We start from the raw sequence: 42,813 nt of genomic DNA, 5'->3' as shown, positions 1-42,813 counted from the left end.
CGGCTCCGAGAGGAGCCGGGCATTTTTATCAGAAAGGTTCACGCCGCTGCGATAGCGACGAGCCCCCGCGCTTTCAGAGCAGGAACCAGGCCATCAGCACCAGAATGAGAATGATGACGCCGAGGCCCCACTTCGACCCCCTGAGGAAGCCCGCGTAGGTATTCTCATGCGCCGGATAGTCCATGTCCGGATGTCCGCCCGTCGTGACGGCGTTCGAATGGTTCGCCATGTTCCTGGTTTTCCCCGATTGAGAGCGTTTCGTTGTCGTGCGGCCGTCCGCGCGGCGGCGGACGAAAAAACCCAACGTTGATCTAGCCGAAGCGCAGGCTGCTTGCAAATGCCCGCCGCCGCCGGGGATGCGATCAGACGAGTCCCGCCTGCGCCAACGCGGCTCCCTGCCGTTCAGCCAGCCCCCCGGCGGTGAAGCCGGCGATGGTCTCCGCGAACATCTGGTGGAAATTCAGCCGGGCGTCGAGATGCAGAAACACCGCGCCGAGCCCGACCGCCGCCCGGTCCATGAAGACGAATTCGCGTGGAATCCTGAGCGGCCCGAGTCGCCGCAACGCCTGGTGCACCTGAAACGCCTCGCGTCGCCCATAGGCGCCGGGCGCGACGCCATCGGCGATGGTGCGCTCCCGGTCGTCGAGCAGCGGACCATAGATGAACCGCGCCCAGACATTGAGCACCGCGATCACCTCAGCGTTGAGATTGGCGAAGCCCCACGTCTCATAGGCATGGGCGACCTGATCCGGCCGGTCATGCAGCAGGCCTTCGTACAGGGCGACGACGCCGCTGACGAAACGCGGCGAAAACACCCGGACGCAGCCATAATCGAGCAGATTGACGCCCTCCGGCTCGCCGGACGCGCCGGTGAACACGGTGTAATTGCCCGGATGCGGGTCGCCATGGATGACGCCGAACCGGCCGAAGGGCCGCCACCAGGCGGCGAACATGGCCTCGGCCAGCCTGTTGCGAATCGCCTGTGGCTCATCGCGCCGCTCCAGCATCGGCCCACCGTCGAGCCAGGTCAGGGTCAGCAACCGGCCGGTCGACAGCTCCGGCCGGACGCGCGGCGTGCGCACGCCGGCCACGTCAGCGAGCATGTGATTGTAGAGCGCCACATGCTTCGCCTCCCGGAGATAATCCAGCTCTTCCCGCAAACGTTCGGCCAGCTCCACGGCGATGTCGCGGGTGTCGATCGCCGCGCCCATGCGCCGGTGCAGCGCCAGCGCCACGTCGAGCTGCTTCAGATCGGCGGCGACGGCCGATTGCATGTCGGGATATTGCAGTTTGCAAGCCAGAGCCTCGCCGTCGAGGCTGCGGGCCCGGTGCACCTGGCCGAGGGAGGCGGCCGCCGCCGGGCTCAGGTCGAAATCGGCGAAGCGCCCGCGCCAGTCGGCGCCCAGCTCGGCCATCATCCGCCGCCGCACGAAGGCCGGCCCCATGGGCGGGGCCTGCGACTGCAATTTCTGGAACTCCGCCGCATATTCCGGCGGAACCAGATCGGGAATGGCGGCGACCAGTTGCGCCACCTTCATCAGCGGCCCCTTCAGGCCCCCCAGCGCCTCGGCCAGCGCCACGGCCTCAGCGGCCGGATCACCGCCGCGCAGCCGCGCCCCGGCGACGCGCGCCGCCGCGCCGCCAAGCCCGGCGCCCACACGGGCATAGCGCGCCATGCGGGCGCCAAAGCGGTTGCCCTCCCTGTCCTGCTCGCCGCTCACTTTGAACCCTTTCCGCCATCCAGCCTCAGGGCAGCACGGCTTCCGCCTCGATCTCCACGCACGCGGCCGGATCGAGCAGCGCCGTCACCCCGACAATGGTCATGGCCGGGAAATGCCGGCCCAGCGACGCGCCCCATGCCGCGCCAACCGCCGCGCCATGGGCGTTGAAGTCGCCAATCTGCGTCAGATACGCGCGCAGCGAGACGATATGCTCCGCCCTGCCGCCGGCCGCCTCGACCACCGCCACGACATTGGCCAGGGCCTGGGTGAATTGCGCGCCAAAACCGGCGTCCGCCGCGACATGACGCTCGCCTGGCGCCACGCCAGTCTGGCCGGCGACGCGCAGCACGCGTCCACCCGTGGTCACCACGCCCTGGGCGTAACCGCGCGGGCGCGGCCAGCCCTCCGGCAGAATCGCCGTGAATGCGGTATCCGACATGTGTTTCCTCCCATTGTTGCTTTTCTGGCTGACGGCGGCGGGCCTCATTCATGCCCGCGCGGATGCGAACCCATCCGCGCCCCATAGCGACGCCCGACGCGCCCGCCTCGCCCGGTGAGGCGGGGCCATTGGAGCCGGGCGTCAGTCCGGCAGGCTTTCCAGTTCGGCGATGAAGCCCTCGATCATGCCAAGGCCAATCTGCCAGAACGCCGGATCGGCGGCGTTGAGGCCGAAGGGGGCCAGCAGTTCCGAATGGTGCCTGGTGCCGCCGGCCGCCAGCATCTCCAGATAACGTTCGGCGAAGCCTTCGCGGGCGTTCTGGTAGACGCCATAGAGCGAATTCACCAGGCAATCGCCGAACGCATAGGCGTAAACGTAGAACGGCGAATGGATGAAGTGCGGGATGTAGGCCCACCAGACGCCGTAGTCGTCGCCAAGCCGGATCGCCGGGCCGAGGCTCTCCTCTTGCACCTCCAGCCAGAAGGCCGCGAGCTGCTCGCTGGTCAGCTCGCCCTGGCGGCGCGCCTCATGCACCTTGCGCTCGAAGCTGTAGAAGGCGATCTGGCGGACCACCGTATTGATCATGTCCTCGACCTTGGCGGCGAGCATGACCTTGCGCTCCTGCGGCGGCGCGGCGTCGAGCATGCGGCGGAAGGTCAGCATCTCGCCGAACACCGAGGCGGTTTCCGCCAGGGTCAGCGGCGTCGGGGCCATCAGCGCGCCCTGGCGGGCGGCCAGCACCTGGTGCACGCCATGGCCCAGCTCGTGGGCCAGGGTCATCACGTCGCGCGGCTTGCCGAGATAATTCAGCATCACATAGGGATGGGCCGAAGGCACCGTCGGGTGGGCGAAGGCGCCGGGCGCCTTGCCAGGCCGCACCGGCGCGTCAATCCAGTTTTCATCGAAGAAGCGGCGGGCGATGCGCTCCATCTCAGGGGTGAATTCGCCATAGGCCGACAGCACCGTATCGCGCGCCTCATCCCAGCCGATGGTCCGCTGCGCCGCTTTCGGCAGCGGCGCGTTGCGATCCCAATAGTCAAGCTGCTCCTTGCCGAACCAGCGCGCCTTCAGGCGATAATAACGGTGCGACAGGCGCGGATAAGCGTCGCGCACGGCGGCGACCATGGCGTCGACCACCTCACGCTCCACCCGGTTGGCCAGGTGGCGGGCGTCGGCGACGTCGCTGAAGCCGCGCCAGCGGTCAGAGATGTCCTTGTCCTTGGCCAGGGTGTTGGTGATCAGCGTGAAGGTGCGGATATTGTCGGAGAACACCTTGCCCAGCGCCGCTGCGGCGGCCTTGCGCTTTTCAGGGGCGGCGTCCTGAAGCAGGTTCAGGGTCGGCTCGATCGACAGGCTGGCGCCGTCGATCTCGAAGCGCAGCGCCGCGATGGTCTCGTCGAACAGGCGGTTCCAGGCGCTGACGCCAGTCACCGATTTTTCGTGGAACAGCCGCTCGAGGTCGTCGGACAGTTCGTAGGGCTTCTCCTTGCGCATGTCGTCCAGCCACGGGCGCCAGTGCGCCAGTTCCGGGCTGTTGCGCAGACGCCCCCAGGCTGCGTCGTCGAGACGGTTCAGCTCCAGCTGGAAGAACAGCAGATGGGCGCTGGCGGCGGTGGCGCGCTCCTGGGCGTCGCCATAGAACTTGGCGTGGGCCGGCGCGGAGGTGTCGCCGAAATAGATCAGCCCGGCATAGGACATGATGCGGCCAAGCGTTTCGGAAATCGTTTCGAAGGCGCGGATCGCCCTGTCCAGTTCGCCGGGGCCGCTGGCGTCGCCGGCCAGCGTTGCGATGCGCCCGCGCCAGGCGTCGGCGAAGTCGGCGCAACGTCCTTCGATGCTGTCAAAATCGGCCCTGTAAGCGTCCGAATCCATGCCGGGATAGAGCGCCGACAGGTCCCAGCGCGGCAGGTCGCCCAATTCGGACGCCACGCCGGCCCCGGCCTTTTCCGGGCTGCGGGGGGCGGACAACCTGCTCGTCACTGAAACAGCGCGCGACATCAAAACTCTCCAGATCTCTTTGCAAAGCGCGCGGCCAGCGAACCGGCGGCCGCGCCCCTAAAGTGGCGACGCCAACGCCGCGTGGCAATGCGCTGGCGCACGGCGGCGGATCTTTGGCGACCATCTTTGGGGGACATCACCGCTGGAGCGGTCATCTTCGGGCGCCTTCGCGCGCCCGACCCCGGCGCCGGCCAGAGCCATCGAGGCGCCACAGCCGGGCCGGCCATGAATCGCAGCGCGGCATATTCCACCGGCAATCCGGGAAATCTGCCGACAGCGTTAACACGGACTTTACCGTTGTGCGCCAGCATGCCCCGTAACGACACACCTGAGAGCCCGTCGGCAGACCTGCGCCAGCCTTCCCGGCATGGCGAATGACGCGGGCAGAAGGACAGGGCGGATAACCGGCCAGCCTGACCGGAATTTTGCCCGGAGCATGAAAGCGACAGCCGCGAATGGCGATCCCGGTCATGGCGACACAGCCCAGCAACAGCGCGCCTCGCGTCAGCGGCGCACGGTTTTCCGGTGAGTCGGCCAGTCCGGCGCATGACCGGCCTCCGGCGGACGCGCTGACTGACGACGTGGTGCTGGTGGTCTGCGACGGTCAGCCGGACCGGCAGTTGCGCGCCGCGCTCGCCGCATTCGCGGCCCAGGAACGCGTGGTCCTTCGGGTCGCCCCCGGGCTTGCCGCCGTGCAGAACATTCTTGCTGCGCACAATGCTGTCGCCGGACAGACGGACGGCGTCAGGGCGGTGGTCGCCGCCGATGCGGGTGAAGCCGCGTCCGTGCTCGATCTGCTCGAAATCTTGCGGACGCGCGGCGTCAGCGCGCCGCTGTTGGCGCCGCCGCCGCAGGCGCCTCTTGATGCGGCGGTTTTACAGGACGCCGGCGTTGAATTTCTGGCTGGCGTCACGCCCGAGCGGCAGATGCGCAGCCTGCAGGAACGGTTGCAGCACCCCCCTGGCGATGCGCCCGGCGGGCGGCGTGGCGAACGCCGCGCCGAACTGTCGCTGGACGACCTCGCGGCGGCTGGCGAAACCATGGCCCGCGCCGTCGCCCAGGGCCGACGCGCCCTGCGCACCGGCTTGCCGGTGCTGGTGGAAGGCGCGCGGGGCTCCGGAAAGTTCACCCTGATCCGGGCGTTGCACGCCGCCGGCATGCGACGACAGCGCCCGCTGCGCCAGCTCGACGCGCCCATGCTGCGCGCGGGCCTCGACGCCGCGACCATCGCCATGGGCGTCGACGTGGAGCGCGGCCTGATCAACGACGAGGCTGGCGGGTCGCTGTATCTGCGCAACGTCGACCGCTGGCCGACCGCCGCCCAGGCGGAGCTGGCGGAGCTGTTGCGCCGTCGCGGCGCCCGCCACGGCCGCGTCGCCGCCGTGGCGCCGCTGCGCATCTTCGCCGGATCGCGCCAGCCGCTGATCGACCTGGTGCGCGAAGGCCGGTTCCGCGAGGACCTGTATTATCTGCTCTCGGTCGCGCCGCTCACCCTGACGCCGCTGGCCCTGCGGCCGGAGGATATTTCAGCCATGGCCCAAGCCATGTTGGAGCGCCTGCGCGCCGGACGCGCCGCGCCGCTGCAGCGCGAATTGCCGGACGCATTCAGCGACGCCGCGTTGCAGCAACTGCGATCGGAAGACTGGCCAGGCAACGCCAGCCAGTTGCGGGCGCGCGTCCTGCGCGCCGCCCATGCGGCGACTGGCCCAATTATCACTGCGGACCACGTCGCGCCGCTCCGCGCCGCCGGTGAACTGGCCAGCGACGCCGGATTCTGGCTGACGGAAGACATCACGGGCGGCGGCGCTGCCCAGCCGGCGGGCCTGTCCGGCTCTGGCGGCCAGATTCACGACATTCTGGATATTTTTGACGGCCAGGGCGACCTCCGGCCGCTGGCGGAAATCGAGGCCGGCGTCATCCGCTTCGCGGTGCGCCACTATCGCGGCCAGATGTCAGAGGTGTCGCGTCGCCTGGGGATTGGCCGGTCCACGCTCTACCGGAAGCTGAAAGATCTGGACATGATGCCGGAGCGGGACGCGCTGGCGGATTGCGACGCGGCCCGAAGCTGGCCGGAGGGCGCGGCGGCCCAGCGGTCCTGAGCGCATCCGGCAGGGGCGCTGAGGCTCTCTGACGCAATCCTGATTTACTTAATCCCAGGCGAATCAGCGTCAATTCGCCAGACTGAATCAGGTCGCGAGGATGCTGACGCATCCGTGACCTGCCAGGCTCAAGCCAGCGTGACGCATGTCCTGGCAGGACGCGCCTTGCGCCGCTCGGGCTTCATCGAGGCCCGATGAAATCAGACTCATCGGGTTTTGGTGCGAAACATCATCGGGACGGCGCCGGACGTGAGCGGCGCGCAGACACCAAGGTTTGGGGAGCCATGCTGGCATGACGCTGCGTGCTGACAGGTCGATACTGAGCGTTTTTGCCCTCGCCACGGCGCTGGCCGTGAGCGGCGTCGCCGGGGCGCAACCCTATTCCCGCCCCCTGCCCCGGGACGCCGCCCAGGCGTGGTCGCTGGATTCGCAGGATGCGCAGTCCAGCGATGACGATGACGCCAGGGATTGGGGCGGACAGCCCCCCGGGGAACAGGAGCCGCAGGAACAGGAGCCGCAGGAGCAGGAGCCTCAGGAGCAGCCCTCCCAGGAACGGGACCAGGAGCAGGAACAGGAGCCGGCTGAGCAGGAGCCCCGGGGCCAGACGCCGCGGGAGGAACTCCGGCAGGACCACGACGCCCCTGAGGACAGCGCGCCCCGATATGACGGGCGCGGACAGGCTGACCAGCAGTACCGGGCGGCGCCGGAGCATCCCGACGCGCGTCGCGACGATGATGATGGGGACCGGGGGTACGATCAGGAACAGCCCCGCCCGGAGACGCCGGACGGCTCCGACGATGAGGACATGCAGCAAACCCGGCGGACGGACCGGTCGCAGCAGATTATCACGCTTTATCACGAGCCCCTGCCGGCGCCGCCCGCCCCGGCCCAGACACTCCTTGCTCCGCCGCCCTCCACCCTCGCCCCCGCTCCCCACGCGCAGACGCAAGACCAACCCCACGCGGGCGCGCCGCCAGCGGGCGCCAGCGCTGACGTCACGGCTTCGATCAGCCGCGCGCCATCCGCCAGCGCCGCGCACAACGAGGCGGCTTCCACGTCTCCCCTTCCGGGCGAAACGCCCCGCGCCGGAGACGCCATGCGCCCTGCTGTCGCGGCGCCTGCCGGGGGAGCAACTCCCGGCGCGACCGGCGTCAACAGTCCGGCCGCCGACGGGCAAACCGCGTCGCTCCCCAAGGCGTCGCCCTCCAGCGACGGGGCGACGCAAGCCTTCCCCGAGCTGCCGTCGCCGCCCGAAGTCGACGCCAGCGCGATCCAGGCCGATTCCATCCTCCTGCAGGCCCGCGCCCTGCTCGAAACGCCGGCCGCCTTCGCCGGCAGCCGCCTCGACGCCGCCCAACAGGCGGAGCTGCGCAAATTCTATGCGGAGCGCACCGCGCCGCTGTGGATCGAGCACGGCCAGTGGAAGGCCGCCGCCCGCGCCGTGCAGGGCAAGCTGGAGCACGCCTGGGAAGAAGGCATGGAGCCGGCGGACTATCCGGCGGCGGATCTGCCGGCCGTCGCGGCCACGCCGGACGTGCTCGCCGCCGCCGAAATCCGCCAGTCGGTCAATGCGGTGAAATACGCCCGCGACGCCTCGGGCGGCCGCATCGACCTGCCGCGTCTGTCCCGGCTGATCACCCCGAAGCTGGATTTGCCTGGCGCGGCCGCCGTGCTGACCCGTCTGGCAGAGGCTTCGGCCGGGAACGGCGACGTCTCCGCGTTGCTCGGCGACTACAATCCGAAGCATCCCGGCTATCTCGCCCTGCGCGGCAAGCTGATCGAATTGCGCGCGTCCCGTCCGCCGGAGCCGCCCATGGCGCGGGTGCCTGAAGGCCCGGCCCTGCGCATCGGCATGAGCGATCCGCGCGTTTCGCTGGTGCGCAGCCGCCTTGGCCTGACGCCGTCGGAGGACGTGCTCTATGACGGAGCGCTGGCGGCGGCGGTGGCGGAATTCCAGCGCCAGCGCGGCCTGAAGCCCACCGGCGTCCTGACCCGGCAGACCGTGGTGGCCATGGCCGGCGACCGGGTGCCCGCGGCCCAGGACGAGACAGCCCTTGTCGTCAACATGGAGCGCTGGCGCTGGCTGCCGCGGAATCTGGGACCCAGCTACATTTTTGTGAACATTCCGGAGTACCGGATGCGCGTCGTGCGCGACCACCGCCTGTCGCATGAGGCGCGCGTGGTGGTCGGCAAGGCGGAAACGCCGACGCCGGTGTTCTCGGACACGATGCAATACGCCGTGGTCAATCCGTACTGGAACGTTCCGCCCTCGATCCTGAAGAAGGAATTCCTGCCCGGGCTGGCCCGCGACCCGAACTATGCGGCCCGGCGCGGCTATGAGGTGGTGCGCCGGGGCAACAGCATCCACGTGCGCCAGCCACCGGGCGAGCGCAACGCCCTCGGGCACATCAAGTTCATGTTCCCCAACGATCACGCCGTCTATCTGCACGACACGCCGTCACGCGCCCTGTTCGGCCGGGACCGGCGCGCGTTCAGCCATGGTTGCGTGCGGGTCGACGATCCGCTGCGCTTCGCGGAGCTGGTGCTGGGGCCGCAATGGTCGCAGGCGCGAATCAGGAAACTGATCGGTCGCGGCGAGCGAACGGTGCGCCTGCAGGAGCCGCTGCCGATCCATCTCGCCTATTTTACCGCTTCGGTGGATGAGGCCGGCAAGCTGCACGCCCGCGAGGATATTTATGGGCTGGATCGCCGCATGCAGGCGGCCCTCAGCCAGACGCGCCGCTGACCGGATCTGCTGCGCGGCCAGAGCCATGCAGCAGACGGGCGCCAGACGCCCGTTCAGAAATGACACACAGGCGTCACATGGAAAAACGCCGCTCCATCAATTGATTGCCAAAAAATGCATCGCAGGCGCCCAGGTTTATGGCGGGAAACGGCGAAGCAGGCTAACCTCGCATTAAGGCTTCTGGTCGAAAAGTCTGGCGCAGGGATCCGCAATTATGCTGGCGGCTTCCCTGCCCGACGCAAGAACAGCCAGCCGGCCCAGAGGGCTGGTTATATGGGCGGTTATGGCCGGCGCGTGGAGCGCGACGCGCCCACCGGCCATCCATCAGGGGTGAACCAGCTTGTCGTTGCCACGACTCCATTTTCCTTTCCGTCCCGTGGCCCCACGCGCGGCCTGCCTGTCCATCGCTGGCGGCGTCTGGCGACGGATAAGCGGCCTCGTGGACAAGGGCGGGGTCCGGCTGGGTCTCGGCGCCCTCGCACTGGCAGGCGCCACGCTTAGTGGCGCTTCGGAAACGCAGAACGCCATCGCCAACGGCGACACCCGCACGCTCACCCTGTATTACGCCCACACCAAGGAGACGATCTCCGTCACCTTCAAGCGCTTTGGCTCCTATGACCGCGCGGCGCTGAAACAGCTCAACTGGTTCCTGCGCGACTGGCGACGCGAGGAGCCCACCAACATGGACCCGCGCCTGTTCGATCTGGTGTGGGAAGTGCATCGCGAGCTTGGTTCGCGCGAGACGATCCACGTGCTCTCCGCCTATCGCGCGCCCGCCACCAACGCCATGCTGCGGCGGCGCTCCGGCCGGGTCGCCGAGCACAGCCAGCACATGCTCGGCAAGGCGATGGATTTCTACCTTCCTGACGTGCCGGCCGCCCGCATCCGGGCAGCGGCCGTGCGCCTGCAGCGCGGCGGCGTTGGCTACTACCCCTCTTCGTACAACCCGTTCGTTCACCTTGACGTGGGCTCGGTGCGAGCCTGGCCGCGTCTGTCCTACGAGCAACTGGCCAGCATCTTTCCTGACGGCAAGACGGTTCACATTCCGGCGAATGGCCGGCCGATGGCGCGCTATGAGCAGGCGAAGGCCGAGATTCTCGCCCGGGGCGGCTCCGTAGCCGGGGCCACCGCATACGCCGCGCAGGAAAACACATCGAAGAAGGGCTTCTGGGCCAGGCTGTTTGGCGGCGGCTCCGACGAAGGCGAGGACGTCGCCGAGCAGAAGGCGATCGCCGTCGCGCCGCCTTACAAGCCGCGCACCGCGAAGGAAGCCGCCGCCACCGCCCAGCAGGTGGCCTGGGCTGAAGGCAACCAGACAACGGGCGACGCCGGTCTGCTCGGCTTCTTTGGCGGCGGCAAACAGCAGCAGGCCCAGCCGGTCGCCGTGGCGGCCGCGCCGCCGCCGTCCGCCGATCGCCTGCCGCCGCTGGAACCACAGCCGAGCCGCATCGCCGAAATGGCTCCCGTGCCGGCCTCGCGTCCGCAGGACCCCGCCTCGCTGGCCGCCATGCGGCCTGATGACGACGGCCAGCCCGAAGCCAGCCCGCAGATGGGCATCGTGCCGCTGCCGCCGCGTCGTCCGGATGATCCGGAACTCAACATGGCCACCGCGGCGCTCAGCTCCGACGCCGTGGCCGCCAACGCCATCGACGCCGCCATGGCGCCGTTGCCGCCCGTCCGCCCCAGAGGGCTGGGAAGCGCGTCGGCTCCGGGAGCCGGGCCAGGCAACGCGCAGGACGACGCGCCCGAGGCGCCGGCCGTCGCGACGGAGGACGCCGCGCCTGCGGCTGTCGCCTCCGCGCCGCTGCCGCCAGCACGCCCCGCCGACCTTGCCGGCCCCTCGCCTGAAGCGCGCGCCGTGGCCGCCATGACCGCGGGGCGGCGCAAACCGGCCGTGGCTGGCGATGCGCTGGCCTACGCCGCGTCGCCTGAAACGACCTCGGCCCTGTCGCCGTTGCCGCCCCAGCGCCCCATGGAGTTGCGCGGCGCCGCCGTGGCCCCCAAAGCCGAGCGTCCTTCGGGGAAGATCGACAGGAAGCAGCCGGCTGCCCGCAGCGCGCCGGCTGGCGAGAACCGGCGCCCGCCTGAAACGGCCGCCGCCGCTTCCCCGCGCAAACCGGAAAAGGCCGGCGGCAACCTGCCGGATCGCATCGCCAACGCCTACTCTGACGCCACATTCTCCAGCGAGGACAAGGATGACACCGGCGCCGCGTTCGCCCGGGCCTTGCTGGCGCGGCGGAAAGTCGACTGACGGCAGGCGGCGCGACGCCAATTCCGGCAAATGTCATCAGCACAAAAAAAACCCTGGCCGGCCGGCCAGGGTTTTTTTGTGCTTGGCTGGCGCACGCGCCGTTGCCCGGTCGGTGGAGAGCCTTCAGCTCCTGGAACATCGCAGGACGATCGTTCCGGGAGGCTGCGGACTCACGCCATGCCGAGCGCCTGCAGGTAAAGCTCCAGAATGGCTTCCTCTTCCTGGCGCTCCGCCTGGTCTTTCTTGCGGATGCGCAGGATCTGGCGGACGGCCTTGGAGTCGAAGCCCCGCCCCTTCAGCTCGGCGAACACTTCCTTGATATCGCCGGCGATGCCTGCCTTCTCCTCTTCGAGACGCTCGAGACGCTCGATAAACTGCTTCAGCTCGTCTGCGGCGACGCCAGAGTCGGCGACGTCGGCCATGCCGGGATTGCTCATGGGTATCCGGTTTCCTTGTCTGGATGACGGCGCGGAAGGCGCGCGGGCTGGCAGGCCTGACGCCAGGAACGCCGTCGGGCCGGGACCGCGCCCGGCCAGGTGATGACGCGGTTATATACTGCGCCAAATAAATCGAATCCGTTAATCGCGGCGCCCCCGGAAACGGGCGGACGCCAGATGGATATCGCCGCGGCCCACCCGTCCCGGGGGAAGGCTGTCGCCACCACGACCACATCGCGGAAATGCCGGCGCAGTCGCGATCTGCAAAGCCCAAATCAGCATCACGCATGTCCCTTGAGCAATGTCGCGCCGTCCGGGGAGGCGAGAAGTCGCTTCTCCGCCTCCCGTTTCCAAACCCCAATGGCTCCCGGACGCACCGGCTTTTGGGGCGTGGCGTTGCCGTGACGCAACTTCAGTCTGGCCGCGCGGCGCCCCGAAAGGCATGATGCGAGAGGGCGATTCGTCCCGCTGGCGTCGCACGCCCGTTTTCCGGGAGCACGCCAGGCGCCACATATTCGCCGCCGCCCTGGCGCAGTTTGCGCTTTGCCTCCCAGCCTGCGGAGCTTCCGCTCCGGTTGTCATTTCGCCGTCCCTTTTTCCTGTCAGGTTTCAGCGTGGAGCCGTTTGCAATGTCGTCGCCAGGTCTTCCGGCAAAAGCCATTCGCGCGGGCGCCCGCATGGCGCTGTGTCTGGCTATGACGGGGGGAGCGCTGGCGCTGACCTCCGGCGCCGCCCGGGCGGACCTGCGCATGTGCAACATGACGGGCAGCCGCATCGGCGTGGCGCTGGGCTATCGCGACGCCCAGGGATGGATCACCGAAGGGTGGTGGAACCTCGGGGCGAAAGGTTGTGAAACCCTGCTGCGCGGAGCGCTCGCCGCCCGTTTTTATTATATATACGCGGTCGATTATGACCGTGGCGGCGAGTGGTCCGGCAAGGCCTTCATGTGCACCCGTGACCGCGAATTTTCCATTCGCGGCGTCGAGAACTGCCTGGCGCGGGGTTACGACCGCAGCGGCTTCTTCGAGGTGGACACCGGAGAGCAGAAAAGCTGGACCATCCAGCTGACCGACACGCCAAGGACGCCGGAGAATTCCAGATGAGACGTATGCGACGGGTCAAGGTTGTCGCCACATTAGGCCCGGCCTCTTCCACCGCAGGCAGAATTGAAGCGCTGTTCCGCGCCGGCGCGGACATGTTCCGCATCAACATGAGCCACACCTCCCGCGACGCCCTGCGTGAGCGTGTCGACGACATTCGCGCCGTCGAGGCCCGCGTCGGCCGGCCGATCGGCATCCTCGCCGATCTGCAGGGGCCCAAGCTGCGCCTCGGCGTTTTCGCCGGCGACAGGGTCAATCTGGACCGGGGCGCGACCTTCACCCTCGACAACAGCGATGCGCCCGGCAACGTGGACCGGGTGAAGCTGCCTCACCCGGAAATTCTCGACGCCCTCGATGTCGGACACCGTATTCTGGTCGATGACGGCAAGGTCGAGCTCGTGGTCACGGGCGTGAAGCGCACGAAGCAGAAAACCGCTGTCGCCACCACGGTCGTCGTGCCTGGGAGCGTATCCAACCGCAAGGGCGTCAGCCTGCCGGACACCACCATTCCGGTCTCGGCTCTCACCGACAAGGACCGCTCCGATCTCGACGCGGCGCTGGCGTGCGGCGTCGACTGGATCGCCGTGTCGTTCGTGCAGCGTCCCGAGGACGTCGCCGACGTCAAGAAGACGGCCCGCGGCCGCGCCCTGGTGATGGCCAAGATCGAGAAGCCGCAGGCTGTGACCCGCCTCGACGAGATTTTCGAGCTGGCTGACGGCGTCATGGTGGCGCGCGGCGACCTCGGCGTGGAAATGCCGCTGGAACAGGTGCCTGGCATCCAGAAGCAGATCACCCGCATGGGCCGCCGCCTCGGCAAGCCGGTGGTCGTCGCCACGCAGATGCTGGAATCGATGATCAGTTCGCCGGTGCCGACCCGCGCCGAGGTGTCGGACGTGGCCACGGCCGTGTTTGAGGGCGCCGACGCGGTGATGCTGTCGGCGGAGAGCGCCGCCGGCCAGTTCCCGGTCGAGGCGGTGGCGACCATGAACCGCATCGGCGAGCAGGTCGAGAGCGACCCCAATTTCCGCACCATCATCACGGCGCAGCGCACCCAGCCGGAATCCACCGGCGCCGACGCCATCGCCGCCGCCGCCCGCACCATCTCCGAAACGGTCGACATCCGCACCATCGTGGCGTGGACCGCCTCCGGCGCCACCGGCCTGCGCATCGCCCGCGAGCGGCCGCAAACGCCGATGATCGCCCTGACGCCGCGCGAGACCACCGCCCGCCGTCTGGCGGTGGCCTGGGGCGTACATGCGGTGGTGACGGAAGACGCCCATGACGTGGACGACATGACCGGGCGCGCCTGCGCCCTCGCCTGCTCGGAAGGCTTCGCCGCCCCGGCGGACCGTGTCCTGATCGTCGCCGGCGTGCCCTTCGGCTCCCCTGGCGCCACCAACATGCTGCGCATGGCCTTCATCGGCTCCACCGGCAAGGGCGCGGCCTGACGCCAAAATCCATGACCGGACGCCATTGGGGATTGCGGCAGTGGGTTTGGCGCCGTGGGTCTGATGATGGCGTTTTGCGCTCCCCTTGCGGCGGAGCACTGTCCTGCAAGGATATGCGTCGCGCTGGTGTGAGCTTTGCAGATCGCGGGGGGCGTCAGCATGCCGGCGATCTGGCATGAAGCAACGCGCATGAAAGCGGCCGGGCCTCACGGCCTGGGCGCCTTCACAATCCAGTCCGTTCAGGTGATCGTCCCGGTGGCGAACGGGCTACAGGTCGCGCCCGTCCACGTCCGGCGCCATCCGGTCGACGCGCTGCTTCAGTTCCGGCTGGAACGGGTTCAACGCCAGCGACCGGCGCCACGCCTTCAGGGCGTTGCGGCTGTCCTCGTTACGGCTGAAAATCACGCCGAGCGCAGCCAGGGCCTGATAGTGGCGCGGCTCCAGCGTCAGGGCGCGCTGCAGATCGACGGCGGCTCGCTGGTCGTCGCCCAGCAGGGTGAACAGCGCGGCGCGGCGGTTCCACGCCTCGGCCCAGCCCGGGCGCAGCACGATCACCCGGTCCAGCAGCTCCACCGCCAGCGCCTGATCGCCGCCCAGCGTCGCCACCACCGCCCGCCGCATCAGCAGGTCGGCCGTCGGGCTGCCTGAACGCAGCCACTGCTCCTCAATCCGGCGCGCGACGCCCTCGCCCTCTTCTTCGTCAGTGATCTTGCCGAGGCGCTCGAACAGGCGGTCGACCGAATCGCCGCCAGGTTGCGGCGCGGCCTTCTCCTCCTTCACGCCCACGCCTTCCCCAGCCGTTGCCGGGGCAGGCGCTGCTGAGGCAGGGGCGACGCCAGCCAGCAGGACGCAGGCCAGCATGACGGGAAACGCAGGGACGTAGGATCGCAAGGTCATCAGCCGATAATACGCCAGCGCCCCGGAGGCATTCAAGCAACACGGCGGCGCTGCGCCAGCCGGGGAAGTGCGACATTCAGGGACTTGCGATGGTCAGGCGAAAACCTGATCTGCGGAGACAATAAAAAACACCCGCGCAAAGCGCGGGCGTTCTGAAAGCGTATCTGGCGCGCCGGAATGACCGGCCGCGGCCAATCAGCCCTGGCGGGCCTTGTAGCGCTTCTGGGTCTTGTTGATGATGAAGACGCGGCCCTTGCGACGAACGAGCTGGTTGTCGCGATGGCGGCCGAGCAGGGCCTTCAGAGAATTGCGGACCTTCATGTTCCGGTTCCTGTATGGCGCGACGCAACCGCCTCGCCGGTTGGCGCATCTCACAGAAAGCGCCTTGCGCCGCGAACCATGAAACACGTCTGTCTGGGTTCAAAGCCCCGGAGGCCGGTTGCGGCCTCACAGCGCTTTAATGAAATGGTGGGCGCGACAGGGATTGAACCTGTGACCCCTACGATGTCAACGTAGTGCTCTCCCGCTGAGCTACGCGCCCATTTCCGTCGCTGTCTGCCTCAAAACCGAGACCATGACAAGTCATCCGGAAAGGAATTTTTATCACCAGCGATTGGGCTGCCTTGCGACAATTCCGCCTGCTGGAGCCTTGCGGAGCCGGGCGCTCAGCAAGTGAGTGGGCTAATAGCCCCTCCCCGGACCGCTGGCAACACCCCCTGTGTTGATAACTTCACGTCACCAGGGAAAATTTCGCGGCTGGGGAAAATTCACGCCGCGAGCATTTTCTCCACCTCGGCGACCAGATCGCGCAGGTGGAACGGCTTGGAGAGCACCCGGGCGTCGCGCGGAGCCTGTGAGTCCGCGTTCAGCGCCACGGCGGCGAAGCCGGTGATGAACATCACCTTCAGGTCCGGATCGAGCTCGGTGGCGCGGCGCGCCAGCTCGATGCCGTCCATTTCCGGCATGACGATATCCGTCAGCAAAAGTTCAAACGGCTCCTCGCGCAGCCGGTTGTAAGCCGAAAGACCGTTGTCGAATGACGCAACTTCGTAGCCAGCGTTTTCCAGCGCCTTGACCAGGAAGCGACGCATGTCGTTGTCGTCTTCAGCCAGCAGGATCTTGTTCATCATCGGGATCACATGTCGCCCATTGTCTCGCTGCAGTTTTTAACCACGTCGCCGTAAAGAAGCGGTGAATTTTCGCCGCCGCCGCAAAACCGCCCCCTGAACATTCCCTGGAAACACATTCCCTGGAAACGCCGGGACGCGCTGACGCCACCGCCCCAAGGGGGCCGGGCCGGCAATCGCCGTTTCCGCAACCCGGCTGCAGCGACAGGGGGCATCCAGGCCCGGGGGCGACGCCCGGTCGAACCGGAGTTTTGCCTGACCGCTCTGAAACGGCGCGCTTTGCCATGCCGGACGGCGTCAACGGCTCCACCGAATGCTCTATGGACAAGCCGGCGCGACTGGAGTCCACTATAGCTGTCGCAAGACACCGGCGCGACGCAACGCCGCCCAGCCGGACTGGCCGCATCGGCCAGAGGGCCTGGCGGGCCGGCGTCGTCCCTGTTCAAGCCGTTTTCCGGCCCGACCGCCGCTTGCAGGACCTGATGCATGCCCCTTGAAACGGAGCCCGTATTCGATCCCCCGTTCGTGGTCACCGAACCCTTGCTGCAGATCGCGCCGGTGGTGTTCAACGCGCCCCATTCAGGCCGTGACTATCCGCCGGAGTTCATCGCCGCCAGCCAGCTTGACGCACTGGAGTTGCGACGCTCCGAGGACGCTTTCGTCGATCTGCTCGCGGCGCCGGCGGTGTCGCTGGGCGCGCCGCTGTTGCACGCCTGTTTTCCCCGCGCCTTTCTCGATCTGAACCGCGAGCCCTGGGAGCTGGACCCGGAGATGTTCAGCGCCCCGTTGCCGGCGTGGGCGAACACGCGCTCGCCGCGCGTCGCCGGCGGCCTCGGCACGATCCCCAAAGTGGTGGCGGAGGGCCGCTCTATCTGGCGTGAGCGCCTGCCGCCTGAAGCCGCCCTGCACCGCATCGACACCCTGTACAAACCGTATCATCGCGCCCTGCGCCGGCTGCTCGCCCGCACCCAGCGACAGTTCGGCGTCGCGGTGCTGGTCGACTGCCATTCGATGCCGTCCACCAGCACGCCGCGTCGTCTCGGCGGCACGCCGGACATCGTGCTGGGCGACCGCTATGGCTCAAGCTGCGCCCCGGCGATCATGGATTCCCTTGAACAGGGCTTCGCTGACGCCGGTTATCGCGTCACCCGCAACGCGCCCTACGCCGGCGGCTTCATCACCGAGCACTATGGCGCGCCGCTGGCCGGCCGCCACGCGGTGCAGATCGAGATCAACCGGTCGCTCTATATGGATGAGCAGCGCATCGAACCGGGACCTGGCTGGGCCGCTTTCAGCCGCAATCTGCTGGGCGTATTCGCCAGCTTCCTCCCCATGCTCACCGCCAGCCTGCCCACGCAGCGGCTGGCCGCCGAGTAAACGCCCGACATCCAGACGCTGACATCGCAATTTCATCGCCGCTATGGCATGAATGGACGCCGGCGCGCGCAGGCGCGGCCATGGCCTGACTGCCCAGGGCAAGGTCGCCGATGGGGCGGTCGCCAGAACACAGGTTGCATCGCGCTGACGGGCGCGGCGGCCCCACGCTGACGCCGGTGGAGAGAGACAGCATCGTGACGGCCATTGATTTCGCCGCGTTCGTGAACGACCTCGCCGATCTGTCGGCCCGCACCATCGCGCCATTTTTCCGCTCGGCCATGACCATGGAGAACAAGGCCGGTCAGGGAGCCTTCGATCCGGTGACCGAGGCTGATCGCGCCGCCGAGGCGGCCATGCGCGCCCGCATCCGCCAGACGTTTCCGGCCCATGGCATCGAGGGCGAGGAATATGGCGATGAGGGCTCGTCGTCCGAGTACGTCTGGGTGCTTGATCCCATCGACGGCACCTCCGCCTTCATCAGCGGCCTGCCGCTGTGGGGCACGCTGATCGGCCTGAAGCGCAACGGCGCGCCGGTCTATGGCATGATGTGCCAGCCGTTCATTGGCGAGAAGTTCTACGGCGACTGCGGCCAGAGCCGCTATCAGCGCGGCGCCGGAACCCGGGTGATCCGCACCCGCAGTTGCGCTTCCCTGGCGGAGGCAACCCTGTCCTCAACCTCGCCGCACCTGTTCAGCGCCGCTGAAGCGGAGGCTTTCGGCCGGGTGCGCGGCGCCGTGCGCCTCACCCGCTATGGCGCGGACTGCTACGCCTATTGCCTGCTCGCCGCCGGCCATATCGACCTGGTCATCGAAGCGGGCCTGAAGCCGTGCGACATCGCGCCGCTGGTTCCGATCATTCAGGGCGCGGGCGGCGTCGTCACCACCTGGGACGGCCAGCCGGCCACCCAGGGCGGGCAGATCATCGCCGCGGGCGATCCCGCCATCCACGCGGCGGCCATGCGGCTGCTGGCCGGCGCCGCCTGATTGCGGCCGCCGCCTCTCGCCAGGAAAAACGACCAACCAGGAAAAACAGGGGAAACGACCCGTGAGCAACGGCTGCCTTTTCTGCGCCATCACCGCCGGAACCATTCCGGCGCAGATCGTCTGTGAAAGCGAAAACCTCGTCGCCTTCCTCGACATCCAGCCCGTGCGCGAGGGGCACGCGCTGATCGTCCCGCGCCAGCACTACCCATTCTTTGACGACATGCCGCCGGAACTGGCCGCCGAGGTCGTGGCCATGGGGCAGAAGATCGCCCGCGCCCAGAAGGCGCTGTATGGGGTGGCGCGCGCCGGCTTCCTGTTCACGGGCGTCGACGTGCCGCACGTCCACGCCCATGTGGTGCCGATGCACGAGACCACAGACCTGACCTCCCGGCGCTACATCGCCGAGGAAAAGCTGACGTTCCGGCCCACGCCGCGCGCCACCCCGGAAGAGCTGCGCGCCGCCGGCGAAAAGCTGAAAGCCGCGCTTCATCCGGCCTGATCCCGGCCCTCCGGAGCGCAGGCGTCCAGACGCGCCGTCTCAGACCCTGCCGCCATCCACGCCCAGGGGCTGCGGCGCGAATTCGGCGGCGCTCCCCGGAATAAAGGCGTCAAACGCCGCGAAGAAAGCGGCGCGGATGTCATCGCGCTCCATCAGGATCTCGTGTCGCGCCTCCGGCAGCACGATGGCCCGCCCGGTTTTCAGCCGCATCGCCAGCCGCTCGACCGCCGGCGTGGAAACGACGCGATCAGCCCCCGCGGCGACAATCAGCACCGGGGTGGAGATGGCGCGCGTGAAATCCGGCGTCGCCATGTCCGCGATGCAGCGGAAAGCGGCGTTCAGCCAGCCCACGGTGGGATCGCCGACGCCAATGTCCAGCCCGCCTTCACGCGCCGCCGCCAGCAGTGCGGCGTTGCGGGCGTAACGCCCGGCGTCCCCGGTCAGCGGGTTGCCCTCGAACGGCTTCATGGAAACGGACTGGGCGCCGCCGCCTGGAATCCATGCCCGCGCCATCCCGGCCATGCCCAGGGCGCGGGCCAGGCCGCGCGCCGCTCCCGGCGCCATGGGCAGGGCGATGTCGACCATCGGAGCGCTCAACGCCACCCGGGCGAACCGGGTGAAGCCGTGAGCCAGCGCCTGCAGCAGAATGGCGCCGCCCATGGAATGGGCCAGACCAAACAGCGGGCGCGGCCAGTAGTCCGGCACCGCCTGGGCGACAACCGCATCCAGATCGTTCCTGTACAGGCGGAAGTCGGCCACATGGCCTTTCGACCGGTTGGGCAGTTCGCGGTCTGACAGGCCCTGGCCGCGCCAGTCGAACGTCACGACCGCGAAGCCGCGGCGCAGCAGATCCTCAATGGTCTCGGCGTATTTCTCGATAAATTCGGCCCGCCCCTGCATCAGGCAGATCGTGCCCTGGGGAGCCGGCATCCGTTGCGGATCGAGGCGGGCCGGCCAACGGACCCCCCGCAACGTCCTGCCGTCCCGCGTGACGACGCTGAGCGCCTCATGGCCATCAGGCAGGCGATAACCTGCGGTTTCGGCAAAACGCCATCCCTCGGTAGCCATGAAAACGTCGCCCCCAGCGCAGCCATGTTGTCAACGCCACTTGAAATACCGCTATTGGGCGCCGAACTGAAGGGAGCGCAGGCCACACAGGCTGCGCAATACCTGCCTGTCCGCGCTCAATTGAGGCGGGCTGCATGTCGCTCACAGGAGGATATGCCATGCGACACTTCGATCTCTCCCCGCTTTATCGCTCGACCGTTGGCTTTGACGGCGTGTTCAACATGCTCGACAAGCTCGCCGCCGTTGACGGCGCCTCGGGCTACCCACCCTATAATATTGAGCGGACCGGCGAAAACGCCTACCGCATCACCATCGCCGTCGCCGGCTTCACAACCGACGAGCTGTCGCTCGAACTGAAGGAAAACACCCTGACCGTTCGCGGCGAGAAGGCCCCGCCCGCCGAAAACGCCCGTACGGAATTCCTGCATCAGGGGATCGCCGCCCGCGCCTTCGAGCGGAAATTCCAGGTTGCCGACCATGTGCTGGTCACCGGCGCCCGGCTCGACAGCGGCCTGCTTCACGTTGAGCTGGTGCGTGAGATCCCGGAAGCCAAGAAGCCGCGCATGATCCCGATCGCAGCCGCCGGCAGCCCGTCGCGCGACCTCAGCCCCAGCCTGCAGACTGGCGTGGACGCAGACGAAACGCCGCGCGCGGCGCACTGATCCGTCCTTGTGTCTGGTCTGACCGGAGCCTGCCTGGCTCCGGTTGTCGGGCGCCCCCGGTTTCGGGGCGCCTTTTTTGTATTTGCCTGCACAAAACTTGTGCTGACATTCTTGGGGCCACATATCTTGTGTGTAGTCTGGAAATCTGCCAAAGTGCGTTTAGGACAGTGCTACTGTCCATTATCGGGCGCAACAGGCGCTCCCCCCTGGCGAGGCAGATCGGCGAAGCTATGAACGCGGCTGAGCGAAAAAGCCTGGAAACTACCATCCGCACCGAGCGGATCGCTGACGCACGCGTGGCCTGACCGGATCAACGGGCCCGCGAGGAGCGGGCGCAAGGCCAGAGCGACCGACCCTCGATGACTGCCGCCTGCAATGGACATCACCAATGTCCGGCGTGGGACCAATCTGGCGCTGAGCCGCCGCTCGCCGGCGGCGCAAGAGTTTTACGTCGAGGGCCAGCACAACATGCGCGACAATCCAGGCCGTTTCGCCAGCACGAACGATAACGCCAGCCTCCCCGCCGCGGCTGGCCATGCGCGCAGCGTCGACGCCGCCGCGGTGACGACCCGTCGCGTCACGGACCCGGGTTTCCCGGCCCCGGCTGGCCTGTACGACCCCGCCAACGAACACGACAGCTGCGGCGTCGGCTTCGTCGCCAGCATGCACAACCACCGCACGCACGACATCGTGCAGCATGGCCTGTCGATCCTCAAGAATCTGGAGCATCGCGGCGCTGTTGGCGCGGATCCCAAGGCCGGCGACGGCTGTGGACTGCTGCTGCAGATGCCGCATGACTTCTTCGCCGCCGTCTGCCCGCCGCTTGGCGTCCAGCTGCCTGGCCCTGGCGACTACGCCGTCGGTCACTTCTTCATGCCCCGCGACGCCGACGGCAAGAAGGAGATCGAGGCGATCGTCGCCGACAGGGTCGCGGCTGAAGGCCTCGTGCTGCTTGGCTGGCGCGACGTTCCCGTCGACAACTCTGGCCTTGGCTATTCCGTGTTGCCGACCGAGCCGGATCACCGTCAGGTGTTCATTGGCCGCGGCGCCGACATGCAGGCCGGCGAAGCCGGCGCGGACGAATTCGAGCGTCGCCTCTACCTTGTCCGCAAGGTCATTTCCAACGCCATCTACGACCGTCAGGACCCGCGCATGGCCGGCTATTACGCCGTGTGCCTGTCGTCGCGCACCCTGATCTACAAGGGCATGCTGCTCTCCAACCAGCTTGGCGAGTACTACAGCGATCTCAATGATCCGCGCATGACCTCGGCCATCGCGCTGGTGCACCAGCGTTTCGCCACCAACACCTTCCCGACCTGGTCGCTGGCCCACCCCTATCGCATGGTGGCGCACAACGGCGAGATCAACACCGTGCGCGGCAACGTCAACTGGATGGCGGCGCGTCAGGCTTCCGTGTCGTCGCCGCTGTTCGGCGAGGACATCTCGAAGCTGTGGCCGATCTCCTATGAAGGCCAGTCGGACACCGCCTGCTTCGACAACGCGCTCGAGTTCCTGGTGCGCGGCGGCTACTCGCTCGCCCACGCCATGATGATGCTGATCCCCGAGGCCTGGGCGGGCAACCCGCTCATGGACGACGAGCGTCGCGATTTCTACGAGTACCACGCCGCCCTGATGGAGCCGTGGGACGGCCCCGCCGCCATCGCCTTCACCGACGGCCGCCAGATCGGCGCGACGCTGGACCGCAACGGCCTGCGTCCGGCCCGTTATTTTGTCACCCGCGACGGCCTCGTGGTGATGGCCTCCGAAATGGGCGTGCTCACCTTCCCGGAAGAGGACATCGTCGAGAAGTGGCGCCTGCAGCCAGGCCGCATGCTGCTCATCGACCTGGAGAAGGGACGCATCGTCTCCGACGACGAGATCAAGAAGGAGCTGGCGACCATCCACCCCTACCGGGAGTGGCTGGGCCGCACCCAGATCGTGCTCGAGGATCTGCCGCCGGTCGAGGCGCGCGCCGCCCGCGGCGACGTCGCCCTGCTCGATCGCCAGCAGGCGTTCGGCTACACCCAGGAAGACCTGAAGCTGCTGCTCTCCCCCATGGCCGTCACCGGCCAGGAGGCTGTCGGCTCCATGGGCACCGATACGCCGATCGCGCCGCTGTCCGGCCGTCCGCGTCCGCTGTTCAACTACTTCAAGCAGAACTTCGCCCAGGTCACCAACCCGCCGATCGACCCGATCCGCGAGGAGCTGGTGATGAGCCTGGTGTCGTTTATTGGCCCGCGTCCCAACATCCTCGATCATGAGGGCACGGCCCGCCTGAAGCGCCTCGAAGTCCGTCAGCCCGTCCTCACCAACGGCGACCTGGAGAAGATCCGCAACATCGGCGCGGTCGAAGACCAGTTTGACACCAAGACGCTCGACATCACCTACCCGTCCGACAAGGGCGCCGAGGGCATGGAAGAGGCGCTGAAGCGCCTGTGCGAGCGCGCCGAGGACGCGGTGCGCGGCCGCTACAACATTGTCGTGCTCTCCGACCGCCAGGTTGGCCCGGACCGGATTCCGATTCCGTCGCTGCTGGCCACCGCCGCCGTGCACCATCACCTGATCCGCAAGGGCCTGCGCACCTCCGTGGGTCTGGTGGTCGAGACCGGCGAAGCCCGCGAAGTGCACCATTTCGCCTGCCTCGCCGGCTATGGCGCTGAAGCGGTGAACCCGTATCTTGCGTTCGACACCATTCTCGACATGCACGCCCGCGGCGAGTTCCCGGCGGAGGTCGATCGCAAGGAAGCGGTGAAGCGCTTCATCAAGTCGGTGGGCAAGGGTCTGCTCAAGGTCATGTCCAAGATGGGCATCTCGACCTACCAGTCCTATTGCGGCGCGCAGATCTTTGACGGCGTCGGCCTGTCCAGCGAATTCGTCGCCCGGTACTTCACCGGCACCGCGACGCCGATCGAAGGCGTTGGCCTCAGCGAGGTTTCCGAGGAAACCGCCCGCCGCCACCGCGACGCCTTCGGCAACGCGCCAATCTACCTGAGCGCCCTGGACGTGGGCGGCGACTACGCCGTGCGCCTCCGCGGCGAGGCGCACGCATGGGAATCCGACACCGTTCGCGACCTGCAGCACGCGGTGCGCGGCAACTCCCGCGACAAGTACCGGGCCTTCGCCCAGCGCATCAACGAGCAGGGCGAGCGCCTGCTGACCATTCGCGGCCTGTTCGGCATTCGCACCGCCGAGGACGATGGTCGCCAGCCGGTTCCGCTGGATGAGGTGGAGGACGCCGTCAGCATCGTGCGCCGCTTCGCCACCGGCGCCATGTCCTATGGCTCGATCTCGCGGGAGGCGCACACCACCCTCGCCATCGCCATGAACCGGATCGGCGGCAAGTCGAACACCGGCGAGGGCGGCGAGGAGCCGGATCGCTTCCGCCCGCTGGCCAATGGCGACTCCATGCGCTCGGCCATCAAGCAGGTGGCCTCGGGCCGCTTCGGCGTGACCACGGAATATCTGGTCAACGCCGACATGATCCAGATCAAGATGGCCCAGGGCGCCAAGCCCGGCGAGGGCGGCCAGCTTCCCGGCCACAAGGTCGACGCGGTCATCGCCCGCGTGCGCCACTCGACGCCGGGCGTCGGCCTGATCTCGCCGCCGCCGCACCACGACATCTACTCGATCGAGGATCTGGCGCAGCTCATCTACGACCTGAAGAACGTCAACCCGAAGGCTGACGTTTCGGTGAAGCTGGTGTCGGAGATCGGCGTCGGCACGGTCGCCGCCGGCGTCGCCAAGGCGCGCGCCGACCATGTCACCATCTCGGGCTTCGAGGGCGGCACCGGCGCCTCGCCGCTGACCTCCATCAAGCACGCGGGCTCGCCGTGGGAAATCGGCCTCGCCGAAACCCACCAGACCCTGGTGGCCAACAAGCTGCGCAGCCGCATCGTCGTCCAGGTCGACGGCGGCCTGCGCACCGGCCGCGACGTGGTCATCGGCGCGCTGCTCGGCGCGGACGAGTTCGGCTTCGCCACCGCGCCGCTGATCGCCGCCGGCTGCATCATGATGCGCAAGTGCCACCTCAACACCTGCCCGGTTGGCGTCGCCACCCAGGATCCGGTGCTGCGCAAGCGTTTCACTGGCCAGCCCGAGCACGTCATCAACTACTTCTTCTTCGTCGCCGAGGAAGTGCGTGAGCTGATGGCCGCCCTGGGCTACCGCACCTTCGACGAGATGGTCGGCCAGATGCACATGCTCGACCGCCGCCAGGTGGACGCGCACTGGAAGTCGCGCGGCGTGGACTTCAGGAAGCTGTTCCACAAGCCGGAAGCGGATGGTCCGAAGGCCATCTATCACAACGAGTTCCAGGACCATCATCTGGAGGCGGTGCTTGACCGCCGGCTGATCGCCGCCGCCGGACCGGCGCTCGAACGCGGCGAGAACGTCGAGATCGGGATGACCACCTGCAGCGTCGACCGCTCGACCGGAGCCATGCTCTCGGGCGAGGTGGCGCAGCGCTACGGTCACGCCGGCCTGCCGGACGGGACCATCAACATCCGCCTTACCGGCACCGCCGGCCAGGCTTTCGGCGCCTGGCTCGCCGCCGGCGTCACCCTCGACCTCACCGGCGAGGCCAATGACTACGTCGGCAAGGGCCTCTCGGGCGGCCGCGTCATCGTTCGGCCTCCGGCGCACTCGGGCATCGTTCCGGAGAAGTCGATCATCGTCGGCAACACGGTGATGTACGGCGCCATCGCTGGCGAGTGCTACTTCCGCGGCGTGGCCGGCGAGCGCTTCGCCGTGCGCAACTCCGGCGCCATCGCCGTGGTTGAAGGCACGGGCGACCACGGTTGCGAGTACATGACCGGCGGCGTCGTGGTGGTGATTGGCCAGACTGGCCGCAACTTCGCGGCCGGCATGTCAGGCGGCGTCGCCTATGTGCTGGACGAGGCCGGCGACTTCGCCAGCCGCTGCAACCTCTCCATGGTCGACCTCGAACCGGTCACCGAGGAAGAGGAACTGATGGAGAAGCGCCACCAGTCCGGCGATCTGGACTTCAAGGGCCGCATCGACGTGCTGGCCAACATGTCCAGCCAGGACGCGGAGCGCCTGCGTCAGCTCATCGCCGACCACCTGCGCTACACCGGCTCGGCCCGGGCAAAGCAGATCCTCGACAACTGGGCGGATTACCTGCCGAAGTTCGTCAAGGTGATGCCGGTGGAATACCGCCGCGCCCTGCAGGAAATCGAGCAGTCCCAGCGTCCCGTCGCCGCCGAGTAAGGCGCACGGCCCGCCGGGCGGCCCACGGGTCGCCCGGAGCATTTTCGCGGAAAGCGGCCCCGCTTTTCGCAACGAAGATGCGTCAAACCAAAGAGATACTGCATTTCAGCGCGCCGGGCTTGGCCGGAAATGCGTTGGGTGCGCTCCGGTTGTCTTCAGGACAGCGGGGTCCCAGATCAACCAGAGGTTCGGGCGGTTCGGCGCGCCAGCGCAGCAGGCCGCTCCCGCAATGCGCCGCGGCTCGACGCCGCCTGGAAAAGGCAAACGCAGACGATGGGCAAGGTTACCGGCTTTCTCGAAATCGACCGCCAGGATCGCAAGTACCGGCCAGCTTCGGACCGCATCCGCCATTACAGGGAATTCGTCATTCCGCTGGGCGAGCAGGGCGTGCGCGACCAGGCGGCGCGCTGCATGGATTGCGGCATTCCGTTCTGCCACAACGGCTGTCCGGTCAATAACCAGATCCCCGACTGGAACGATCTGGTTTACAACGGCAACTGGGACGTGGCGCTGCGCAACCTGCACTCCACGAACAATTTCCCGGAATTCACCGGCCGCATCTGCCCGGCGCCCTGCGAGGCGTCGTGCACGCTCAACCTCACCGACAGCCCGGTGAACATCAAGACCATCGAGTGCGCCATCGTCGATCGCGGCTGGGAGCACGGTTTGATCGAGCCGCAGCCGCCGCAGGCGAAGACCGGCAAGCGCGTCGCCGTCATCGGCTCCGGCCCGGCCGGCCTCGCCTGCGCCCAGCAGCTCGCGCGCGCCGGTCATGACGTGCATCTGTATGAGAAGAACGCCCGCGCCGGCGGCCTGCTCCGCTACGGCATCCCCGACTTCAAGATGGAGAAGCATCTGATCGACCGCCGCGTCGCCCAGATGGAGGCCGAGGGCGTCACCTTCCACTACGGCGTCAACGTCGGCGTCGACGTGACCGTCGACACGATTTTGGCCGACCACGACGCCATGGTGCTGACCGGCGGCGCCGAGAACCCGCGCGACCTGCCGATCCCCGGGCGCGATCTCGGCGGCGTCCACTTCGCCATGGAATTCCTGCCGCAGCAGAACCGCCGGGTTTCTGGCGAGAATACCGACCGCTCGGCGCCGATCCTTGCAACTGGCAAGCATGTGGTGGTCATCGGCGGCGGCGACACCGGCTCCGACTGCATCGGCACCTCGGTGCGCCAGGGCGCCCTGTCCGTCACCCAGCTCGAAATCATGCCGCAGCCGCCGGCAAAGGAAAACAAGCTGCTGACCTGGCCGGACTGGCCGCTGAAGCTGCGCACCTCGTCCAGCCATGAGGAAGGTTCCGAGCGCGACTTTGCCGTGTCGTCGGTGGAATTCACCGGCAAGAACGGCGCGGTGAAGGCGGTGACCTGCGTGCGCGTCGGCCCGGATTTCAAGCCGCTGCCGGGCACGGAGTTCGAGCTGAAGGCCGATCTGGTGCTGCTGGCCATGGGCTTCACCCAACCGGTGCACGAAGGCATGCTGACCGATCTCGGCGTCGACTTCGATCAGCGCGGCAACGTCGCCGCCAACGTGATCAGCTACAAGTCATCGCGCGAGAAGGTTTTCACCGCTGGCGACATGCGTCGCGGCCAGTCGCTGGTCGTCTGGGCCATTCGCGAAGGCCGTCAGTGCGCCCGCTCGGTTGACGAGTTCCTGATGGGCTCCAGCGAACTGCCGCGCTGACACCGGGTTTCGCAGGTTCGCGACGCGTCATGCCCGTACGTGTTGCGGGCATGTTTGGCCTCGCCAGCCTGGCAGGCGCCAGTCACAACGCGCCGGTGAACCTGAAGGCAAAGCCGGACAGGTCCGGCATCCGGCCGACAGGCCCGCCAGACACAGAAAAACAAAAGGCGTGGGCCAGCCCCACGCCTTTTGTTTTGCCCAGCGCGCGCCCACGATGTCCTGGAGCGGGCTTGCTGTTTTGGGCGCACCCCGATCATCCGGGCGTTTCCATCGGGTCTGAAGGCTCCCCGAGACGCCCCGGCATTCTCGTTGAAAAGCAGTTCAACGAAAGATGGACCCCGCTTTTCCCGAACCTACCCTCCCGGACGCGGCCAGCGGAAATCGTCGGCGCGACCAGGCGGCGGCGCGGCGGGGACGCCCTCACGCAGCGCCTTGCGCGCAGCCGCATCCGCCAGATCCTGCCGGCCGCCGTCCAGCGGCGTCAGCTTGCCGTCGGGCTCCTGGCGAACCAGATTCAGCGGCAACACCGGGCCAACCTCAGGCTTCGCCACAGGTTTGGGCGGGGAAACCGTCGCCGCCGGCGCCGACTGCTGCGGCCCGGGCAAACTGAACGGATCAATCAGGGCTGTGGCGGGCGTCGCGGCCTGGCGCGCCTGTAGCCGGCGCACCTCCACCACGACAAAATGCGCCAGCTTGCGCGCACCGGCCCTAGTCAGGGCAACGCCATCATCCTCGCGCAGTCGCACGGTTTCGCCGGTCGTCGCCGGCCCATAAACGGCGAAGCCGCCGCCATCGTCGGCGAACACCGCCCATGCGTCGACGAAGCCCCCGCCCGCCTTGTCGGCGGCGGCGCGCAAGGCGCCGTTCAGGGCCGCGTAACGGCTGGACTGTTCCTTGTCAGCGACCGGCGGCAGCCCCACCCAGACCACGGGCGTGCGACGCGTCGCCATGTTGGCTGATATGCTGGCGACCAGCGCGGCGAGCTGCGGTTCCGACAGCTTCGCCCATCCAGGCGCGGCCGCAACGACGAGTACGGCGCTTTTGTCCGGCTCCGCCATGACGGCCGGCGTCGCCGCCAGCAACCGCGCGGCGTCGGGTCCGGAGCCCTGGGCATCTTCCGCGGCAACGCGCAATGTCCTCACTCCGGCAACCGGCCGGTCAGCCAGCGCCGCCTCCAGCCCCTCGCCGAGGCTCGCGCCTGGCGCTGGCGACGCCAGCAGATAGACGAACTCCGTCTGCTCGACCGCCGGGCGCGGCGCCGCAGCCGGAGGGGGCGGGCGACGCACGGTCCTGCGCGGTTCCTGGCGCGGCGGGCGCGCCATCGCCGGCGGGCGCGGACGGTAACCTGGCTGATATTGCGGTCGCTGCGGCGCCCCAAACAGACTGTCAAAAAACCCGCGCTGCTGCGCTTGTGGGGCCGGCGCCGACGGGTAGCGCCCGGCGCCGCGCGCCGGAGCGCGCTGCTGGCTCCTGCCGCGAGACGGCTGGCTGAACATGGGGCGACGCAAGTCCATGTCCAGCGCCAGGGCCGCGCCGGCGCCCGACAACGACGGCGCGGTCACGTCCGGCAGCCGTTCTGGCGCGACCAGCAACCAGGCGACCAGCGTCGCCACGGCCATTCCAACCGGTTTCAGAGCCTTGCCCATTGCTCTCCCGTCCGCTGCAGGGGAACGCCCGCGCCGCGCAATCACGCCCCGCTCCGGAACGGCGCGCCATGGCGTGAAGGGAATATAGCCCGTCATCGCGCGCCCGTCATCGCGCGCAACCACCGCGCATCCGCAAGGGCCGGCCGTTGACGCGGCGGACGTCGCCACAGGGCCACCGGCTCCAGAGGATGTGATCGAAAAGCAGGGAAGAGACCAGGTCCGTCATACGCCGGTCATGGATTCGTCACATCACCCCAGAGAATGAGCCGCATGATCTCGCCAAGCAGTTTACCTTACCCTAGGGAAACAATGCCGCCGCCGCCCGGCGTCCTGTCCAGGTCGGGTCGCCCCCGCCCCAGCCAGGCGCAAGATGATTCAGGCCAGCAGTTTTTCAGACCCGGCGCCCTCCTTTTCAATCCATCAGTCAATTATTAAGCTGTCGATGTCACGGACACGGACAGTTCCTACCGACTGAGCAAGCATCCAGGATTTTTCATGCAAAAACCGATCCGCAAAGCCGTTTTTCCGGTCGCTGGCCTCGGCACGCGCTTCCTGCCCGCCACCAAGGCGATGCCCAAGGAGATGCTGACCGTCGTGGACCGTCCGGTGATCCAGCACGCGGTGGACGAAGCCCGCGCCGCTGGCATCGAACACTTCATCTTCGTCACCGGCCGCAACAAGGGCGTGATCGAGGATCACTTCGACAACCAGTTCGAGCTGGAGCGCACGCTCGCCGAACGCGGCAAGACGAAGGAACTTGAACAGTTGCTGGCCGAGTTGCCTGGCGCCGGCCAGACCAGCTTCACCCGCCAGCAGGCGCCGCTGGGGCTCGGCCACGCCGTCTGGTGCGCCCGCGAGATCGTCGGCGACGAACCTTTCGCCCTGGTGCTGCCGGACATGCTGCACTTCGGCCAGACCGCCTGCCTCGCCGACATGCGCGCCGCCTATGACAAGGTCGGCGGCAACATCATCTCGGTGTATGAGGTGCCGGAGGACCAGGCCAACCAGTACGGCATCGTCGGCGTTGAGCCGCCGCGCGACGGCGTCTATCCGATCACCCGGATGGTCGAGAAGCCGAAAGCCGGGACCCAGCCCTCCAATCTCGCCATCTCCGGCCGGTACATCCTGCAGCCGGAAATCTTCGACCTGCTGGCGAAGCAGGAGCGCGGCGCCGGCGGCGAAATCCAGCTCACCGACTCGATGATCCAGCTGGCGCAGAACGACCGCTTCTACGCCACCCGTTTCGATGGCGAGATCCATGACTGCGGCTCCAAGCTCGGCTTCCTCATGGCCAACGTCTCCTACGCCCTGTCGCGTCCCGACCTGGCCGGCCAGTTCCGCGACGAGTTGAAGAATCTGCTGGCGACGCGCTGACCCGCCGCGCTGAACCGACGGCCAATGCCAGTACACGCGAAACGCCGCCGGATTCCGTGGGGAATCCGGCGGCGTTTGCGTCTGCTTCGCCAGGCGACTATTTATGGCGCGCGAGGCGGCGCGGCTTCGCGTGAAGGAAACGCGCCGCGTCAAACTGATGGCGCATTGCCTTTAAGACGGTTTCTCAGGCATGGGCCTGAACCCATTCATGGCCCGTAGCCAACTCCGGGCCCGCAGCTTCCGGATATTGCCTGTCGATGAGCAGCCTGCCAGCCTCCAGCCCGACGCCTGACGCCCCTGACAGTCCTGTCGCCGCGGCGCTGCGCACCCTCGCGACGGAAAAAGCCGGCCTCGACGCGCTGGCGGCGGCGTTCGCCAATGGCCTTGGCGCGCCGTTCACCGCCGCCGTTGCCCTCATCAACGCCAGCCGCGGCCGGCTGATCGTCACCGGCATGGGCAAATCGGGCCACGTTGGCCGCAAGATCGCCGCCACCATGGCCTCCACCGGCACGCCGGCCTATTTTGTCCACCCGGCCGAGGCAAGCCACGGCGATCTGGGCATGATCCAGACCGACGACGTCATCCTGGCCATGTCCTGGTCCGGCGAAACCACCGAGCTGTCCGATCTGGTGGCCTACTCGCGCCGCTTTCGCATTCCGCTCATCGCCCTGACCTCGCGCGCGACCTCCACCCTCGCCCGCCAGGCAGACGTGGTGCTGGCCCTGCCGGCGGTCGATGAGGCCTGCCCCAACGGCATGGCGCCGACCAGCTCCACCACGTTGCAGATCGTCATGGGCGACGCCCTGGCCATCGCCCTGCTGGAAGGGCGCAGCTTCTCCCGCCAGGATTTCGGCGTGTTTCATCCAGGCGGCAAGCTCGGCGCCCAGCTCCGGCACGTCCGCGAAATCATGCACGTCGGCGCCCGCCTGCCCATCGTCAAAACCGGCATGCTGATGCGCGACGCCATCGCCGAAATCAGCAGCAAGGGGTTTGGCTGCGTGCTGGTGGAAGACGCCGACGGCAAGCTGGCCGGCATCATCACCGACGGCGACCTGCGCCGCCATTTCAGCCCCGACATCGCAACGACGCCGGTGGACGCGGTGATGTCGCGCAATCCGCGAGCCATCAGCCCCGACACCCTTCTGGCCAGCGCCCTTGAGCTGCAGGAGCGCAGCAAGGTCACGGCGCTCGTGGTGGTGGAGAACGGCGCCATCGTCGGCCTGGTGCACTACCTCGACCTGCTGCGCGCCGGCGCGGCCTGAAGCGGGCGTAGCCCCGGCGCTTCTGGCCCCGGCTATTTTTCCGCCAGCTATTTTTCTGCCGGCTCGACCACGAAGCCGACGCCTTCCACCGCGACCAGCCGCACCATGGCGCCCGCCGGCGCGTCCGGCCCCTGCACGCGCCATATCGTGTCGTCAATGCGCACCGTCCCACGGCCACTGACAATCGCCTCGTGCAGGGGCGCGATGCGGCCGATCAGGGCGCTGGCCCGGCGGTTCAGCACCACCGGCCGGGCGTCGTTGCGGTCAAAGGCCGTGCGGGTCAGCCAGCGTCCACCGATCACGGTGACAATGCTGAACAGGCAGAACGCCGCCAGCGACGCCTGCCAGCCAAGGCCGAAAGCCGCGTCGACAGCGCCGGCAAGCAGCGCCGCCAGCCCGAACCAGAGCAGATAGACGCCAGGCGCGACGATCTCCAGCGCCATCAGCGCCACGCCGCCGATCAGCAGCAGCCAGCTGGTTTCAATGCTGTCCATGACGCTTCCGCATGCCCAGGGAGTGATACGGCAATATATCAGACATGCGGCGTCGTGACCGGAGCACGGCGCGTGGGCGCCGCGTTGCCTTCAGCGAACGCCTGCTTCGAAATCTCGGCGATGCCGGCGACCGCGCCAATCAGGCCGGCGGAATCGTAAGGCGCCACCACGACCTTCTGGTTGGGCGACGCGGCGAGCACGCGGAACGCCTCGATGTACTTCTCCGCCACCAGGAAGTTCACCGCCGTCACATCGCCTTCGGCAATGGCGGCCGACACCATGGTGGTTGCCTTCGCCTCAGCTTCCGCCTGCCGCTCACGCGCCTCGGCGTCGCGGAAGGCCGCTTCGCGCCGGCCTTCGGCGGCGAGGATCTGCGCCTGCTTCTCGCCTTCGGCGCGCAGGATGGCCGCCTGACGCAGGCCTTCGGCCTCCAGCACGTTAGCGCGTTTCTCGCGCTCGGCGCGCATCTGCCGGGTCATGGCTTCGGCGATGGAAGGCGGCGGCAGGATGTCCTTGATCTCGATGCGCGTGACCTTGACCCCCCAGGGCGCGGCGGCCTGGTCCATGACGCGCAGCAACCGCTCGTTGATCTCGTCGCGATGCGACAGCAACTGGTCGAGATCCATGGAGCCAACCACGGTGCGGATATTGGTCATGGTCAGCGTCAGCAGCGCCACCGGAAGGTTCGACACCTCATAGGCGGCGCGCGGCGCATCGAGCACCTGGAAGAAGGCCACGGCGTCGATGCTGACGCCAGCGTTGTCGCGGGTGATCGCCTCCTGGCCGGGAATGTCGAGCACCTGCTCCATCATGTTCATGCGATGGCCAACACGCTCCATGTAGGGAACGATGAGGCCAAGACCGGGGCCGAGGGTGCGCGCATAGCGCCCGAAACGCTCCACCGTATAAGCGTAGCCCTGGGGGATGGTGCGGACGCCGGCGATCACTGTCACGATCACCAGGACGACCACGGCGATGATGAAAATGTTGAACCCCGTCAGCATGCGCGCACCCCCAATATTGCAGTCTGGAACGTGTTCCAGCCAGGCGGACGCGGCTTCGCGTGAGGAAAACGCGCCAGTTCAGAAAGACAGAGCGCAAATCCGCTTCGGCGCGAACGGATTGTGCTCCTGTCTCCAACCCCTCCGGGCTGTTTCACAAAGTCCGGAGGCATGCAATCCGCGATCCGGGCGTTCTGCGCAAACGTGAAGTCGATGCCGGCGCCTCAGATCCAGCCCTGCAGTTCGCGCGTCACCAGCGCCCGCAGCATCTCGCCATTCTCGGCGCTGTCATTGAGACAGGGAATCGCCGCGTATTGTTCGCCGCCGTTCTCGTGGAAATACTCCGCGTTCTCAACGCCGATTTCCTCCAGGGTCTCCAGGCAGTCGGCGGCGAAGCCAGGCGTCACCACGGCCAGCCGCTTCACCCCATCGCGGGCCATCGCCCTGATGGTTTCATCCGTATAGGGCCGCAGCCACTCGCCCTTGCCGAACAGCGACTGGAAGCTCATGCGGAAGCGCTCTTCCGGCCAGCCCATCGCCTCGCGCATCAGCCGCCAGGTGACATGGCACTGGCAGTAGTAGGGGTCGCCCTTGAGCAGATAGTCCTTCGGCATGCCGTGGAACGACACCAGGATCACCTCCGGCTCAAAGTCCAGCTTCGCCAGATGCCCCTTCAGCGACCGGGTCAGCGCGTCGATATGGGCGGGATCGTTGTAATAGGGCGGCGCCACGCGGATGGTCGGCTGCCAGCGCATTTTCATCAGCGCGCGGAACGCCTGGTCCATGGCGGTGGCGGTGGTGGCGGCGGCGTATTGCGGATAGAGCGGAACCATCAGGATGCGGTCGCAGCCCTGAGCCTGCAGCGCCTTCACCCGGTCCTCCACCGAGGGCAGGCCATAGCGCATGGCCCAGTCCACCACGATGCGGTCGTCAATTCCGGCCATGGCGGCCGCCAGTTGTTCGGTTTGCGCCCGGGTGATGGTCTTCAGCGGGCTTTCATTGCGCTCGGTATTCCAGATCGAGGCGTAGTCCCTGCCCTTGGCGGCGGGACGTTTGGTGAGGATGATCAGGTTGAGCAGCGGCCACCACAGCAGCCGGGAGGTCTCGATCACCCGCCGGTCCGACAGGAACTCCTTCAGATAACGCCGCATGGACCAGTAATCCGTGCCCTCCGGCGTGCCCAGATTCATCAGCAGCACGCCGATGCGGCCATGTAGAGGCCGGCCGTCGTTCCCAGGATGATTATCCGGTTTAAAACCGGAATCACCGGCAGGAGATGCATCGCGCGTCATGTCATTCTGCTTCCGTAACCCGGGAGCGGGTTAGTGAGAGTTTGGATCACATGGAGCGTTTTCCAGCGCAGCGGACGCCGCTTCGCCTGAAGAAAACGCGTCAGTTCAAAAAGATGGAGCGAAATCCGGTCGGGCATGAATGGATTTTGCTCTGGCGTCGCCCGCGATGAGGCGGCGATGGTCTGGTGCGCCTGATACATACAGCAGCAGGAAGGCTGGGGGGAGAAAGCATGGGTGAGTTAACGCGTCGCGGGGCCATCAGCGCCCTGGCCCTGCCCCTCGCGGCGGGAACGGCGGCGTCAGCGCAGGCGGCCACGCAGAACGAAACGCCGAAGCCGGCCTTCTCGTTCCTCCTCGTCAACGACATCTACCGCATGAACGCCGAGGACGGGCGCGGCGGCTATGGCCGCCTCGCCGCCGTGGTGAAGGCGGAGCGGGCGCGAGGCGTCCCCATGCTGTTCTGCCACGCCGGCGACGCCTTCTCCCCGTCGCTTTATTCAGGCTTCGACCATGGCGCCCATGTGGTGACGCTGACCAACATGGTGGCGCCCGATGCGTTCGTGCCCGGCAACCACGAGTTCGATTTTGGACCGAAGGTCTATTTCCAGCGCCTCGCCGAAGCGCATTTCCCGGTGTTCGGCGCCAACATGCGCGACGCCGCCGGCCGGCCGCTGCCTGGCCACCACGACCGCAAAATTTTCGATCTCGGCGGTTTCCGGGTCGGCCTTGTCGGGGTGACCCTGGCCGAGATCCCGATGCAGTCCAACGCCGGCGATCTGACATTCGCGCCCGTGATGGAAACGCTGGCCGCGCAAACGGCGCTGCTGCGCAAGGAGGGCGCCGAGTTCATCGTCGCCCTGACCCACACCGACCGGGAGACGGACTTCAAAATCATCCGCTCCGGCCTGGTTGACCTGCTGCTGACCGGCCATATCCATGACCTGTTCGTCTATTGGGACGAACGCACGGCGGCGGTGGAATCCAGCCATGACGGCAATTACGTCACCGCCATCGACATTTACGCCCGCCGCGCGCCAGGTCGCGGCGGCGCATCCCGCGACGACAAGCCCACGGTGCAGTGGAGCCCCGGCTTTCGCGTGCACGACACGCTGCTGGTGAACCCGGACCCGGCGATGCAGGCGCGGATCGACGCCTTCGAGAACGACCTCTCAAAAGCCCTCGACGTCGCGCTTGCAACGCTGGGCGCCGAGCTGGACACCCGCGCCGCCGCCGTGCGCTACCGCGAGGCCAGCGGCGGCGACGTGATCGCCGACGCCATTCGCGCCATGTCCGGCGCCGATGTCGCCATCATCAATGGCGGCTCGATCCGCGGCAATCGCATCTATCCCGCCGGCTCCACGCTGACGCGGCGCGACGTCCTGACCGAGCTGCCGTTCGGCAACAAGACCGTGGTGGTGAAGGCCAGCGGCAAAACCTTGCTGGCGGCGCTGGAGAACGGCTTCTCGCGGCTGGACGCCCGCGCCGGGCGGTTTCCCCAGGTCTCCGGCGTGCGGGTCGCCGCCGATCTGGCGCGGCCCGTGGGCCAGCGCGTCACCGAAGCCAGCGTGGCCGGCAAGCCGCTTGATCCTGCGGCCGTCTATGCCGTCGCCATCAACGACTACATGCTGCGCGGCGGCGATGGCTACGGCATGTTCGCCGCGGCGACCGGCGGCGCTGGCAATGGCGCTGACGCCGGCAACCGGCTGCTGGCCAACGACGTGATGGGCTGGTTGCGTGAGAAAGGCTCGGTCGCGCCGCGAATCGACGGACGCATCCGCATCGACCAGCAGGCGGCGGAGAAGTCAGCGCGGTAGTCCATCGGACAGGACGCTGGAGCAACATCCATTCATACGGACCCGGATTTTGCCATATCGCTTTGAAAGGACCCGTTTCTTCACGCGAAACCGCGCCGGCTCATCTGGACGGCGCCCGGACCTTCATCCCGGCGTCAAATCGCTTTATCAGGGAGGCATGACCGTCGCTCCTCCCGCCGCCATCCGGGCCCCTGCCTCCACGCCCGCCTATGCCGGCGCCGTCGCCCGCTTCCAGGCCAGCGGCAATGGCTGGGCCGCGCTGGCGTTCTTTCGTTCGGGCAAGGCCGCCCAGGCGGCCGCGCGCGCCGATGCCCGCCATGATGCGGGCGCGCACATCCTGCCGCCCGCGGATCAGGTCTTCACCGCGCTGACCCTGACGCCGCCGGAGGCGGTGAAGGTCGTCATTCTTGGTCAGGATCCCTATCCGACGCCTGGCGACGCCCATGGCCTCGCCTTTTCCGTCGACCGGGACGCCGCCCCGCCCCGCTCCCTGCGCAACATTTTCCGCGAACTGACCGACGATCTCGGCGCGCCGACGCCCGCCACCGGCCGGCTCAGCGGCTGGGCCCATCAGGGCGTGCTGTTGCTCAACGCATCCCTGACTGTGGAAGCGGGGGCCGCCGGGGCCCACCGCAAATTCGGCTGGGAAGCGCTGGCCGATGAGGTGATCGCCAGCCTGGCCGGCGGCGACAGGCCCGTCGTTTTCATCCTGTGGGGCGCCGACGCCCGCAAGTTCGCGCCGCTCATCGACAGTCTGGACGCCGGGGGCCGGCATCTGGTCATCGAAAGCGCTCACCCCTCGCCCCTGTCGGCCCGGCGCGGCTTTTTCGGCTCGCGGCCGTTTTCGCAAGCGAACGCCTTCCTGAAAGCCAACGGTCGCGGCGTCATCGACTGGGGCAGAACCGCGTAAGGACGTGGCGGCGGGGCTGGCGTCACCCCCGCTCAGACCAACCGGCGTCCTGCCCCAGCTCCGGCTTTCCTGAAGCGACGCTCACATCGCCCGAAAGGCCCCTACCCCACCGGCCGTTCGTCGGCGATCACCTTGCCATCGTTGGGCAGGCTGCCAGGAGCGACGAGGCTCACCGCGCCTTTCAGTTTGGTCAGCCCCTGCAGGGTCTGTTGCACCGCATCGCGCAGACCGTCGGTGTGTTGCGGCGCCTCGGCGCGCAACTCCATGGCGTCGGCTTCGTTGTGGCGAGTGATGACCAGCCGCAGGCGGCCAAGCTCCGGGTGGCGCCGGCTCACGTCGGCGATCTGCTCCGGCCGCACGAACATGCCCTTCACCTTGGCCGTCTGGTCGGCGCGTCCGAGCCAGCCGCGAATACGCGGCGCGGTGCGCCCGCACGGCGAGACGCCGGGCATGATCGCGGTGAGATCGCCCAGCGCCAGGCGGATCACCGGATGCAGCCCGTCCAGCGTCGTCACCACCACCTCGCCGACCTCGCCTTCCGCCACTGGCTCGCCCGTGCCCGGCCGCACGATCTCGACGATGATGTCCTCGTTCAGCACCATGCCGTCGCGGGCGACCGTCTCATAGGCCACCGTGCCCACATCGGCCGTGCCATAGGACTGGTAGCCCTCGATGCGGCGGGCGGAAAACGCCTCCTGCAGGGATTTGGGAAACGCCGCGCCGCTCACCGTCGCCTTGCGGATGCAGGAGATGTCGTGACCATCGCGATCCGCCGCCGCCAGCAGGATATTGAGAAAATCCGGCGTGCCTGCATAGGCGACGGGCCTGAAAGCGCGGATCACCTCGAACTGCTGTTCGGTATTGCCGGGGCCGGCGGGGATCACCGGACAGCCAAGCGCCCGGGCGCCGTGATCCATCATGAAGCCGCCGGGGGTCAGGTGATAGGCGAAGGTGTTCAGCACCACGTCGCCGCGCCGCAGCCCGGCGGCGAACAGCGCCCGCGCCGTGCCCCACGGATCAACACCGGTTCCCTCGCCCTCGAAAATCGGGCCGGGCGACGTGAACAGCCGGCCGAAGTGCGACAGGTCGGACGGGCCGAAGCCACCGAACGGCGGCGATTCACGGTGTTCGCCAGGCAGCACCGATTTGCGCAGCACCGGCAGCCTGGCGAGGGCGGCGCGATCGCGCACCGCCTGCGGATCGACGCCGGAGAGATGCGCCGCCCAGCCCGGATGGCGCATGGCCGCCGCAACGGCGTCCGGCAGCCTTTGCATCAGGTCGGCTTCGCGCGCCGCCGGGTCCCGGGTTTCCCGCGCATCGTAGAAGTCGCCGGCTCCGCTGCTCATGCTCCATCCTCCCGCGTTGTCCATCGCGGCCCCATCAGAGCCCCGACAGGCGCCGCGCGCAAGATGAAAACCGGCGTCGTCAGGGCCGGACGCCTGAGACGGCATCCGTTCACGGCGCGCCGGCCGCACCGGCGGCGTCACTTGGGCGCCGTCACTTGGGCGTCACTTGAGCGGCGTCACCCGGGCGGCGGCCATGAAGCTGGAGCAGGCGTCAGACAGCCCGCCCCTTTCAGAAGCTGCGCTCCACCCGCACTTTGCCGACCCAGCCGCTATCCGAAGCGCGCAGGGCGGGCGCCAGTCTGCGGCGCAGATCTGGGCCGGGGCGACGCAGGCGCAGTTCCGTCCAGGCGACCTCCGCCGCGACCGTCATCGCCTGAACCGGCGACCAGGCAAGGCGCGTGCCCGCCGCCCGCACCCGATTGCCGGAGAGCAGCCTGGAATGGCCGGCGCCGCCCGCTCCCCGCGCGTCCAGGCCTGCCGGCGCGCCGGAGCCAAAACTGACGCCGGAAACGCCGGCAAAGAAGCTCTGCGACAGATCAGGCCGCCAGTAGTGCTCGAACGCCGCCACGGCCGACCAGCTTTCCGAAAGACGCAGCCGGCCACCGGGTCCCACATAGCCCTCGGCCATGTCAGCGCCGACGCAACCAAAAACGCTGCCCGAGACGCTGCCCTGCCCGGCCGGCGTATTGGCGCCCGTATAGCTGATGGCGCCGCGCGCCGCCGCCGTCTGCAACCAGAGCCGGTCGCCATCGGCAAGGGCCGGCAGACGCAGCATCAGGCCGGCCTGCGCGGCGAAGCCGTAGCGGGCGGCCGGGCGCGCCGCCGCAACCGGGGCGACGCCCGGGTTCAGTGTGGAGACAAACGGCCCCATGTTCACCTGATGTATCGCGCCGGAGAGTTGGGCAGCGCCCCAGCCGCCGTCCAGCCGCAGGGCGGCGGTGACGTCCGGAGCGTTCAGGCGCTGCCGCGTATCGACCAGGGCAAAGTCCGGCGCGCCATCGATCGCGCCGGCAGGAACCGGCGCCACCGGAATCCCCCCGGTCAACAACGTGCGCCCGCCCCACATGCGGACAAACGCAACCGGCGTGCGCCGTGATGTGGGATCTTCCGCCGCAACGGTGAGGCTGATCCCCCCGCCGGCTTTGAATGTGTAGGCCAGCAGGTTCACCGGCGGTGGGTCAGAGGCGGGCGTGACCGATGTCATCTCCACGTCATGCGCATAAAAATCATAAAACGAGGCGGCGCGGCCGGCAGTCAGCCCGCCGAACTGGATGAAGGCGCGATCCAGCAGCACGCCCTTTTGCGCCCGGCCGAACGTATCGACGCCCGTGGCGCCAAAGCCCCCCGCCCGGCGGTCCAGTCCACCCGAGAAACCGCGTCCTGTCAGGCTCTGCAGTCCGAAGCGGACAAAGGTGCGGGTCACGCCCCACTCCGTCCTGGAGCGCGCATCGACGCTGATCCGGCCAAGCGTGGCGGGACCGAAACAGTCGCGCGACTTCACCGGCAACGGCGCCGTGCCGCCAGCATCCAGCCGCACGAGGCCGCCGATCCGCGCACAGGCGCCGGTTGCGGCAATGGCGAAGAAACCCGGGCCATGCTCCCGGCACGCCGCCACAGGCGGCGACTGTCGCCATGCCAAATCCGGCCCCGGCGCATCCGCGGCAGCGGCAGCGGCAACAAGAGTGACGACGGAGATAGACATGGAGGCGACAGATACGACAGCAACGCCCGGAAACCATCGGATTTTCGCCGGAAACAACCGCAAGAACATCAAATTTTTCATGTATATCACAATTATCGTTTATAGAATTTTTGAAAATATCTCTAAATTATTGGAAAGTATTCGTATTTCAATAACTAAACGCAACAAATTTCCGAAAAATCCGACAGAATTCTGGCGCTTCAACATGAAAATACGACAAACTCTGACGGACGATTTACGTAATCTGAACAACAAAAAGCCGGGACATGACAGCGTCACGTCCCGGCCAGGCAGATCAATCCGGGCAAATCCGGTCCCGTCCGGCGGCGACAGGTCAGGGCGCGTTCCGATCAGGCAAAAAACGCCTGGTTGATCAGAAATCGCGCTCGTGGGCCTGCCCCGATCGGACGGTCAGCGATTCACCGGCTCTTTGCCGCGCACCCAGGTTTCGCCGTTGAACTCGGCGAAGAAGAAGGTGCGCACCGGCTCGTAGTCATCCGCGCTGATTTCGAACGTCACGCCCGGCAGGAAGTGCGCGGGCGCGTAGCCCGACATGCCCTTCAGCTGCGTCATCATGTTTTCGCGGGTCAGATTGTCGCCGCAACGCTTCAGCAGTTCCTCGAGCATGCGAGCGCCGCCCCACGCCATGAAGCCAACCGCATCGCCGGGATCGACAGTCGGCGTATGTTTGGCGCGAAACGCCTGGTATTCCTTCACCAGCGGATCGTTCTGCCATTCGGCGTCCGTCGGCTGGCGGATATAGACGAGCGAGCGCAGGCCCTTGGCGTTCTCAAAGCCGGCGGCCTTGAGCAGCGGCCGGCTGGTGGAGACGCCCACCAGATAGTGCAGCGGCTTCCAGCCCAGCTCCGAGGTCTTGCGGAGGGACTGCGACACGAATTTGCCGACGGTGACGTTGTAGAACACGTCGGCGCCGGAGTTGGCGAGCTTCACCAATTGTGAGTCGATGGTCGGGTCGGTGATGTCGTAGCTCGCTTCGGCGACGATCATCCCCTTGCCCTTGTCGCCAAGCGCCTTCTTGAAGTCGGCGACGTACTCGCGGCCCAGATCATCGTTCTGGTACAGGATGGCGACCTTCGCGTCAGGCTTGTGCCCGGTCAGCCAGCGTCCGAAAGCGCGCGCCTCAGTCGAATACAGCCCCAGGGCCGAGACGGTCAGCGGGAATTTCTTCGGCTCGTTCCAGTGCGGCGAGCCGGTCGAAACCATCAGCTGCGGCACTTTCTTCGAGAACAAATATTTCTGGACAGCCACCTGCGGCGCCGTTCCCATCGAGAACCAAGTCGCGAGCACGCCATCGCTTTCGACCAGGCGGCGCGTCGCCTCCACGGTCTTGGGCGGACTGTAGGCGTCGTCGAGCGAAATCAGCTTGACCTTGCGGCCATTAATTCCACCACGGGCGTTCAGATCTTCGAAATAGGGAACCTGGATGCGACCAATGGTGCCGCCATACGACGCCGGGCCGCTGTAGGGCACGGTCTGTCCGATGCGGATTTCGGTGTCGGACGCACCCTGGTCGTACTTCTTTTCCGCCGCGAACGCGGAGCTGGCCAGCATGGTCGCGAGGGCGACGCCAGCTCCAAACAAGGACTTCATACTACCTCCCATGGGCCGCCGCTATTTGCCAGTCTGAGCCCAGGGCCTTCTAGCACAGCGTCTGGTGAAAACCACTGGCGCCGCGTCATCGGCCAGGCGGCCTGCCGGCCGATAATGGAATCGCATGGAATCGCGCAGATTTTTTTCGCGCGGGCTTTTCAGACGGGTGGGAATGCGCTCTAGAACACGCTCCGGCCAGGCTGCTACTGTCCGGCCACAGAGCAACCACAAGCACCAATCATCTGGCTTGGGGGCGCGCCCGCCGGTCTGACCGCGACCGGCGCATCCGCCGCCACCGGCGCCAGACGGGCGAGGAAACACATGCTGCTACCCATGGGCGATACGCCGCGCTGGTACGCGGACCGCAAGGGCCACGATACGCCAGCCATCATTCATTCCGGTGAAGTCCTGACGTGGAGCCAGCTGGAGCGCGGCGCCAACCGTCGCGCCCGCGCCTTCATGGAACTGGGCGTGAAGCCCGGCGATTTCGTCGCCGTCGGCCTGCCCAACAGCAACACCTTCTATGAGAACACCTTCGCCATCTGGAAATGCGGCGCGACGCCCTGCTCGCTGTCATATCGCCTGCCGCCC

General features: G+C 67.5%; 33 protein-coding genes and 1 tRNA gene. 17 read left to right on the top strand and 17 right to left on the bottom strand.

Annotated elements, in window-relative coordinates; translation table 11 throughout:
- Positions 1–73: 73 nt before the first annotated feature.
- From IE243_RS09540 to IE243_RS09525, 4 genes are all read right to left on the bottom strand, one after another.
- Positions 74–229 carry an aa3-type cytochrome c oxidase subunit IV gene (locus IE243_RS09540; protein ID WP_191319116.1) on the bottom strand — a complete coding sequence of 52 codons (156 nt, stop codon included), beginning with the start codon at positions 227–229 and terminating at the stop codon, positions 74–76.
- Between the two features lie 133 nt (positions 230–362).
- A complete protein-coding gene (locus IE243_RS09535) occupies positions 363–1,676 on the bottom strand; it encodes an ABC1 kinase family protein (RefSeq protein WP_191319208.1) in 1,314 nt (437 codons plus the stop codon).
- A gap of 70 nt (positions 1,677–1,746) precedes the next feature.
- Positions 1,747–2,160 (bottom strand): RidA family protein, encoded by a 414-nt coding sequence (locus tag IE243_RS09530; RefSeq protein ID WP_191319115.1) that lies wholly within the window; start codon positions 2,158–2,160, stop codon positions 1,747–1,749.
- 141 nt (positions 2,161–2,301) lie between these two features.
- Positions 2,302–4,158 (bottom strand): M3 family oligoendopeptidase, encoded by a 1,857-nt coding sequence (locus IE243_RS09525; protein WP_191319114.1) that lies wholly within the window; start codon positions 4,156–4,158, stop codon positions 2,302–2,304.
- A gap of 470 nt (positions 4,159–4,628) precedes the next feature.
- Here IE243_RS09525 and IE243_RS09520 point away from each other — a divergent pair, with 470 nt between their 5' ends.
- The 3 genes from IE243_RS09520 to IE243_RS09510 all read left to right on the top strand — a co-directional run bounded on the left by IE243_RS09520 (position 4,629) and on the right by IE243_RS09510 (position 11,254).
- Positions 4,629–6,257, top strand: a complete 1,629-nt coding sequence (locus IE243_RS09520) for a sigma 54-interacting transcriptional regulator (RefSeq protein WP_191319113.1) — start codon at positions 4,629–4,631, stop codon at positions 6,255–6,257.
- A 292-nt stretch (positions 6,258–6,549) separates the two neighbouring features.
- Complete coding sequence (locus IE243_RS09515) at positions 6,550–9,003, top strand: L,D-transpeptidase family protein (protein ID WP_244643023.1); 2,454 nt, start codon at positions 6,550–6,552, stop codon at positions 9,001–9,003.
- Between the two features lie 439 nt (positions 9,004–9,442).
- Positions 9,443–11,254 carry a peptidoglycan L,D-endopeptidase MepK gene (locus IE243_RS09510; RefSeq protein ID WP_191319112.1) on the top strand — a complete coding sequence of 604 codons (1,812 nt, stop codon included), beginning with the start codon at positions 9,443–9,445 and terminating at the stop codon, positions 11,252–11,254.
- 170 nt (positions 11,255–11,424) lie between these two features.
- Here IE243_RS09510 and IE243_RS09505 read toward each other — a convergent pair whose 3' ends face one another.
- A complete protein-coding gene (locus tag IE243_RS09505) occupies positions 11,425–11,691 on the bottom strand; it encodes a DUF2312 domain-containing protein (protein ID WP_244643022.1) in 267 nt (88 codons plus the stop codon).
- Positions 11,692–12,368: 677 nt separating this feature from the next.
- Here IE243_RS09505 and IE243_RS09500 point away from each other — a divergent pair.
- Complete coding sequence (locus IE243_RS09500) at positions 12,369–12,794, top strand: DUF1036 domain-containing protein (protein ID WP_191319205.1); 426 nt, start codon at positions 12,369–12,371, stop codon at positions 12,792–12,794.
- Positions 12,791–14,239, top strand: coding sequence for a pyruvate kinase (pyk, locus tag IE243_RS09495; protein WP_191319111.1), 1,449 nt, complete (start codon positions 12,791–12,793; stop codon positions 14,237–14,239). The genes IE243_RS09500 and pyk overlap by 4 nt, the downstream gene beginning before the upstream one ends.
- Positions 14,240–14,506: 267 nt before the next feature.
- Here pyk and IE243_RS09490 read toward each other — a convergent pair whose 3' ends face one another.
- The 4 genes from IE243_RS09490 to cpdR form a co-directional block, all read right to left on the bottom strand.
- Positions 14,507–15,136, bottom strand: coding sequence for a tetratricopeptide repeat protein (locus IE243_RS09490; protein ID WP_244643020.1), 630 nt, complete (start codon positions 15,134–15,136; stop codon positions 14,507–14,509).
- A gap of 195 nt (positions 15,137–15,331) precedes the next feature.
- On the bottom strand, positions 15,332–15,457 hold the full coding sequence (ykgO, locus tag IE243_RS09485) for a type B 50S ribosomal protein L36 (RefSeq protein WP_132007802.1): 126 nt from the start codon (positions 15,455–15,457) through the stop codon (positions 15,332–15,334).
- A 145-nt stretch (positions 15,458–15,602) separates the two neighbouring features.
- Positions 15,603–15,677, bottom strand: a tRNA-Val gene (locus IE243_RS09480).
- A gap of 226 nt (positions 15,678–15,903) precedes the next feature.
- Complete coding sequence (gene cpdR, locus IE243_RS09475) at positions 15,904–16,266, bottom strand: cell cycle two-component system response regulator CpdR (RefSeq protein ID WP_132007805.1); 363 nt, start codon at positions 16,264–16,266, stop codon at positions 15,904–15,906.
- Positions 16,267–16,749: 483 nt separating this feature from the next.
- Between cpdR and IE243_RS09470 the strand changes: the two genes are divergently transcribed.
- The 3 genes from IE243_RS09470 (at position 16,750) to IE243_RS09460 (ending at position 19,122) form a co-directional block, all read left to right on the top strand.
- The gene (locus IE243_RS09470) at positions 16,750–17,640 is read left to right on the top strand and encodes an N-formylglutamate amidohydrolase (RefSeq protein ID WP_191319110.1); all 891 of its coding nucleotides are present in this window, start codon (positions 16,750–16,752) and stop codon (positions 17,638–17,640) included.
- 194 nt (positions 17,641–17,834) lie between these two features.
- Positions 17,835–18,623, top strand: a complete 789-nt coding sequence (gene hisN, locus IE243_RS09465; protein ID WP_191319202.1) for a histidinol-phosphatase — start codon at positions 17,835–17,837, stop codon at positions 18,621–18,623.
- 61 nt (positions 18,624–18,684) lie between these two features.
- Positions 18,685–19,122, top strand: coding sequence for an HIT family protein (locus IE243_RS09460; protein WP_191319109.1), 438 nt, complete (start codon positions 18,685–18,687; stop codon positions 19,120–19,122).
- Positions 19,123–19,161: 39 nt separating this feature from the next.
- On the opposite strand, the gene IE243_RS09455 is transcribed toward IE243_RS09460, so the two are convergent.
- Positions 19,162–20,190, bottom strand: coding sequence for an alpha/beta fold hydrolase (locus IE243_RS09455; protein ID WP_191319108.1), 1,029 nt, complete (start codon positions 20,188–20,190; stop codon positions 19,162–19,164).
- Between the two features lie 158 nt (positions 20,191–20,348).
- On the opposite strand from IE243_RS09455, the gene IE243_RS09450 reads away from it, so the two are divergent.
- The 3 genes from IE243_RS09450 to IE243_RS09440 all read left to right on the top strand — a co-directional run bounded on the left by IE243_RS09450 (position 20,349) and on the right by IE243_RS09440 (position 27,770).
- On the top strand, positions 20,349–20,852 hold the full coding sequence (locus tag IE243_RS09450; RefSeq protein ID WP_191319107.1) for an Hsp20 family protein: 504 nt from the start codon (positions 20,349–20,351) through the stop codon (positions 20,850–20,852).
- Between the two features lie 375 nt (positions 20,853–21,227).
- Positions 21,228–26,078, top strand: a complete 4,851-nt coding sequence (gene gltB / locus IE243_RS09445; protein WP_244643019.1) for a glutamate synthase large subunit — start codon at positions 21,228–21,230, stop codon at positions 26,076–26,078.
- A 273-nt stretch (positions 26,079–26,351) separates the two neighbouring features.
- The gene (locus IE243_RS09440) at positions 26,352–27,770 is read left to right on the top strand and encodes a glutamate synthase subunit beta (protein ID WP_191319106.1); all 1,419 of its coding nucleotides are present in this window, start codon (positions 26,352–26,354) and stop codon (positions 27,768–27,770) included.
- Positions 27,771–28,123: 353 nt separating this feature from the next.
- On the opposite strand, the gene IE243_RS09435 is transcribed toward IE243_RS09440, so the two are convergent.
- Entirely contained in the window at positions 28,124–29,416 is a 1,293-nt protein-coding gene (locus IE243_RS09435; protein ID WP_191319105.1) for a DUF459 domain-containing protein, read from the bottom strand.
- Between the two features lie 495 nt (positions 29,417–29,911).
- Here IE243_RS09435 and galU point away from each other — a divergent pair, with 495 nt between their 5' ends.
- Together galU and IE243_RS09425 are read left to right on the top strand one after the other, a co-directional pair.
- Entirely contained in the window at positions 29,912–30,790 is an 879-nt protein-coding gene (galU, locus tag IE243_RS09430) for a UTP--glucose-1-phosphate uridylyltransferase GalU (protein ID WP_191319104.1), read from the top strand.
- 257 nt (positions 30,791–31,047) lie between these two features.
- The gene (locus tag IE243_RS09425) at positions 31,048–32,052 is read left to right on the top strand and encodes a KpsF/GutQ family sugar-phosphate isomerase (protein ID WP_191319103.1); all 1,005 of its coding nucleotides are present in this window, start codon (positions 31,048–31,050) and stop codon (positions 32,050–32,052) included.
- A gap of 47 nt (positions 32,053–32,099) precedes the next feature.
- On the opposite strand, the gene IE243_RS09420 is transcribed toward IE243_RS09425, so the two are convergent.
- The 3 genes from IE243_RS09420 to hemH form a co-directional block, all read right to left on the bottom strand.
- Positions 32,100–32,546, bottom strand: coding sequence for an NfeD family protein (locus IE243_RS09420; RefSeq protein ID WP_191319102.1), 447 nt, complete (start codon positions 32,544–32,546; stop codon positions 32,100–32,102).
- Between the two features lie 38 nt (positions 32,547–32,584).
- The gene (locus IE243_RS09415) at positions 32,585–33,550 is read right to left on the bottom strand and encodes an SPFH domain-containing protein (protein WP_191319101.1); all 966 of its coding nucleotides are present in this window, start codon (positions 33,548–33,550) and stop codon (positions 32,585–32,587) included.
- A gap of 221 nt (positions 33,551–33,771) precedes the next feature.
- Positions 33,772–34,839, bottom strand: coding sequence for a ferrochelatase (gene hemH / locus IE243_RS09410; protein ID WP_191319100.1), 1,068 nt, complete (start codon positions 34,837–34,839; stop codon positions 33,772–33,774).
- 230 nt (positions 34,840–35,069) lie between these two features.
- Between hemH and IE243_RS09405 the strand changes: the two genes are divergently transcribed.
- Together IE243_RS09405 and ung are read left to right on the top strand one after the other, a co-directional pair.
- Complete coding sequence (locus IE243_RS09405; RefSeq protein ID WP_191319099.1) at positions 35,070–36,653, top strand: bifunctional metallophosphatase/5'-nucleotidase; 1,584 nt, start codon at positions 35,070–35,072, stop codon at positions 36,651–36,653.
- Between the two features lie 157 nt (positions 36,654–36,810).
- Complete coding sequence (gene ung, locus IE243_RS09400) at positions 36,811–37,563, top strand: uracil-DNA glycosylase (RefSeq protein WP_191319098.1); 753 nt, start codon at positions 36,811–36,813, stop codon at positions 37,561–37,563.
- A gap of 101 nt (positions 37,564–37,664) precedes the next feature.
- On the opposite strand, the gene IE243_RS09395 is transcribed toward ung, so the two are convergent.
- Entirely contained in the window at positions 37,665–38,909 is a 1,245-nt protein-coding gene (locus tag IE243_RS09395) for a phenylacetate--CoA ligase family protein (RefSeq protein ID WP_191319097.1), read from the bottom strand.
- A 229-nt stretch (positions 38,910–39,138) separates the two neighbouring features.
- A complete protein-coding gene (locus IE243_RS09390) occupies positions 39,139–40,548 on the bottom strand; it encodes a porin (protein WP_191319096.1) in 1,410 nt (469 codons plus the stop codon).
- Between the two features lie 61 nt (positions 40,549–40,609).
- Here IE243_RS09390 and IE243_RS09385 point away from each other — a divergent pair, with 61 nt between their 5' ends.
- Complete coding sequence (locus IE243_RS09385; protein ID WP_191319095.1) at positions 40,610–40,984, top strand: hypothetical protein; 375 nt, start codon at positions 40,610–40,612, stop codon at positions 40,982–40,984.
- A gap of 38 nt (positions 40,985–41,022) precedes the next feature.
- Here IE243_RS09385 and IE243_RS09380 read toward each other — a convergent pair whose 3' ends face one another.
- Positions 41,023–42,222 carry an ABC transporter substrate-binding protein gene (locus IE243_RS09380; protein ID WP_244643018.1) on the bottom strand — a complete coding sequence of 400 codons (1,200 nt, stop codon included), beginning with the start codon at positions 42,220–42,222 and terminating at the stop codon, positions 41,023–41,025.
- 321 nt (positions 42,223–42,543) lie between these two features.
- On the opposite strand from IE243_RS09380, the gene IE243_RS09375 reads away from it, so the two are divergent.
- The coding region (locus tag IE243_RS09375) for an AMP-binding protein (protein WP_191319093.1) at positions 42,544–42,813 on the top strand (270 nt) is incomplete at its 3' end.

It is taken from the genome of Camelimonas fluminis, from assembly GCF_014656355.1.
Taxonomy (GTDB): Bacteria; Pseudomonadota; Alphaproteobacteria; order Rhizobiales; family Beijerinckiaceae; genus Camelimonas; species Camelimonas fluminis.
The sequence above is the reverse complement of the archived record's forward strand: the minus strand, read 5'-3'. Positions and strand labels throughout refer to the sequence as shown.

Excerpts from the sequence above, each read along its gene's own strand:
- IE243_RS09525 (WP_191319114.1), bottom strand. The coding sequence starts at position 4,158 with ATGTCGCGCGCTGTTTCAGTGACGAGCAGGTTGTCCGCCCCCCGCAGC.
- IE243_RS09455 (WP_191319108.1), bottom strand. The coding sequence starts at position 20,190 with ATGGCTACCGAGGGATGGCGTTTTGCCGAAACCGCAGGTTATCGCCTG.
- IE243_RS09415 (WP_191319101.1), bottom strand. The coding sequence starts at position 33,550 with ATGCTGACGGGGTTCAACATTTTCATCATCGCCGTGGTCGTCCTGGTG.
- cpdR (WP_132007805.1), bottom strand. The coding sequence starts at position 16,266 with ATGATGAACAAGATCCTGCTGGCTGAAGACGACAACGACATGCGTCGC.
- IE243_RS09395 (WP_191319097.1), bottom strand. The coding sequence starts at position 38,909 with ATGAGCAGCGGAGCCGGCGACTTCTACGATGCGCGGGAAACCCGGGAC.
- IE243_RS09405 (WP_191319099.1), top strand. The coding sequence starts at position 35,070 with ATGGGTGAGTTAACGCGTCGCGGGGCCATCAGCGCCCTGGCCCTGCCC.
- IE243_RS09540 (WP_191319116.1), bottom strand. The coding sequence starts at position 229 with ATGGCGAACCATTCGAACGCCGTCACGACGGGCGGACATCCGGACATG.
- IE243_RS09420 (WP_191319102.1), bottom strand. The coding sequence starts at position 32,546 with ATGGACAGCATTGAAACCAGCTGGCTGCTGCTGATCGGCGGCGTGGCG.
- IE243_RS09535 (WP_191319208.1), bottom strand. The coding sequence starts at position 1,676 with ATGGCGCGCTATGCCCGTGTGGGCGCCGGGCTTGGCGGCGCGGCGGCG.
- galU (WP_191319104.1), top strand. The coding sequence starts at position 29,912 with ATGCAAAAACCGATCCGCAAAGCCGTTTTTCCGGTCGCTGGCCTCGGC.
- IE243_RS09470 (WP_191319110.1), top strand. The coding sequence starts at position 16,750 with ATGCCCCTTGAAACGGAGCCCGTATTCGATCCCCCGTTCGTGGTCACC.
- ung (WP_191319098.1), top strand. The coding sequence starts at position 36,811 with ATGACCGTCGCTCCTCCCGCCGCCATCCGGGCCCCTGCCTCCACGCCC.
- IE243_RS09380 (WP_244643018.1), bottom strand. The coding sequence starts at position 42,222 with ATGAAGTCCTTGTTTGGAGCTGGCGTCGCCCTCGCGACCATGCTGGCC.
- IE243_RS09435 (WP_191319105.1), bottom strand. The coding sequence starts at position 29,416 with ATGGGCAAGGCTCTGAAACCGGTTGGAATGGCCGTGGCGACGCTGGTC.
- IE243_RS09440 (WP_191319106.1), top strand. The coding sequence starts at position 26,352 with ATGGGCAAGGTTACCGGCTTTCTCGAAATCGACCGCCAGGATCGCAAG.
- IE243_RS09450 (WP_191319107.1), top strand. The coding sequence starts at position 20,349 with ATGCGACACTTCGATCTCTCCCCGCTTTATCGCTCGACCGTTGGCTTT.
- ykgO (WP_132007802.1), bottom strand. The coding sequence starts at position 15,457 with ATGAAGGTCCGCAATTCTCTGAAGGCCCTGCTCGGCCGCCATCGCGAC.
- IE243_RS09425 (WP_191319103.1), top strand. The coding sequence starts at position 31,048 with ATGAGCAGCCTGCCAGCCTCCAGCCCGACGCCTGACGCCCCTGACAGT.
- pyk (WP_191319111.1), top strand. The coding sequence starts at position 12,791 with ATGAGACGTATGCGACGGGTCAAGGTTGTCGCCACATTAGGCCCGGCC.
- IE243_RS09490 (WP_244643020.1), bottom strand. The coding sequence starts at position 15,136 with ATGACCTTGCGATCCTACGTCCCTGCGTTTCCCGTCATGCTGGCCTGC.
- IE243_RS09530 (WP_191319115.1), bottom strand. The coding sequence starts at position 2,160 with ATGTCGGATACCGCATTCACGGCGATTCTGCCGGAGGGCTGGCCGCGC.
- IE243_RS09520 (WP_191319113.1), top strand. The coding sequence starts at position 4,629 with ATGGCGACACAGCCCAGCAACAGCGCGCCTCGCGTCAGCGGCGCACGG.
- IE243_RS09505 (WP_244643022.1), bottom strand. The coding sequence starts at position 11,691 with ATGAGCAATCCCGGCATGGCCGACGTCGCCGACTCTGGCGTCGCCGCA.
- gltB (WP_244643019.1), top strand. The coding sequence starts at position 21,228 with ATGGACATCACCAATGTCCGGCGTGGGACCAATCTGGCGCTGAGCCGC.
- IE243_RS09500 (WP_191319205.1), top strand. The coding sequence starts at position 12,369 with ATGGCGCTGTGTCTGGCTATGACGGGGGGAGCGCTGGCGCTGACCTCC.
- IE243_RS09385 (WP_191319095.1), top strand. The coding sequence starts at position 40,610 with ATGGAGGCGACAGATACGACAGCAACGCCCGGAAACCATCGGATTTTC.
- IE243_RS09515 (WP_244643023.1), top strand. The coding sequence starts at position 6,550 with ATGACGCTGCGTGCTGACAGGTCGATACTGAGCGTTTTTGCCCTCGCC.
- hemH (WP_191319100.1), bottom strand. The coding sequence starts at position 34,839 with ATGACGCGCGATGCATCTCCTGCCGGTGATTCCGGTTTTAAACCGGAT.